The following is a 57671-nucleotide window of genomic DNA, read 5'->3' on the forward strand; positions in this document are numbered from 1 at the left end:
GTCGCCGAAGGTCTGGAAAAGACCAAAGTCAGCGAACTGGTCCGCAAGGTCCGCAACGACGTCGCAGGCGGCAGCTCCTTTGCCTCATCGCTGCGCAAGCATCCGCTGTATTTCGACGATCTGTTCTGCAACCTGGTGGATGCCGGCGAGCAGTCGGGTTCCCTTGAAACCATGCTGGACAGAATCGCCAGCTACAAGGAGAAATCCGAATCGCTGAAGGCTAAAGTCAAGAAGGCAATGACCTATCCGATCGCCGTGCTGTGTGTGGCCTTCATCGTTTCCGGAATTCTGCTGATCAAAGTGGTGCCCCAGTTTCAGGAGGTCTTCGCCGGCTTCGGCGCCGAGCTGCCTGCCTTTACTCTGTTCGTGATCAGCATTTCAGAGTTTACCCAGGCCTACTGGCTGCTCATCGTGCTCGGCATCGGTGGCGCCATCGCAGCCCTGATTGCGGTGAAGAAGCGATCCAGAGCTTTCCGCGAGTGGATCGACCGGCTTTCCCTGAAACTGCCGATCGCCGGAAACATCATCGAAAAATCTTCCGTGGCGCGCTATGCACGCACGTTGTCGACGACCTTTGCGGCCGGTGTTCCGCTGGTCGAAGCGCTTAACTCGGTGGCGGGCGCGACGGGAAACTCCGTGTACTCCCAGGCCGTTCTGCGCATCCGTGACGACGTTTCTACCGGACAGCAGCTCAACTTTTCCATGAAATCCACCGGCGTGTTCCCCAACATGATCATTCAGATGGTTGCGATCGGGGAAGAGGCTGGTGCGCTGGACGACATGCTCGACAAGTCGGCCAGCTACTATGAGGAGCAGGTAGACAATGCGGTGGACAATCTCACAGCACTGATGGAACCGATGATCATGTCGGTCCTGGGTGTGCTGGTGGGTGGTCTGATCATCGCCATGTACCTGCCGATCTTCCAGCTGGGTAACGTCGTCGGCGGCTGAGCCGCAGGAACGGCTGCAACCCAAGCGCCAGACTCAGGCACCCGCGCCATGCTCGATCAGCTATTCGCCTTTGGCTGGGCAGGCCTGCTACTGGCCCTGTGGTTTGGTCTGTGCGTCGGCAGTTTTCTCAATGTGGTGATCTACAGACTCCCGGTCATGCTCAACCGGCAGTGGGAGCGCGATTCGCGGGCATTTCTCGAGCAGCCCGAAATCGAGGCTCCGACGGAAGCATTCAATCTCTGGGTTCCCAGATCCCGCTGCCCGGGTTGCCAGACGCAGATCACTGCGGTCCAGAACATTCCCGTACTGAGCTGGCTGTTCCTCCGGGGTCGATGCGCGAACTGCAGGGCGCCGATCTCTGTCCGCTATCCCCTCATAGAAGCATTTACCGGTGTCGCGACCCTGGTGATCGTCGCTCAGTTCGGATTCACCTGGCTCGGTGCGGCAGCGGTCCTGTTCACCTGGATCCTGATTGCCGCCACCTTCATCGACTTCGATACCCAGCTTCTTCCAGACCAGTTAACGCTGCCTCTGCTCTGGCTCGGCCTGATAACCAACAGTTTTGGCGGCATCGTCGATCTGCAATCCGCCGTGTTCGGCGCTCTATCCGGCTACCTGTTTCTGTGGAGCACTTACTGGGGGTTCAAGCTCATTACCGGCAAAGAAGGTATGGGCTATGGCGACTTCAAGCTCTTCGCGGCCATCGGCGCCTGGCTCGGCTGGCAGGTACTCCCGGGCGCAATCCTCATCGCCGCACTCACAGGTCTGCTTTACGCCGCGTTCTCCCTTGTCACCCACCGCAGGGTACGCACGGAACCGATTCCCTTCGGTCCCTTCCTGGCAGTGGCTGGCTGGGTTTGCCTGCTTTTCCGTGATACGGTGCTGTCTTTTTTCGCAGGCTGAATTTCATGAGCCAGTTTACGGTAGGGCTCACCGGCGGCATCGGCAGTGGCAAGTCTGCGGTATCCGATCGTTTCGCTGATCTGGGTATCATTGTGGTCGATGCGGACGTTGCCTCCAGAGTCGTCGTCGAGCCGGGTCGACCCGCACTGGCTGCAATTGCCGAACACTTCGGCGCCGATATCCTGACTTCCGAAGGATCTCTGGATCGCGCCGCTCTGCGAGCCAGGGTATTTGCAGACACCGGGGAGAGACGCTGGCTGGAAGCGCTGCTCCATCCCAGAATCAACGAATACATCCGAACCGAACTGGAGAACGCGGCCTCTCCCTACGCAATCCTGGCTCACCCACTTCTGGTGGAAACCGGCCAGACCCGCATCTGCAACCGTGTGCTCGTAGTCGACGTACCGGAGTCTGTGCAGCTCGAACGCACTATGGCCCGGGACAACAACAGCGAAACCCAGGTCAGGGCCATCATGTCAGCCCAGGCATCCCGGGCGGACAGGCTCGCGGCAGCAGATGATGTGATTCTCAATGATCAGGGTCTCGATCATCTTGACGCGGAAGTTGCAAAACTACATACGCTGTATCTCGAGCTGGCGAACAAACCCGCAGAACAGCGTGAGGCGACATGAACGAAGAAACAACACCGGGAGAAGAACCGATACCGAGAATCGTTACCTGTCCGACCTGCAATGATCGGGTGAAATGGACTGCCGGAAACCCGTATCGACCATTCTGCTCCGAACGCTGTCGCCTGATCGATCTGGGCGCATGGGCAGCAGAATCCCATCGAATCCCGGGCGGGAGTACCGAAGACGAGGTTTTTTCCGGGACGTCGGAAGGTGCCGAGGACAGATCGACGAACGACTGACCGGCCGAAGCGTTGCCGGTTACTTCAGGAGCGGTATTCGGCGTTGATCTTCACGTACTCGTAGGAAAGATCCGTGGTCCAGACCATGGCGGACTGATCTCCACGACCCAGCTCGACACGGATCTCGAACTCATCCCGGGCCATCACTGCGGCACCCGCCGCTTCCGTGTATTCAGCTGCTTTCAGACCACCCCGCATCACACAGACTTCCGCCAGATGGACGTTGACACCGGTAGTGTCGAGGTCTTCGACACCCGCTCGACCGATGGCCATCGACAGGCGCCCCCAGTTCGGATCCCCGGCAAAAAGTGCCGTCTTCACCAGAGGAGATTCTGCGATGGTGTAGGCCACCCGCAGACACTCCGACTGATTGGCGCCGCCCGTAACATTCACGGTGACGAATCGTGTCGCTCCTTCACCGTCCCGGACAACACGCTGGGCAAGTTCCTGACACACCTCAGTCAGCAGTTTCCGCAGCGCCCGGTAATCACCGTCAGCTGAACTGGTAATCCTGCTGTTACCCGCCTGCCCGGTGGCTGCGATGACAAAGCAGTCATTCGTCGAGGTGTCACCATCGATGGAAATACGGTTGAATGACACATCGGCAACCTCACGCACGAGGCTTTCTAGTGCAGGCCGGGCGACCTGTGCATCGCAACCCACAAACGCCAGCATGGTGGCCATATCCGGCTTTATCATCCCGGCGCCCTTCACCATCCCGGTCACGGTCACTTTCACGCCTCCGATCTCAGCCTGACGGCTGAGTGCTTTGGGTACCGTATCGGTGGTCATGATCGCCCGTGCTACCTGCGCCCAGTTGTCTGCTCCAAGATTTTTCACTGCTGCAGGCAGGCTTGACACCATCCGGTCGACCGGCAGGCGTTCTCCGATCACTCCTGTGGAAAACGGCGCTACGGCTTCAGCAGCAACACCGAGGGATCTGGCAAGTTCCGCACAGACCTTTTTCGCATCAGCTAGCCCGGGCTCTCCCGTGGCCGCATTAGCGTTACCACTGTTGATCAGAAACGCACGGATTCCGCCGCGGGCAAATCGCGATTCAGCAAGCAGCACGGGCGCTGCACGGAATGAATTTCTCGTAAAAACACCAGCGACCGTCGTACCTTCATCGAGAACCAAAAGCGCCACATCATCCCGGCCGGGTTTTTTTATTCCAGCCTGGGCAGTACCGAGGCGGATACCCGGCACCGGTTCTAAGGAGCCCATCTCTGGAATGTTGACGGCCATGTGCCTGCTCTCCTTCCGCTGCCGTCTTCAGGCAGCCTTGCCATGACAATGCTTGAATTTCTTTCCCGAACCGCAGGGGCAGACTTCGTTTCTGCCTACCTTGCGTTCCTGTCGCACAAAGGTCTGTGGTGCGGAGTCTTCGGCGCCGCGCGGTCCGGGGCCGGCCGCTGGTCCGGGTCCCTTCTCTTCGGCGAGTGCTGAAGTTTCGGCATGCGAAAAACGCATTCTCGCTTCCGCGGCCTCCCGGCGCTTGCGCTCCGCTTCTTCGACAGCCTCAGGGGCCTCGATCTGAACCCGGCTCAGCAGACGCACCACATCCCGCTTGATGTTCGCCAGCAGCTCCTGAAACAGCTCGAAACTTTCCCGTTTGTACTCCTGTTTGGGCTGCTTCTGGGCATAGGCACGCAGATGGATGCTCTGACGGAGGTAGTCCATCGTTGCCAGATGCTCTTTCCACCGCTGATCGAGAATCTGCAGCATGATCTGCTTCTCCACCAGCCGCATATCCACACCCTGGGAAATCCAGAGCTGTTCCTTGGCCCGGTATTCACTTTCAATCTGCGCAAGTATCCGATCAGTCAGCGAATCCTCATTCAGCGAGTCGTCGTCTTCCAGCCACTGGCGCAGAGGCTGACTGGAGGCAAACTCTGTCTGCAGAGCCTGCTCGAGACCTTCGACGTCCCACTGCTCTTCAATACTCTGCGGCGGGATGTACCCGGAAATCAGTTCAAGAACCACTTCTTCACGCAGTCCATCGATCGTATCGGCGATGTCGTCCGCAGCCATCAGATCGCGGCGCTGCTGGTAGATCACCTGTCGCTGGTCGTTCGAGACGTCATCGAATTCCAGCAGGTTCTTCCGTATATCGAAGTTGCGTCCTTCGACCTTGCGCTGCGCCTTCTCGATCGCGTTGTTCACCATCCGGTGTTCAATCGCCTCACCTTCTTCCAGTCCGATCGACTGCATGATCGAACGCACCCTGTCGGATGCGAAAATGCGCATCAGATCGTCTTCCATGGAAAGATAGAATCGGCTCGAGCCGGGATCGCCCTGGCGTCCGGATCTTCCTCGCAGCTGATTGTCGATACGCCGGGATTCGTGGCGCTCGGTACCCACTATGTGGAGGCCACCCGCAGCGATAACTGCATCGTGCCTTTCTTTCCAGGCCGCTTTGATTCCGCTGATCTGTTCCGGCGTCGGGTTCTCCAGCGCCGCAATCTCAGCTTCCCAGCTTCCGCCCAGGACGATGTCGGTACCTCGGCCGGCCATGTTTGTTGCTATCGTCAGCGCGCCCGGTCTGCCTGCCTGCGCAACGATTTCCGCCTCTCTTTCATGCTGTTTGGCATTGAGGACATTGTGTTTGATGTTCCGCCTGGTCAGCTCGGTGGAGATCCGCTCGGAAGACTCGATCGAGGTTGTACCAACCAGAACCGGCTGCCCGCGCTGGGAGCAGGCGTTGATGTCTTCCACAATCGCTTCGTACTTCTCACCCACAGTCAGATATACGAGATCGTTCATGTCGTTTCGTATCATCGGCATATGCGTGGGAATCACGACCACATCGAGGCCGTAAATCTGCCGGAATTCGAAGGCTTCCGTGTCTGCGGTACCGGTCATTCCTGCCAGCTTTTCATAGAGGCGGAAGTAGTTCTGGAAAGTCGTCGATGCCAGGGTCTGGGTTTCGTTCTGTATGCGGACTCCTTCCTTGGCTTCAATCGCCTGGTGGATACCCTCTGACCAGCGGCGCCCGGGCATCGCCCGGCCGGTGTGTTCATCGACAATGATGATCTCGCCGTCCTTGACCATGTAGGCGACATCACGCTTGAACAGTGCATGGGCTTTGAGCGCCGCGTGCACATGGTGCAGAAGGTTGAGATTGGACGCAGCGTAGAGGCTGTCGCCTTCCTCGAGCAATCCGAGTTTGACCAGTTCCTCTTCGACCTTCTGGTGACCGAGTTCGGTCAATTCCACCTGGCGATTCTTCTCATCCACCACGAAATCGCCTGTGGCTTCCTCTTCCTGACCCATGGGTGCCCGTTCGACGAATGCCTGCTGTCTGAGCCTGGGTGCGAGTTTGTTGATCTTCACATACAGCTCAGTACTCTGATCGGCCGGTCCCGAAATGATCAGGGGAGTTCGAGCTTCATCGATAAGGATCGAATCCACCTCGTCGATGATTGCGTAGGTCAGGCCCCGCTGAACCATGTCCGACAGGGTGAAGGCCATATTGTCGCGCAGGTAATCGAAGCCGAATTCGTTATTGGTGCCGTAGGTGATGTCCGCAGCGTAGGCTTCCCGTTTCTCCTGCTGATTCTGACCGGATTGAATTACCCCGACGGAGAGACCCAGCGCTTCGAAGATCGGCGCCATCCAGGTGGCATCCCGGCGGGCCAGGTAGTCGTTGACCGTGATTACATGCACGCCCTGACCAGTCAGTGCGTTGAGATAAGCCGGCAGCGTGGCGACCAGCGTTTTGCCTTCTCCAGTACGCATCTCTGCGATTCGCCCTTCATGGAGGGTGATACCACCCACCATCTGCACGTCAAAGTGGCGCATCTCTTTAGTGCGACGCGCGGACTCACGCACAGCAGCAAAGGCTTCAGGGAGCAGGTCATCGAGCGTCTCACCCGCTTCCAGGCGCTCCCGCAGCCGGGTGGTCGTGGCTTTCAGCGCTTCATCCGATAGCGCCTGCAGGTCCGCTTCGAAGCCGTTGATGCGGGCCACGATTTTGCCCATCCGCTTGAGTTCGCGGCCATTTTTGGTACCGAAAAGTTTTCGCAACACAGCGTTTGATGTCCGTGATCAGCTAGAAGTTGTTACAGAGAATCGCAGAAGCGGGAGTTTACCCGTTTTCACGGGCTACCGTCGCGACGGGCGTGGTGACAGGTGTCAGCGTCCGCGGGCGACGTAGCGGGCAGGATCGAGGTGTTTACCGTCCTTGAGCACTTCAAAGTGGACATGGGGACCGGTAGAGCGGCCCGAGGAGCCCATTTTTCCGATGGTCTGGCCCTTCTTCACGATCTCGCCGGTTTTGACCAGAATCTCCGCGTGATGGCCATAGCGGGTGACGAAACCATCGCCATGGGTCACCTCCACCATCAGGCCGTAACCCGAGCGCTTGGCCGCATGGGTAACGACACCGCTGGCCACCGCGACGATGTCCGAACGGTCTTTTCCGGCGAAGTCGACTCCGGCATGCCAGGCCATTTTCCCGGTGAAAGGGTCCACCCGCTTCCCGTATTCCGAGGACATCCAGCCCCACACGACGGGCCGTCCGGCGATCACGCGGGCTTCTTCATAATCCCGATCCCGCAGCATGGATTCCAGCAGCTCAAGCTCCCGCTCCCGGGCTTTCAGGCCACGAGCGAGTTCCTCGAGTCCGCTGTTGAGATCCGACCACTGCATTTCGTCCTGGAGGATGACGGAAGGACCACCCTGAGGGGCCGGGTCGGAGAAGGAAAACTCGCCTTCGTCCAGATCGGCCACCTCGGTCACTCTGGCACCGAGGGCTTCCATACGCAGCAGACGGGCCTGCATCTGGGCCAGTTGCCGGCCTACCGCCTGAACCTGATCCCTGGAGCGCTGCTCGATGCTCTCCACTTCTTCCCGGTGCTGCTGGATTTTGGCACGCCAGCCGGCAACCGTATCCACATCCACGACATCCCGGGTGAGTCGCTCGATCACGAAATAGCCCGAAAGGGACAAAGCCAGCACCCCGGCGAGGGCCAGCACAAACACCGTCTGCCTCGACACCCGGAGGGCTCGCGACGTTCCTTTTTCGCGCAGCAGTATGATCTTCATCTTTCTGAAGTGTAGCGGCTGGTCGGAAGGCGTAAAAAAGTGGAATATGGGCCGGCCAAAATCCTGCCACCTGGTAAGTATGCTGATTTTTTCAATTCTGTCGCTGCGGGCGAGGTTTTGTACCTCAGCCGGGAAATACTTCCCTTGTAATACCGCAGTCCGGATTGCCCGCATTTACGCCTGGAAAGGCACGAGGCATTCAAGTGTCGCGGGCTAAGATAGTTGAACTCCTGCGCGAACGCCACCAGCGCTTTACTCCTTTACAACGTCTACTCCAGCGCGCGGCGGATCAGGAATCCCGTACCGCCGAGCTGAAGGCACTGCTGCCAGCCAGGCTCGCCGCCGATTGTCTGCTCTGCGAGATTCAGGGCCAGATCGTTGTCGTGACCTGCCGTACAGCGGCTGCAGCTACCAAACTCCGCTTCCTCGCTCCCGAACTCCTGCCTTCTCTGCAGGCACTCGCCAGTTTTCAGAAAACCCGGGAGATCAGGGTGCGGGTCGGCTCCGGCAGCTGACTTTCAAGCTGCCTGGCATATTCCGGCCGAAACCTTTCTCACGGCACCATTATCCCCGGCCAGGTACCGGCCAAATGAGACACAGGGATCATTTCCAGGGAGCCGGTTTGGGAACCCGGTCAAACTTTATCAATCCGCCAGTACAGGCCTCGAAAATGAGACCGGTGCGGTGTCTGCATCATCGAAAGTCACGATTTCGTAGGCGCTCTGATCTGCGAGGAGTTTGCGCAGCAGCGCATTATTCGGGCCGTGGCCGGATTTGTAGCCGGAAAATGCGCCGATCACACTGTGACCGAGCAGATAGAGGTCCCCGATCGCGTCGAGGATCTTATGCTTCACGAACTCATCTTCGAGGCGCAGCCCCTCATCATTGAGTATGCGGTAGTCGTCCACGACCACCGCATTATCGAGACTGCCTCCGCGCGCCAGATTCATCGAGCGCAGTTTTTCATAATCAGCCAGAAAGCCGAAGGTGCGGGCCCTGCTCACTTCCTTCACGAACGTCATGCTCGACAGTTCGACACACGCGCGCTTGTGGTGGGTCCTGAATACCGGGTGGTCGTAAAGCAGCGTGTACTCGATTTTGAAGCCGTCGTAGGGGACAAGCTCAGCCGTGATGTCACCCTGACTGTAGCGCACCGGCTTTCTGATACGGATAAACTTTTTTAAGGCCGCCTGCTCGGCAATACCGGCAGACTGAAGCAGAAACACGAAGGGGGCCGCGCTGCCATCCATGATGGGCAGTTCGGGCGCGCTCACATCCACAAAGGCATTGTCGATACCCAGACCCGCGAATGCCGCCAGCAGGTGCTCGACAGTAGAAATGCTCACCTCGCCATCGGTCAGCGAGGTAGCCATGGTCGTGTCACCTACGTTCTGTGCCAGTGCGCGGATCGCTACCGGCGCGTCGAGATCGGTACGCACAAAGGTAATCCCGGAATCCACCGGTGCGGGACGCAGGGTGAGATAGACCTTATCGCCGGTATGCAGCCCGACTCCAGTCGCCCGGATGACGTTCTTCAGCGTTCTCTGATTCAGCGCAGTCGTCATTTTCGAAAGCTTCGGGCGGTCTCGTCTGAAAGGCTGGTCCAAAAGGCTGGCATCGACTGAAGAATATTCAGCGGCCGGAAGCTTAGCAGACGCCCCCGGACCATGTATGGCAGCCGATCACAGAATTGTTACATTTTGTATCGGCTGCCACTCACCTGCCCCCGACGGCGGATATCGCCACCCGCCCCGGGCGGCACACGCCGCCACCTGCCCCGGGTGGTCCAGTCCACTGGGCCACATCGGGCTCTCACCCGGACTCAATCCGCCTGCCGCCGCAGGAAGGCCGGAATGTCCAGATAGTCCATATTCTGGCTGTCCAGGTCTTCCGCAAGATTCTCCTGCTTGAGTGCAGCATTGTGTCGCGCATAGGCGGGACGATCGAGCTGCCGATAGTCAGGCTGTCCATCGAACCCGAGTTTGGCTGCGGTGTTGTCCACGACCACATTGGGCCGCTCATATTCGCCCAGGCCGGTCGCGACCACAGTTACCTTCAGTTCGTCGCCCATATCCGGATCGATCACGGTCCCCACCACCACGGTGGCGGAATCCGATGCGAACTCTTCGATGATGTTGCCGACGTCGGTGAATTCTCCGATATTGAGATCCGGTCCAGCGGTCACATTGACCAGAATGCCCCGCGCACCATGCAGATCGACATCGTCGAGCAACGGACTGCGGATAGCGCCTTCGGCGGCATCTCTGGCCCTGTTCTCACCGGACGCTCTGCCGGTGCCCATCATGGCCTGGCCCATTTCGGACATCACGGTCCTGACGTCGGCAAAGTCGACGTTGATCATTCCCGGCCGGATGATGAGATCGGCTATTCCCTGCACAGCACCCAGGAGCACATCGTTTGCCGCGCTGAAGGCGTCCAGCATGCTGGTGCGTTCGCCAAGAACTGCCAGCAGCTTTTCGTTCGGTATCGTGATCAGTGAGTCCACGGACTCCCGCAGTTCACGCAGTCCCCGCTCCGCCACATCGGTACGCTTTTCAAACTTGAATGGTTTGGTGACCACGGCAACCGTGAGAATGTTGAGTTCACGGGCGATCTGTGCAATGACGGGCGCTGCGCCCGTGCCTGTGCCACCGCCCATGCCCGCGGTGATGAAGACCATGTCCGCACCGGCCAGACACTCCGCAATTCGATCCTTATCTTCTATAGCGGCCTGTCGACCGATATCAGGATTCGCACCCGCACCAAGACCTTTGGTGATACCCGCACCGAGCTGCAGTAGTGTTTTTGCATCAATGGCTTTCAACGCCTGCGCGTCGGTATTCGCCACGATGAAATCCACACCCTCCACCTGCTTCTTCAGCATGTGCTGTACGGCATTTCCGCCGCCACCACCAATGCCGATGACTTTGATGATTGCGCTCTGGGGAGCACTGTCTACCAATTCAAACATCACGACCTCCTGGTCAAAAATTGTCGCCAAACCACTTGCGCGCCCGGCTCAGCAATCCGCTGCTGCGGAAACCCCGACCGCGCTTAGGCTGTTCTTCTTCGCGCTGTTTTCCGTAAAGCAACAGACCGACGCCTGTTGCATAGATCGGATTACGGACAATGTCCTTCAGACCCGCCACATTGCGCGGTGAGCCCAAGCTGACCGGCATGTGGAAGATCTCTTCCGCAAGCTCGATCACCCCTTCCATCTTTGATGCGCCCCCAGTGAGCACGATGCCGGCGGCAATGAGGTCTTCATACCCGCTGCGACGAAGCTCAGCCTGAATCAGGGTGAACAGTTCGTCGTAGCGGGGTTCGACCACCTCCGCCAGGGCCTGCCGCGACAGCTCTTTGGCTGGCTTGTCCCCAACACCCGGTACCTTGATGGTTTCATCAGGCCGGGCCAGCTGGGTCAGCGCGCAGGCATATTTGATCTTGATTTCTTCGGCATTCTGCGTGGGTGTGCGCAGCGCCATCGCTATATCGTTGGTGACCTGATCACCCGCAATCGGAATTACCGCGGTATGCCGGATTGCACCATCGGTGAAGACGGCGATATCCGTGGTTCCTCCACCAATGTCCACAACACAGACACCCAGGTCCCGCTCATCGTCGGTAAGGACCGCATAACTCGACGCAAGCTGTTCGAGGATGACATCGTTCACTTTAAGGCCACAGCGCTCGATGCACTTTTCAATGTTCTGCGCGGCGTTTACCGCACAGGTCACCAGGTGGACTTTGGCTTCGAGTCTGACCCCGGACATGCCGAGCGGCTCTTTGACACCTTCCTGGGAATCGATCACATATTCCTGCGGCAGTATGTGCAGGATTTTCTGATCCGCGGGAATCGCCATCGCCTGCGCCGCATCAATGACCCGGTCCACATCCTGTTGAAACACCTCCCGGTCGCGAACCGCCACGATGCCGTGTGAATTGATGCTGCGGATGTGGCTGCCGGCGATTCCCGCGTACACGGAATCGATCTGGCATCCGGCCATGAGCTCCGCTTCTTCGATCGCTCTCTGGATCGACTGCACGGTGGATTCGATGTTCACCACCACGCCTTTTTTCAATCCCTTGGACGGATAGGAGCCGATGCCGATGATCTCCAGCTCACCATCGAGGGTCAGCTCGCCGACTATGGCGGCAACCTTGCTGGTGCCGATATCCAGACCGACGATTTTGCGCAGTTCGACTTCAGATGCCATGTCCGTCTCTTGTGGGATTATTTGCTGCCAGAGCCCCGCTGGTGGCTGAGCCGGGCTCCCACCGTACAGCCAGTCCGCTGGCATAACGTGCATCGAGGTGGGCCACCTGATCAAAACGCGCTTTCAGTTCCTGGCGGTAAACGGTTGCAAACCGGTCAAAGCGTTCCGTCAGGCGTTCTGCGCCGAGCATCAGTGTGACTCCATCAGTGAACGTGAGCGTCCATTCACCGAGCTCATTCTCATCAAGCTGTTTCAGCGCAAGCCCCTCGTCTGCGGCGACTATGCTCATTCGCAGATAGGTCTCGAGTGCGTCCTTCGGCGCCGACAGCGCGCAATTCAGGATGGGCAGACTCTGGTCTCCGCCCGGCATCTGCACTACCTGCCCGTCTGCTGTCAGATAGGCGCTGTTCCAGCGGGCAACCACCATCGCCTTTTCCACTCTGATCGACAGACCTGCCGGCCAGACCCGCCGCAGGGTCACGAATCGAGGCCAGGACAGTGCTTCAATCGCCGCGCGCAGGCCTTCGAGATCGGCACCGAGCATCCCGCCGTGCAGATTCGCGGAGACAACCTCGCTCACCTGGATCCGCTCTGCATCGGCAAGGGGCCCTTCCACCCGCACCCGCTCGATCGGCACATCCAGCCGGATCCACGCGTACGCACCCAGCAGAGCGACGGTCAGCGTGATCAGAAAAGCCAGCAGCTTAGCCACGGTCCACCCCCGTCAGTCCGAGGGAAATCTGACTGACATTGCCGGCTCCCTGCACGATCAGCACATCCCCGCTGTTCAATACGCCCGGGAGAATCGTCAGCGCCTCATCCGGATCATTAGCAAACACGGGCAGGAGGTCTCCGCGCTGGCGGATGCCCTGACACAGAGCCTTGCCATCCGCACCCGAAATAGGCGCTTCGCCTGCGGAATAGACTTCCAGCACAAGCAGGACATCCACACCGGAAAGTACACGCACAAAGTCGTCGTACAGATCCCTCGTGCGCGTATAGCGATGAGGCTGGTACACCATCACCAGTCGCCGGTCCGGCCAGAGTCCTCGTGCAGTCCGGATCACCGCCTCGACTTCGGTCGGATGGTGCCCATAGTCGTCCACGAGCGTGACCAGATGATCAGCAACCCGCACGTCATCGGTGAGCTGAAAACGCCGCGACACACCGCTGAAGCCGTTGAGTCCGCTCACGATCGCGGAATCGGGAAGGCCTTCATCCGTGGCAACCGCGATCGCCGCGAGGGCATTCAGCACATTGTGCTCGCCCGGAATCGCAAGCGTGATGTCGAGAGGCTGCGCATTCTTCCGGATCGCGGTGAACCGCCAGCGGCCGTCCACCACGCGCACATCGGCAGCGCGGTAATCGCTGTCCCCGCTCATGCCATAGGTAAGCATCGGTCTGGAGAGCTCGGCAAGGATACTGCGGATCTGAGCATCATCAGTGCACAACACCGCGGAACCATAGAAAGGGAGCTTGTGGATAAACTCGACAAAGGCTGCTTTGAGCGCTCCGAAGTCATGCCCGTATGTCGCCATGTGATCCTGGTCAATGTTGGTAATCACCGCAGACATGGGTTTGAGTTGCAGGAACGATGCGTCACTCTCATCTGCTTCCGCGATGAGATAACGTCCCGCACCAAGTCGAGCGTTGGTACCGGAGCTGTTCAGTTGTCCGCCAATGACAAACGTCGGATCCAGTCCGGCCGCCTGAAAGATGGAGGTGATGAGGCTGGTGGTGGTGGTCTTGCCATGGGTACCCGCTACCGCGATACCGTGCCGGTAACGCATCAGTTCACCAAGCATCTCGGCGCGTGCCACCACCGGGACCCTGGAATCATGAGCCGCCAGCACTTCCGGGTTGTCCGCAGCGACAGCACTGGAGATCACCACAACATCGGCTGTCTCAACATTTTCCCGGGTGTGGCCGATGGCAACCGATGCTCCAAGACGCTGCAGACGGGCGGTGGTCTTACTGGCTTTCAGATCAGAGCCGCTGACCCTGTAACCCTGGTTGATGAGCACCTCGGCAATTCCGCACATGCCCGCTCCGCCGATGCCGACGAAGTGGATATGTCTCACCCTTCCCATCTCGGGTACCTGATAGGCGCTGACCTCAGCCACGGGAGAGCTCCAGACGGGCCCGACAGACCAGGCCGAACATCGCACTGCAGACAATCAGACTGTTGCCGCCATAGCTGACAAATGGCAGCGTCAGCCCCTTCGTCGGGAGCAACCCCGTATTGACCCCCAGGTTGATCAGAATCTGAAGTCCGAGCACAAAGGCCACGCCATAGACGAGAAAGCCGGCGAAAGGCCGCTCGGCCTCCAGGGCGTGGCGCGCCGTCTGCAGGATCCGCAGGATCAGGAAGGCCATCAATACCAGCAACCCGAGGGTACCCAGCAGACCGAGTTCCTCCGCAATGACCGCGAATATGAAATCGTTGTGTGCTTCCGGCAGGTAATGCAGCTTCTGGATCCCCTCACCAAGACCGAGTCCGAAGAACTCACCACGACCGAAGGCAATCAGCGCCTGGGTAAGCTGATAGCCACTGTTGAAGGCATAGGCCCAGGGGTCCGTGAAGGTGACCAGCCGCGCAAGTCTGTAGGGCTCCAGAAAGGCAATTGCGCCAAGCAGTGCACCGGCGGCGGCAATCACCACCAGAAAGTGCCGCAGGCGCGTACCGGCAATAAACAGCATGCCGGAAGCCATGCCCCCGATGACCACGACGCTGCCGAAATCCGGTTGTCTGAGCAGCAGCGCGGCAACCACTGCGAACATCAGCAGTGGCCTGAACAGGACCACCGGTTCATCCGCAAGTCGGATCGAGAATCGCGCCAGGTAGCCCGCGAGGTAGACGAGCAGCAGAAACTTCGCGATCTCAGCAGACTGCAGAGTGAAGCCTCCCAGCGATATCCAGCGACTCGCCCCATTCACTTCATGGCCGATACCAGGCACCAGCACCAGTGCACAGATCGCGACTGCGCCGAACCAGGCTATCCGGTAGCCGGAAAACCAGAGCGACAGCGGTACGATCAGACAGAAGGCGAATGCGAGGGCGGCGACAACCAGGAACAGCCCATGCTTGATGACACTGGCGTCGGCGGCAACCGCCACCGCCGATGAGATCATGACCGTACCGAGGGCGAGCAGAAGCAGCCAGGCCATGATCATCGGAAGATCGAATCGATCGATCATGATGCAAGTGCCTCTACGGCCCGAGTGAAGTGTTGCCCGCGCGCTTCGTAGTTGCGATACATGTCCAGGCTCGCACAGGCGGGGGACAGCAGCACCAGGTCTCCCGCACCTGCCAGACGGGCGGCCAGTTCAACCGCCTGGTCCATGTCCGGGACCCGATGGATCTGAGTCGAGTCCGCAAGCGATGCAGCCAGGCGGTCTGCATCCCGACCCAGCAGTATTGCAGCTTTGACGAACTGACCAACGGGTACCTGCAGCGGTGAAAAATCTGCGCCTTTGCCGTCCCCACCTGCAATCAGAATCAGATTACGGACACCCTCTGTACCAAAACCGGCGAGGGCCGCCTCTGTCGCACCGACGTTGGTGCCTTTAGAGTCGTTTATGTACGCCACTCCGGAAACCACGGCTACCCGCTCACACCGGTGGGGAAGCCCGCGAAAGCTCCGTAACCCTTCAATCAGCTGCTCGGCGCTGGCCCAGCGACCTTCAAGCAACGCCAGGGCAGCCTGGACATTGAGTTCGTTGTGTCGACCTGCCAGCGGGAGTTCGTCGCAGGGAATCACCAGCCGTTCACCGAGTGCGATCCAGCGCCGACCGGAGTCAGTTCGAATTCCCCAATGATCGGCCTCTGGCGCATCGAGGCCGAATGTCACCAGTTCGTCGACGGACGCCTCTGGCAGTGTGTTCCGGTCGCTTCGATTGGCGACGGCACGGCCGCAGTTTCTGTATATGCGCTGCTTGCTGGCGACATAGGCCGTCATGCTGCCGTGGCGGTCCAGATGGTCCTCCGTGACGTTCAGGCAGGACGCGGCATCGAATCGATGGGGCTGAAGCCGTTCCAGCTGAAAACTGGAAAGTTCAAGAGCATATGCCTGCGCGGCAGGATCGAGCAGATCCAGGGCCGGCTGACCAAGGTTGCCGCCAACCTGTACCTGCACGCCCGCGGCAGCAAGCAGATGGCCGGTGAGCGCGGTGACTGTGCTCTTCCCGTTGGTACCGGTAATTGAAAGTATCGGTGCCTGGGCGGCTTCGCAGAACAGGTCGATGTCACTGGTCAGCTGCACATGCTCAGGCAGGTTCTGCAGCAGGCAGCTGTCCAGGCCGACACCGGGGCTCACGATGACTCTATCGACATGACTCAGATCCACCACTGCTTCACCGAGGTGCCGCTCCACATCCGGATATGCAGACAGCAGCGCTTCAAGTCCCGGGGGATGCGCCCGGGTATCCACCACAATGAGCCTGTCCCGGCCGTGCAGCCTGCGCACGCAGGAAAGTCCGGTCACACCGAGGCCCAGGATTGCCGTTGTCTGTGCTGCCACGCCTGTCATCGCAGTTTCAGTGTTGACAGACCGATGATCACCAGCACCAGGGTGATGATCCAGAAGCGCACGATGATCCGTGGTTCAGGCCAGCCTTTCAGTTCGAAATGATGATGGATGGGCGCCATGCGGAATATGCGGCGACCGGTCAGACGGAAAGAGGCGACCTGCAGAATCACGGAGACGGTTTCCAGCACGAACAGTCCGCCCATGATGAACAGCACGATTTCATGCCGCACGATGACGGCCACCACTCCGAGGGCGGCACCGAGCGCCAGCGCGCCGACATCACCCATGAAGACCTGGGCCGGATAGGTGTTGAACCAGAGAAAACCCAGGCCGGCGCCGACCAGTGCACCGCAGAACACGGCGAGTTCCCCCGCCTGCGGGATATAGGGGATCTGCAGATAGCCGGCGAATTCGACGTGCCCTGCCAGATACGCGATCAGACCGAGCGCAGCACCCACCATGACTGTCGGCAGTATGGCCAGTCCGTCGAGGCCGTCGGTGAGATTTACCGCATTGCTGGTTCCGACAATGACAAAGTAAGCGACAATTACGAATCCGAAGCCCATCGGGACAGCGATCTCCTTGAAGAACGGCACGATCAGAGCCGTTTCCGCAGGCAGTGCAGAACTGGAGTAAAGAAACAGCGCCGCAGCAAGGCCGGCGATCGACTGTGCCAGGTACTTCCAGCGCGCGATCAGGCCGCGACTGTTGCGTCGGGAGATCTTCAGATAGTCATCCAGCCAGCCAATGGCACCGAAGGCCATCGTGACAAACAGGACAGTCCACACATAACGATTGCTCAGATCGCCCCAGGACAGGGTCGTGACGAAAATGACGATGAGAATGAGGGCGCCGCCCATCGTTGGCGTACCGGCCTTGCTCAGATGGCTCTGGGGACCGTCATCCCGTACCCGCTGCCCGATCTGGTGATACCCCAGCTGTTCAATCACGAAAGGTCCGATGATCAGGGACATCGCCAGCGCGGTTACTACACTCACCATGGTGCGGAAAGTCAGATACTGGAACACCGAGAACCCGGAGATATGTTGAGAGAGTGCCTCGGTCAGCCACAGCAACATCTAATCTGACCCTCGACTGAGTTCCCGGGCCAGGGCACGGTCACTGAAAGGCAGACGCTGACCGGCAATCTCCTGATAGGTTTCGTGTCCCTTACCGGCAATCACAACCAGATCGTCAGGGGCAGCCGACCCCACAGCCTGTGCAATCGCCGAGCGTCGATCAGCGCACTGGTTGATCTGGGCGGGACCGCTGGCACCAGCGACCATGGCATCGATGATCGACTGGGGATCTTCACTGCGGGGATTGTCGCTGGTGAACCAGACCACATCCGCATGCTCGCTGGCGATTCGACCCATGATCGGCCGCTTGCCGGGATCCCGATCACCGCCGCATCCACACACACAGATCAGCCGGCCATCCACGTGAGGACGCAATGCCTGAAGCATCTTCAACAGCGCATCCGGTGTGTGGGCGAAGTCGACAGCCACACCCGGTCTGGTCTGAAAAAACTCCATTCTTCCGGGCACGCATTTGACCTGTTGTGCGGCCCTGACCACGTCATCGAACGCGAACCCGGCATGGCAGAGCACCGCCAGTGCCGCACTGAGATTGGCGATGGAGAACTCACCGAACAGGGGTACCGCGAAATCACCCTCGCCCCAGGGGGTATGCCAGCGGCCGCTGATTCCCGTTGCCGAGCACCGCAGCGCGGACCAGCTCAGGTCCGCGCCCGCTGCGCCATAGCTGATGAGGGTCACCGGTGGCTGGATGGTTGCCGCGAGACCGCGGCCGAAAGCATCGTCCACGTTGATCACTGCCGCACGGAGATTCCTCCACGAAAACAGTCGCGCTTTCGCAGCGCCATAGGATTCATAGTCCCGGTGGTAGTCGAGATGGTCGCGGCTGAGATTTGAAAACACCGCGTAGTGAAATTCCACGCCGTCCACGCGACTCTGATCGAGTGCGTGGGAGCTGACTTCCATGATGGCCCAGCCAAGTCCCCGATCGACCAGGCTCGCCAGGCGTTTCTGCACGGTGATGGCGCTCTCCGTGGTCAGCGCTGCACCTTCGAGGGAGCCGGGAACACCCCAGCCGATGGTACCCAGGTAGCCGGCCTTCTCACCGAGGGTCGCAAGCATGTCGGCGATGAAGCAGGCAATCGACGTCTTGCCATTGGTGCCGGTGACACCGACACACTCAAGCCGCGCGCTGGGCTTGCCAAGCAGGCGGGACGCCAGGGTGCTGCGTTGAGGCGCCAGTCCGCTAACCAGCACCACCGGAACCGGCACAGAGGTTTCTAGGTCGTGCTCCGCCAGCACGGCCACCGCACCACGCCTGACCGCCGCCTCAGCAAACCGATGACCATCTGCTGCGGCACCTGAGACCGCGATGAACACATCACCCGCCTTCACTGTCCGTGAATCGTCAGAGATGCCGCTGACCATCAGATCGCCGAGCGAATGCCGGACGCTGCTGCCAGCCTGACGGTGTTCGAAGGGTGCGATGAGTTCCGCCAGCGCCATCACTCAGGCAGCCCTCGCCAGAGTGGTTACCGGCTCATCCGGGGGAATGCCCAGCAACCGCATTGCACGTGCCATAACGCGCCCGAACACGGGTGCCGCCACTTCGCCACCCCCTTTTGCCTTGCCTGCCGGCTCATTGATCAGAACGACCATGACGATCCTCGGATCAGACGCCGGTGCGATTCCCGCGAACCAGGCCACATGCCGCTCGTCGTCGTATCCCTGGGCTCCAACCTTGCGAACCGTGCCGGTCTTGCCGGCCACCCGGTATCCGGGTATGCGCGCATCCGGCGCGGTGCCATCCGCCGCGGCAACGCCTTCGAGCATACTGACCACTTCGGCGCCAAGGCGTGCATCGAATACCCGTTCACCGGCTGGTGGCTGCGCTTCGCGAATGATGGAAACAGGCAGGCGTACACCGTGGCCGGCGAGCGTGAGATACGCCTGGGCAAGCTGCAGGGGCGAAACTGCCAGACCATAGCCATAGGCCAGGGTGGCCCGGACCACGGGTTTATCGAGATCCCGGTCCGTGAGTGTTCCCGCCACGGCACCGGGCAGCCGGGTGTTCTGGTACTCGCCGAGGCCAATCCGCGTGAGCATTTCGTACACGGCGCGCGGTTCGAGCGCGAGCGCGATCTTGGTGAATCCCACCTGGCTGGACTTCTTCAGGGCCGTTTCCAGAGTGATGGTGCCCCGATTGAGAGGGTCCTGAATGAGCTTCGAGCCCACCCGGAAGTAACCGGGCGCGGTGTCGATCCGCGAGTATCTTTCGAAGCGACCACTCTCCATTGCCGCAAGTGCCGTGAACGGCTTGATCGTCGAACCGGGCTCATAGGTATCTGTCACCGCTCTGTTGCGCATCGCGCGGGAGCTGCGTCCACCAGACTGGTTCGGGTTGAATGAAGGCTGATTCACCAGAGCGAGGATGCCGCCGGTTTCAACATCGAGCATGACCAGAGAACCGGAAGCGGCGCGATGGCTTTCCACCGCCGCCTTCAACTCACGATAGGCAATGAACTGCAGACGCAGATCCAGAGTCAGGGTCAGATCCTGTCCGAAGCGGGGTGCTGCAAGAAACTCCAGGTCCTTGATGATCGTGCCTCGCTGGTCCTTTAGCACCACCTTCCTGCCCGGCTCACCGCGCAGGGTCTCATTAAAGGAAAGTTCGATCCCTTCCAGACCTTCATCGTCGATGCCGGTCAGTCCCACCACATGCGCTGCGGTTTCACCCGCCGGATAGAAACGTCGATACTCCGGCTGAAAATAGACACCTTCCACATCCAGTTCACGCAGCCGCTCAGCCTCGTCCAGGGGTACGCCGCGTTTGATATACATGAAGGCTCTGGAGCGGTTTCGCTCAAGATCGGACTTCAGCCCTGGCGCTTTCACCTTCAGGGCCCGGGCCACCTTCGTTACATCACCGTCCTTAATGCCGCCCAGGCTCGGATCCGTCCACACTGCGGCAACCGGTGTACTGACCGCGAGCGGCTCGCCATAACGATCGTAGATCACACCCCGGTAAGCCGAAATCTTCTCGGTACGCACCGATCGGGCGTCACCCTGATGCTGCAGAAAATCCCGTTCAGAAACCGTGAGGTACCCGACCCGGGTGGCAAGTCCGATACAGGCGCCGACAAACAGCACCACAACCGCAGTGTGACGCCAGGCGTTCATCGCTCTATCCGCTCAACGTTGTGGGGAAACTGCATATGCAGCTCGGTCTCAGCAAGCCTTTCCACGTTCTGATAAGCAGACAGAGCCGCACGCTCGAGAAGCAGGCGACTGTGTTCTGCGAGCCCGTCATCCTGTGTGCGCTGTGCCTTCTGCAGCTGCGCATGCAGACTTCGAACCTCATGGGTGGATCGTGCAACCTGAATCCCCGATGCCATCAGCAACGCCAGGGCCAGCAGCCACTGCAGGAATACACGCATCAGGCCACTCTCTCCAGAACCCGGAGCGTGGCACTGCGCGCACGGGGGTTAGCGGTGATTTCACGATCGGACGCACGTACAGGTTTCCCGACGAGTCTCGCCGGCGCCGGGTTCGCTGACGCCTTCACGGGCAGCCGCCGGGGGAGGACGGGCGGCGAAGACCATCGTCTGAACGTCTGTTTCACAAGACGGTCTTCCAGCGAATGGAAGCTGATCACGGCGAGGCGGGCACCAATCCGCAGATGCTCGAACACTGTATCCAGGCCGGATTGAATTTCTTCCAGTTCGTTGTTGACATGCATTCTGATTGCCTGGAAGGAGCGTGTGGCATCGTGGCGCCTGCCTCTTGCCGCTGCCGGGACCGCTGCGCTGATCAGGTCAGCAAGCTGGCCGGTCTCAGTGAGCGGGCGTCCGGCCACGATGGCCCGGGCAATACGGCGCGCAAAACGCTCTTCTCCCAGTTTGTGCAGAACCAGAGCAATGTCCTTCTCGTCTGCTTCGTTCAGCCATTCAGCGGCTGTGACACCGCGGCTTGGATCCATCCGCATGTCCAGCGGGCCGTTGCTGCGAAAACTGAAGCCCCGGTGTGCTTCGTCGAGTTGCGGCGACGACACCCCGAGATCCATCACCGCGCCGCTGAAGCTGTCGACGCGATACTCCTCGAACACACCAGCCAGTTCAGAAAACCGCGCGTGACCGACCCGCACTCTGTGGTCTTCCCGGGCGAGCTGTCGTGCACATTCCACAGCAGCGGGATCCCTGTCCGCTGCTATGAAGCGGGCGGTTGGCGGAAGTCGAGCCAGCAGCGCGCGCGCGTGTCCGCCGCGACCGAAAGTCGCATCGAGAAACACGCAGTCATCTGCAAGGTTCCCAACCGGCATCACGAGATCGATCGTCTCCTTACACAGAACGGGGGTGTGTGCTCCCGCCAACTTGTTCAAGCTCCTACACCGGTTCGTCGCATCAGGCAGCCAGGCATTCACCCGTCCCGCTAGAACGACAGGCTCATCAACGCGGCGCTGTCCGTCCTCAATCCGGAATCCTTTGCCATCCAGACAGACATTCGCTCCTGCCAGTGGTCGGCGTCCCAGACCTCTATCTTGTTGCCCTGTCCGACCAGCACCAGTTTCTTCTCCAGTCCACCGTAGTCCCTGAGCATCGCCGGCAGGAGAATGCGCCCCTGGCTGTCCACATCGATGTCTGTGGCGTGACCGATCAGCAGGCGCTGCAGTTGCCGGGTGTTTTCTTCCATGTTCGGGAGGGCTTCCAGTTTGCGCTGAACGACTTCCCACTCGCGCAGCGGGTACAGCAGCAGACAGCGCTCGCCGACGTTGATGGTGACAACCACGCTTCCGCCGGAAGGTGATTGCACTGGGGGTGCTTCACCCGCCGCAGGCGCTTGATTACCCGCCGCAGGCGCTTGAACACTGTCGCGGAAACGCACCGGCAGGGCCATTCGGCCCTTGGCATCGAGGGTTGCGCTGTTGATTCCGCGAAACATGGCGTTTTCGGCATCGACACCAGAGCTTCCCGCCGCATTTCCCGCTCTACAGAACGGAGACGGGCGCGAACTGGCACCAGATTTCCACTATTCCCCACAAAACCCCAACTCGCGACACTATAGTCCGGCCAGAAACACTGTCAACCGGAATACGGCCATAAACGTCGGATTATTAAGGACTTTTTCGCAAATATGCGGGGGTTTTTACGGATATCCTATTAGTTCACGTGAGGTAGCCGTCAGTATCTCGAATCAACATTAAGAAATAGATCAAAATTGCATAAAGTATCGATCTATTAGAAGAAATGAGCTGGCCGATAAGCCGGGTTCTGTCACGACATCGGCCGAGATCGAAATCTCGGGACGATGCCGGGGCAATCATTCATCTAGGATGTCCGTCACCGGACACCTCCAGCAGCCTACCCGAATCCGATGCGGACCCCATCTGGTGGATTCCTATTTGGCCTTGCTCCGGGTGGGGTTTGCCATGCCACAACTGTTGCCAGTTGCGCGGTGCGCTCTTACCGCACCCTTTCACCCTTACCAGACGAACGACAGGCGTTCATCTGGCGGTCTGCTCTCTGTTGCACTTTCCGTAGGCTCGCGCCTCCCAGGCGTTACCTGGCACCCTGGTCCTGAGGAGCCCGGACTTTCCTCCCGTCGTGAAACCACGACCGGCGACTGCCTGGCCAGCTCACCGGTGAGTATACGCGCTCTGCTGTGGAACTCATGCCCTGATCCTCAGCGCCAGCTCGTAGAGTTCAGACTTCCGGACCTTGAGCAGACCCGCACCCAGCCTTGCGGCCTGGGCCGGGGCCAGTTCGGCACAGAGCACACGCATCAGCGTCTCCGCATCCACGCTGCCGTGGCGCTCCTGGCGGGCACGGCCTTCGACCACACAGACGAATTCGCCCCGCCACTGGCCAGCCGCATCCATCTGTTCAATCAGTGCTGCCCCGGTGTCACACAGATAGGTCTCGAAATGTTTGGTCATTTCCCTGGCAACGAACACCCGCCGGGCAGGCTCAAGCTCAGCCAGAGACGTCAGTGTCGAGCGGGCGCGATGCGGTGCTTCGAAGAAGAGAAAGGGACGGTCACCCTCCAGCAACTCCTGCAGCCGGGCCTTCCTTGCGCCGGAACGGGCGGGTAAAAAGCCAGCAATCTGCAGATCCGTGGCCGGCAGCGGGCAGACCGACAATGCGCAGGTCACCGCGCTCGCTCCGGGAACGGGGCGCACGGGAATGTCCAGATCGTAGCAGCGGCGGATCAGCGTAAATCCCGGGTCTGACAGCAGCGGGGTACCGGCGTCACTGACGAGCGCCACCTGGTCTCCCCCCTGCAGTGCTCCAATCACCGTATCGCCCGCGGCGGCTTCATTGTGTTCATGCAGGGCCTGCAGCCGCGGCGCAGTAACTCCCAGCGCCGCTAACAGGGACAGTGTCCGTCTGGTATCCTCCGCCGCGATCAGCGCAACACTCGACAGGACATTCACTGCTCGACGCGAAATGTCTTCAAGGTTTCCAATGGGTGTTGCCACCACATACAGCACACCGGTTTCAGCAGACATAACGCACCTTCACGGACCACTTTCGATGCCCAGTAAACACGCAGTTGCAGCCGTCGTGAAGTCCGCAGTACTGGCGCTGACCCTGTTCGCCGCCGCCTGCTCCAACACCACACCCGGCCCACCCGTGGAGCGACAACCCGCCGCCACCGCCCTGACGCCTTCGCAACTCGAAAAGAAAGCGGCAACCGCTGCGCCAGCCAGCGCCTCACTGCTCTATCAGCAGGCAAGTACCGGTTATCTTGCTGCCGGAGATGTGACCGCCGCCCGCTCAGCCTTTGATCGCATAGAACCTGGCATCCTGCCGGTCACTGCCCTCAATGATTTCCACCTCCTCGCGGCAGAGCTGGCGCTTACCGTCGATGACTGGCGGAGTGCAGAGCAGGCACTCCGGCAGATCAACGCAACCGCCACAAACCGCGCCCTGCAGAATCGCATTAACCGGCTGGACGCTGGAGTCTGCGGTGCCCGGGAGGACTTCGTCTGTGCAGCCAATTTACTCATCGAGGCGGCCGCCGATGACCCTGCCTGGAATGAGCAGATCTGGACGTGGATCCGCCAGGCTTCCGGACGGGACGTACGGGAACAGGCGAACCTGCAGCAGGGTATCGCAGGAGACTGGTGGGTACTGCAGCTGGAGCTCATGACCAGCGTGACGAGTGATGATCAGAAAACCCGCCTGCTGCGCTGGCAGTCCCGCAATCCGGAGCATCCGCTGAATCAGGCAATGCCGTCGAGCCTGGTCCAGCTGCTGGCGTCTGAGCGGGGCCCGAAGCAGATCGCACTCCTGCTGCCACTGTCCGGATCCTATGCCCGCGCGGGTGAAGCAGTCCGGGACGGCTTTCTGGCCGCCTACCTGCACGCCGGCCTCGAAACGGTGCTGCGTATCCGTGTGTACGATTCCCAGTCCGCACCCCTGCCACAACTCTACGAACAGATCCTGGCCGACGCTACAGAACTCATCATCGGTCCGCTGCAGAAGCCACTGGTTGGTGAGTTGAACGCCCTGAATCCGGATATTCCGGTACTGGCCCTCAACTATCTGGATGAAGAGCAGGTCGCGGCGGAAGATTTTCTTCAGCTCGGACTCGCCATCGAAGATGAAGCCCGATCCATCGCTGACCGCCTGAAGCAGGATGGCGCGGAGCGCGTACTGGTCCTGCACAACTACGAGGACTGGTCTTTACGAGCCACCCGGGTGCTTACCTCGGAGTGGGATCAACCCCTCACGCTCCAGGCTTTCACGGACGTGCGCACGATTACTGAGGCCATCGGTGCCGCCATGCAGGTCGCAGCCAGCCGCGCCCGCCGGGACGAACTGAGCAAGGTGCTGGGTGTGCCGCTGGAGTTTCTACCCCGGGCCCGGGGCGACCTCGATGCTGTGGTTGCCCTGATCGGTAATGTTGAAGCCAACTCTCTGGTTCCGGCACTGCGCTTCCACTTTGCCGAGCATCTGCCCGTGTACGCCAGCTCCCAGACCATTCGCGGCACACGCCGCGATCAGCGTCGCGAGTTCGAAGGTTTTTACATTGCCGAACTGCCTCTGTTCCTTAACGGCAGCTCCCTGGCGCGCGAACTCGAAGCACCCTTCAGTCTGACTACCAACCCCTTCTCCTCCCTCTATGCGCTGGGTGCTGATGGTTTTGCTGTCAGCGCACGGTTCGAAGGCATGCGTACCGGCAGCACGACGCGCCTTCCGGGCAGTACGGGAGAGCTCAAGCTTGGAGCCAACGGCCAGATCCGCCGCACGCTGGATTGGGGCGTGATCCGCAGCGGAATCGTCACCCCGGACGCAAAACCCCGGCCGGCAGCGGTGACTGTGATCAGCGCGGGTCGTTGAAAGACAGGCCTGCTTCCGCCACCGGGCGGCAGGGAGAGCGCGTCGCTCTTCGGTTTCTGGAGTCGAAGGGCCTGCAACTGCTGGAGCAGAATTACCGGCGCCCGTTCGGCGAGATCGACCTCGTCATGCGGGAACGGGACTGTCTCGTCTTTGTGGAAGTCAGGGTGCGGCGGCGATCGGCCTTCGGAGACGGGTTTTCGTCCATCACCGCAGCGAAGCGGAAGAAACTCTGGCGCGCCGCCTCAGCGTACCTGAAGAGCCACCCCCAGCTGCAGAAGCTGGACTGTCGTTTTGATGCGATATCGATCACCAAAGACGAACAGGGCTTTCATCCCGTGTGGATCCCGGGCGCTTTCGAGCACGGGGAGTGAGTCCACCTCACCCGGAGCATATGCGAAGCTACTTGATGACCGTCAGATTGGGCTTTGGCGGGGAGGAATTCTCTGGCGGCCCGGCTGGTGTGTCTGCTGCGACCGGAGGCGCTGCCGCTTCGGACTCAGGCGCGAACATCATTCCTTCGCCATTTTCCCTGGCGTAGATCGCCAGTACGTTCTCGATAGGCACCTGCACAGGAAACGAACGACCGGCGAATCTTCCGGAGAAAAATACCTGGCTGTCACCGAGATCGAGATCGCGAATCGCATTCGGGGAGACGTTCAGGACGATCCTGCCGTCGGAGACATAGTCTCTTGGGACCTGTACCGCGTCGGAATCCACGCTGACCAGCAGATAAGGGGTCAGATCACTGTCCACAATCCACTGGTAAAGCGCGCGAAGGAGGTACGGTCGCTTCGAACGGACGGGCAGGCCGGCCATCAGGCGGCTCCCGACTGGCCGTCAGCCGACAGATTCAGAACTGATCGGGATATCTGCAGCCGATTACTCCCGCATCTCCAGTTCGCCTTCCGTGAGACTGGCCTTGAAGCCGGGTCGATCGAACATCATCTGCATGTATTTCTGCAGTGGTCTGGTGGTCTTCTCGGGAAGGCTGATATCCGCCGCTGCCAGACGCCAGAGTATGGGTGCCACACAGCAGTCAACCAGTGTGAATTCGTCGTTCATGAAGAACGGCTTCTCACCGAAGATGGGCGCAATGCTGACGATGCTCTCGCGAAGTTCTTTGCGCGCCTTGGTCAGCGTGGTCTCTCGACCCTTACCGGCCATGAGCAGATCCAGTCTGCGGCTCCACTCACGTTCGACCCGGGTAATCCAGAGTCTGGACAGCGCCCGCTGGACGGGATACACGGGCAGCAGGGGCGGATGCGGGAAGCGCTCATCAAGGTATTCCATGATGACATTCGCCTCGTAGAGCACCAGATCCCGATCGAGAAGCGTGGGCAGGCTGTTGTACGGGTTGATCTCAGCAAGATCCTCCGGCTTGTTGGCGGGATCCACATCGACTATCTCAACCGTCACGCCCTTTTCAGCCAGCACCATGCGCACGCGATGGGAGTATTGATCTCTCGCGTCGGAAAACAACGTCATCGAGGATCGTTTTGTAACTAAGCTCATGCTCACCCTTGGGTACTCGGCTTGGGGCCGGCGCAGTTCACGCCGGCAGATGGATCAGTGTTTCACGTCTTTCTGGTACTCGCGCCCCAACAGGTAGGTGAACGCGAACAGAATCACAAGAAACAGTATGACGAAAACGCCGAGTCTATGGCGTTCGAGCCGGCTGGGGTCACCGGTGTAGTGCAGAAAATTAACCAGGTCGTAGACGGCCTGATCATACTCTTCGCTGGTGTACAGGCCTGTGCCCTCTTCGATCACGAGTTCACCGCACTTCTCCTCGGTGATCGGTTTGCCGGGGACCAGTGGATCCCTCATTTCACCACCATTCACAGCCTGCTTCGGCATCTGAAGGCAGGCGGACCGTTGAATGCCCTGAAGATCCTGAAGAACGTGCGGCATTCCGACATTCGGAAACACCTTGTTGTTCACGCCGAAAGGTCGGGTCTCATCCAGGTAGAAAGTCTTCAGATAGTTATAAAGCCAGTCCGTGCCCCGCACCCGGGCAACCATGGTCAGATCCGGAGGAGGTGCCCCGAACCAGTTCTTGGCAGCCTGAGGGTCCATGCTGGTGGTCATCAGTTCGCCGATTTTCTGATCGCCGAAAATCAGTGTCTCAAGAGCAATCTCATGCGGTACTCCGAGATCATCTGCCGTTCGCTCGTAGCGCTGATACTTGAGCGAATGGCAGCCCAGACAGTAGTTGTTGTACATCCGCCAGCCGTTCTGCAGCGACGGCTGATTCTCCAGATCCGGAGTGATATGTTCCATCGGCCAGTCACTTGCTGCCGCAACTGCCAGCGTGGGGAGCACCACAGCCAGGGCAGCGAACCCTCTCAACAGATTCGTAAACCTGCTTTTTGTCTTATTTTTCCCACTAACCTTCATGGTCTGGCTAACCTTCATGGCATCGTCACCCTTTCCGGTACGGGCTTGGTCTTCTCCGCACGCGTGTACCAGGGCATGAGCACGAAGTACGCAAAATAGATCGCAGTGCAGACCTGCGCCATCATGGTGGCAACCGGCGACGGCGCAATGGTGCCCAGATAACCGAGGATCAGGAAAGCGACCACAAACAGGCCGAGCATGAGTTTCGAGATCAGACCCTTATAACGGATTGACTTGACCGGGCTGCGATCGAGCCAGGGCAGTACGGCGGGTATCGCGATCGCCCCGACCATCACTACAAAACCCCAGAATTTGGCCGGTACGCCGAACAGCGGATAGGTCGCTGCGCGCAACATTGCGTAGAAAGGCGTGTAATACCAGACGGGGGCTATGTGGTCCGGCGTCTTCAGCGAATCCGCGACTTCAAAATTCGGTTTTTCGAGGAAATAGCCGCCCATTTCCGGCGCATAAAACACCACCAGGCAGAACACGATAAGAAACATCACGATTGCCGGCAGATCATGGCCGATCGTGTAGTAAGGGTGGAAGGGAATCCCGTCCAGCGGGATACCGTTCGCGTCTTTGTTCTTCTTGATCTCAATGCCATCCGGGTTATTCGATCCCACGTGGTGCAAAGCCACGATGTGCACAAAGACCAGCATGACCAGCACCAGCGGCAGTGCTACCACATGCAGTGCGAAAAAGCGGTTGAGGGTGATATCCGACATGAGGAAGTCACCGCGTACCCACTCCATCAGATCGGGACCCACAAAGGGTATCGCGCCGACCAGTGAGACAATGACCTGGGCACCCCAGTAGGACATGTTGCCCCAGGGCAGCAGATAGCCGAAGAATCCCTCGGCCATCAGGCAGGCAAAAATGGCCATCCCTACAAGCCAGAGCAGCTCACGCGGCTTACGATAGGATCCGTACATCAACCCGCGGAACATGTGCAGATAGACCACCAGGAAAAACGCGGAAGCACCAGTGGAATGCAGATAGCGCAACAGCCAGCCATACTCGACGTCGCGCATGATGTATTCGACTGAGGCAAAGGCACCCGCCCCACTCGGCTGATAATTCATGGTCAGCCACACACCGGTGATCAGCTGGATGACCAGCACAATCATCGACAGCACACCGAAGTAGTACCAGAAATTGAAATTTTTCGGCGCCCAGTATCGGGACATGTGGTATTCGAAAGTTTCGGTCAGCGGAAAACGTTCATCGACCCAGTCCATGAACGAAAACCAGCCTTTCACGATCCTGCCCTGCTGGGCGGCCTGCTCGGAGGAATGTTCAGCCATCAGGCAGTCCCCTCATCTTCACCAATCAGAATCACTGAGTCGCTGACAAACTGATAAGGAGGCACCGGCAGGTTGTCCGGGGCGGGTACTCCTTTCACAACACGACCGGCCATATCGAACCTGGAGCCATGACAGGGGCAGAAGAACCCGCCGCGCCAGTTGGCGTCGAAAGGTTCGGCCTTTACTTCCCCGTGATACTTCGGCGAGCAACCCAGATGGGTACACAGACCGAGATATACACCGATTTCCGGGCGTTTCGACCGCCAGGGATTTCGCGCGTAATCGGGCTGCTGCGCCAGGTTCTCAGAGTTCGGATCAGCAAGATCGGGGTTGTCCTCCGAAAGGATATCAATCGCCGCCTGCTCCCGATTGACGATGAACACGGGCTGGCCGCGCCATGCCGGGGTCGGACCGAGCATCTCTCCAGGACGAAGCTTGGAGACATCTACAGTGACAGGAGCGCCAAGTGCCCGCGCCCTGGCGCTGGGTGCCCAGGAGGCGACGAAGGGAACTGCCGCACCGCCCACACCGATGGCACCCACCGTCGCGGTCGCGCCAATGAGGAAATACCTTCGCTGCTTGTTGAAACCGGCTTTATCGATGCTGGCAGGCTGGGCGCGCGCTGTGGCGCTGTTATCTGGATCGCTGCTGCTCACAGCTTGTTGCTCCCGCTATGGCTGTTCAGACAGGGGTGCGAGTTTACCACACCCTCCGGCTGCTACCGTTGTTGTTCTTCGCTCAAACTGCTGGCTCCTCGCAGCCGTCGTATCCGGCAGCAAACCGGGGAGTTTAGCGCTTGGAGTACTGCGGGCGCTTACGTGCTTTCCGAAGACCGACTTTCTTACGCTCCACCTCACGCGCATCCCGGGTCAGGAACCCGGCCCGGCGCAGAGTGACACGCATGGACTCATCCTGCTCGACCAGCGCACGGGCTATGCCATGGCGAATTGCGCCTGCCTGCCCCGAGTTGCCGCCACCACGCACCGTTACCTGCACATCAACCTTATCCGCCATCTCGACCACATCGAGTGCCTGCCGCACGATCATGCGCGCGGTCACGCGACCGAAGTACTGATCCAGAGGCTGGCTGTTGACCGTGATCTTGCCGTCTCCTGGACGGATGAATACCCGAGCTGCTGACGTCTTGCGGCGGCCAGTGCCGTAGTTATGGTTAACAGCCATGCGCTTTATAGCTCCAGGGGTTGAGGTTGCTGGGCACTGTGAGGGTGTTCTGCCCCAGCATAGATTTTCAGTTTCTTCAGCATGGCACGACCCAGCGGGTTGTGCGGCAGCATGCCTTTGACCGCCGTCTCGATGATCCGCTCCGGATGCGAATTCCGCAGATCCTCGAACCTGACGCCCTTGATGCCACCCGGGAAGCCGGTGTGACGGTAATAGATCTTATCGCTGGTCTTGTTACCGGTGACCCGGACCTTTTCGGCGTTTACCACGACGATGAAATCCCCGGTATCTACGTGGGGTGTGTACTCAGCCTTGTGCTTGCCGCGCAGGCGATGGGCGATCTCGGTCGCGATGCGGCCCAGGGTCTTATTCTCTGCGTCCAGGACGAACCAGCTTCGTTCGACGTCCTGAGGACGGGTGCTGACGGTTTTCATGCGGCTTTTCGACCCACTCTTTGAATAGTTTCCAGATTGAATAGTTTCCAGGCCACTTCCCGGGCCCGGTCAATCGCCGCCACTGGAGAACGGCAACCCAGCCGGCGTCCGACCGGATTTTTGGGAGCGCGAATGTTAGCGGAGCGGATGCGGCTTTACAACCGACCCTTCAGACCCCGGAATCAGGCCCGGTGGGTGCGGGCCAGGTAGTCGTGGGTCTGCATTTCCAGCAGCCGGCTGCGGGTGCGCTCGAACTCGAATCTGAGCTTCTCCCCCTCATAGAGGGCCTCCACGGGTACTTCGGCGGACAGGATCAGCTTCACATCATGGTCGTAAAATTCATCCACCAGCGCGATGAAGCGCCGCGCCGCGTCTTCGTTGCGGGCGGTAAAGAGGCGGACGTTGCTCACCAGCACCGCATGAAAAATGCGGGCCAGCTCGATGTAGTCGTTCTGACTGCGCGGACCCTCGCAGAGTTCGGCAAACTCGAACCAGGCGACGTCCTCCGCCACCCGCCGGGCCTTTATCGGCCTGTTCTCGATATCCAGTTCGACATTGTCTTCTGGTGCATCCGGCGCCAGCGATGCGAAGCTTGCGGCCAGAGAGCGTTCCGCCGCCGCGTCCAGGGGCGAATGATAGATTTCCGCCCTTTCCAGTACCCGCAGCCGGTAGTCTATCCCCGAGTCGAGATTGTGGATCCGGGTATGCTCCTTCAGCAGCTCGATGGCGGGTACGAAACGCCGTCTCTGCAGACCATTCAGATAAAGACAATCCGGCTCGACATTGCTGGTGGCCACAAGGGTTACTCCCCGCTCGAACAGCCGCTGCAGCAGCTCAGCCAGAATCATCGCATCACCGATATCCGAGACGAAGAACTCGTCGAAACACAGAACACTGCTCTCCTGCGCGAAGCGGTCTGCAACGGTCCGCAGGGGATCCACCGTTCCGGAAAGCGCTGTGAGCTCACGGTGTACCCGCTGCATGAAACGGTGAAAGTGCATGCGCAGCCGGTCCGTTGATGGCAGACATTCGTAGAAAAGGTCCATCAGCAGTGTCTTGCCCCGGCCCACACCCCCCCACAGATAGATGCCGGTGATCGGTTTGCTGTCCCGCCTGCCGACCCAGCCGAAGAGCCCACCCTTCGGCTTACGGGCAGCAAGGATCTGATAGAGGGCTTCCAGCAATTCCACCGCGTGGCGCTGGGCGGGATCACTCTGGAATCCCGGTTCCGCGAGGAGGCGCTGATACTTCTGCAGGGGCGTCATCGCAGCGACTTTAGCGGCTCACCCGATTACCGACAATGCTGTTGGTTCATCCAAGTGACGAAATCCCGGATCCGCCTTTTTATAGCAGGACACCTCTGCTTAACTAGCCGGTTCCCGGCCAATGGTAGTCCCGGTGCTCCGTTTCCTGCCCGAAGCACTCCGTCATGTGCTGATTCCCGCCCTGATCGGCGGGCTGATCGGTCTCGCCGTGATGACGCTCACCCGCGCCTTCGACGGTGCTGCAACCGCCCGTCCCGGATTCGCCGCCGCCGTCGCCCGGGCCGCGCCCGGAGTGGTCAACATTTACTCAACCAAACACGTACGGCCGGCCATCTGCCAGCAGCCGCGTTTCCGGGAATGGTGCAACCGATTCGCCGGCGAAGCCCAGCGCCAGATGCAGAGATCCTTGGGCTCGGGTGTGATCGCGCATCCGGCCGGATACATCCTCACAAACAACCACGTGATCGACGGTGCGGACGAGATTCTTGTCGGATTCTCAGATGGGGCAACGGCAACCGGTGAACTGGTCGGCACGGATCCTGAAACGGACCTTGCCGTCATCCGGGTGCGACGGGCTGAGCTCACACCCATCCCGCTCGGGGAATCCGATCAGATCGCAGTTGGCGATGTGGCGCTGGCCATCGGAAACCCGTTTGGCATAGGTCAGACCGTGTCGGCGGGCATCATCAGCGCCAAGGGGCGTGTGGGCATCAGCACCAGCCCATACGAGGACTTCATCCAGACCGATGCCGCAATCAATCCGGGGAACTCCGGTGGCCCGTTGATCGACGCAGAGGGTCGTCTCATCGGCATCAACACCCTGATTTTTTCCCGATCCGGAGAATCAGCCGGAATCGGATTCGCAATTCCTGCCCGACTCGCCTACATGATACTCACTGAGATCATTGAGAAAGGGCGGGTTATACGCGGCTGGCTCGGCGTTGATCTGGCCAGTTCACCCGGCGCAGATTCTTCCCCTGGCCTGCTTGTTACCGGAGTGGATCCAGCCGGTCCCGCCGCCCGGGCAGGGATTCTGCGCAACGATCTGATCACAGCGGTAAACGGACAGCCAGCGGTGAATTCCATCGTGATCAGCCGTCTGATCGCAGCCATCAATCCCGGGGGTGAGATGATTGTGGAAGTGTCGCGGAACGGGCGTGAGTTGACCTTTTCAGCGATCGCCGGAGAGAGGCCCTGAGGATCCTATTCGGATTGGTTGTGATCGAAACCTGAGATTCTCGCCGCAGCCGAACCCGCATGAGCATGGAGCCCCTCGCCGGTGGCGAGTACTGCGGACACCCGGGCCAGACTCTGAGCGCCCGTCGCAGAAAGATGTATGACCGAACTGCGTTTCTGAAAATCATATACACCCAGCGGAGATGAAAAACGTGCCGTGCCAGCCGTAGGCAGCACGTGGCTGGGACCCGCAGCATAGTCGCCCATCACCTCGGGCGAGTGGGCACCCAGGAAAATGGCTCCCGCATGGCGTACCCGGGGCAGCAGACTCTCCGGATCATCCACACACAGCTGCAGATGCTCCGGGGCAACTCGATTGGCCAGCACGAGTGCTTCTGAGATATCCCTGGTCAGTATGAGTGCGCCACGATCCGCCAGCGATCGCGCAATGACGTCCCGCCGTGGCTGGGAAGCCAGCAGCTGCCGCATGGCACTCTCCACCGAGTCGAGCAGATCGGCATCCGGGCTGAGCAGCAGTGCCTGGGCAGCGGCGTCGTGCTCGGCCTGGGAAAACAGGTCCCAGGCCAGCCACTGTGCGGGGGCGTTGGCATCCGCGATGACCAGTACTTCACTGGGACCCGCAATCAGATCTATGCCGACCGCGCCATAAACCTGGCGTTTCGCAGCAGCCACATAGGCACCACCGGGACCGACGATCTTATCGACCCGTTCAACGGATTCCGTGCCATAGGCCAGCGCGGCAATAGCCTGGGCACCACCAATACAGAATGCCCCGTCGACACCGGCCAGGTGAGCCGCGGCGAGCACCAGATCATTGCGCCGCCCACCCGGTGTGGGGACAGTCATCAGCAGGGCGGGGACCCCGGCTGTTTTCGCCGGGATCGCCGTCATGAGCACAGTGGAAGGATAGGCTGCCTGACCGCCCGGCACATACAGTCCCACCCGATCCAGCGGGCTGATCCGCTGACCCAGGCGATTCCCTGCGGCGTCGGTGTAGGACCAGTCGGCTCCCTGCTGATGGCCGTGGTATTCACTGATCCGCCCGGCTGCCGTCGACAGCGCGTGCCGCTCTTCCCTGCCGACCCGGGCGAATGCCGCGGCGAAATCGTCCCTGTCCAGATACAGATCCTTCAGCGACGGTACCTGAACACCATCGAATCGCGCGGTGAATTCCAGCACGGCGGCATCACCGCCTGAGCGCACTGCCGCGATGATGTCCCGGGCGCCGCGCTCAGCGGCACTGTCCTCGCCGAGGTCCCGCGCCAGCAATGCGCCAAACCGTGCTTCGAAATCCGCACTGCGGGTATCGAGGCGAGCCAGCTCGAGACTGTCTTTCACGCCGGGGGGGCCAGCACAGCGCGCAGACTGTCGATCAGTGCCTGCACCGTGTCGAAACGCGTCTTCATCGAAGCCCGATTCACGATCAGGCGGGTGCTGATCTCGGCAATCGTGTCCTGTGCAACCAGTCCGTTGGCCTTCAGCGTGTTTCCCGTGTCTACGATGTCGACGATACAGTCGGCCAGATCCATCAGCGGAGCGATCTCCATAGCACCCGAAAGCGGAATGATTGCCGCCTGCTGACCGCGGGATTCGAAGTAGCGGCGGGTCACGTTGACAAACTTGGTGGCTACGCGCAGAGAACCGCGACTCAGATCTACTCCGGGTGGTGCAGCCGTCATCAGGCGGCAGCGACCTATACCAAGATCGAGCCGCTCATAGAAGCGGGCACCGCTGCCGTACTCCATGAGGGTGTCTTTCCCGGTGATTCCGACATCGGCAGCGCCATATTCGACGTAAGTTGGCACATCTGACCCCCGCATGATCACCAGCCGATGCGCTCCGCAGGCACTTTCGAAAATGAGCTTGCGGCTGCTGCTCACATCTTCCCCGGGCTCGACACCTGCGCGCTTGAGAAGTGGCAGACACTCCTCGAGAATCCGCCCTCTGTTCAATGCAATGGTAAGTCCCATATCCCGGTAAACCTAGCGGACCCTGCGCACGTCGGCGCCAAGCTGCTGCAGTTTTTCTTCGATGGTTTCGTAGCCCCGGTCTATATGGTAGATACGATCTATCAGCGTGGTCCCCTCGGCAACGAGCGCCGCCACTACGAGACTGAACGATGCCCTCAGGTCCGTGGCCATGACCGGCGCAGCCTTGAGTTTTTCCACACCATGAATGCGTGCGGTCGAGGCGCTCTCAATTTCGATCCGGGCACCCAGGCGGTTGATTTCCTGCACGTGCATGAAGCGGTTTTCGAACACGGTTTCGTGGATTCTGCTGTCACCGTCCGCAATGGCGTTCATGGCGAGGAACTGCGCCTGCATATCGGTCGGAAAACCGGGGTAAGGGGAAGTTTCGATGTCCACCGCGGTCGGTCTTCGACCTTCCATGTCCAGCTCGATCGAGTGACCATCGATCCTGAGGCTGGCTCCCGCTTCCCGAAGTTTCTCAAGTACTGCATCCAGCGTTTCCGGCGCGGTGCCATTGAGTCTCACCCGGCCACGGGTTGCAGCTGCCGCTATAAGATAGGTGCCCGCCTCTACCCGATCCGGCATCACCCGGTACTCGCATCCGCTCAATCGATCTACGCCTTCCACGACTATGGTCGAGGTACCCTGCCCGCTGATGCGTGCACCTGCAGCATTCAGAAAATTCGCCAGGTCCGCGATCTCGGGCTCCCGCGCCGCATTCGAAATCGTCGTCGTGCCTTCTGCCAGGCACGCGGCCATCAGAATATTTTCCGTCCCGCCCACCGTGACCAGATCAAAGCGGATGTCCGTCCCGCGCAGACGCCCATCGACCCGCGCACGGACATAGCCATCCACCACTTCGATTTCAGCGCCCAGGGCAGCGAGCCCCTTGAGATGCTGATCGACCGGACGTGCTCCGATCGCACAACCCCCAGGCAGAGAGACTTCCGCACGGCCGAAGCGAGCCAGCAGAGGGCCCAGCACCACGAAAGACGCGCGCATGGTCTTGACGAGTTCGTAAGGCGCGCGCACGGATGTCAGTTCCGCCGCGGTCACTTCAACCCTCATCTTGTCATCAACCACCACACCTGCGCCGAGACAGCCGAGCAGCTCAATCATGGTGGTGACATCGTGGAGATGGGGCACGTTGCCGATCAGACAGGACTCTTCAGTGAGCAGTGTCGCGGCAAGTATTTTCAACGCGGAGTTTTTAGCACCGGAAATGCGCAGGTTTCCGTCAAGCCGGCGGCCGCCTGTGATGAGGAGCTTGTCCACGGTCAGGCAACCTGATCTGGTGTCAGCGCCCGGATAGTCACGGCATGCAGTCGGCCATCCTGCAGATACTGTTCGATACAGCCGTATACGGCCTGCTGTTTCTGCACTCTGTTCATAGGCGCGAAGCCGCCACTTACAACCGTGATCAGGGCCCGGTTTCCATCCAGTTCGACCTCGACCCGAGCATCAGGGAAAGCGGTGAGAATCGCAGAAGTAATTTCATCTTGCATCGTTCAGAGCGAGTCCTGCAGAGGGAGGATTTCATCGAGCTCCATGACTTCTATAAGATTGCGAAGCGACTGAGGCGTACCGGCAAAGTCTATCGATTTACCGAGATGGTGAGCGTACCGGAACCAGGCCAGGAGCAGAGCGACTGCCGCGGAATTGCTGTCTTTGAGACCGCGCAGATCGAACACGCCTGACTTCGCGGAGTCGATATACTGCTCTCCGGATTCACGAATCGACAGGAAGCTGTCGAACGATACCCGCGCAGGCATCATGAAAGGGTCCTCGCTCAATCTACGCTCGCTTCAGTGGCCGCAACTTCGGTGACGGCTACCTGACCCACCGACTCGATCCAGCCATCGATGATTCTGTCCATATCGCCACCGTACTTCGAGTCTGAAGCTGCACTGGCAAACTGATTGCGGTAGGTGAGCCCCATGTTGACACCGTTAACAATGATGTTGCGCATCAGCCAGGTCCCATCGCCCGTTCTCGCCATGGAGTAGATCACCGGATAGACGTCTCCACCAGCCAGCCTGATTTCCTGCTTCACGTTCGCCTGGTCCGGTTTTGACGGAGGCCGGTTCGACGGCACTATGACAACCTCGCCGTCATCGAATTCGGTCAGCGCAACCGCATAGGTACGCACCAGAGTCTTCTTGAAACTGTCTGCAAAACGGACGCGCTGTTCGGCCGTGGCTTTTCTGTAGTGGACGGCCATCACGCTGCGCGCGAACCGCTCGAAATCCACCGCAGGTGTAAGCAGATCCTCCACTTCGGCGAAGAATCTTTCTCGATCGACGTCGACGTAGCTCTTCGCCTCCTCGATCAGAGCCAGCATATCCACCGTGGTCTTCTGCACCGCCTCCTCAGCAGGATTAAGGTTTGCAAGTACCTGAGCTGTGCAGGACAGCAGCAGGAAGGCGCCGGTTATGATCCTGATTGTCAGACGCTTCATTCCGATGCTCCAAGTCTCGTGACCAGATCTCCAACCAGCTTCTCAAGCACAAGTGCTCCCTGTGTGTCAGTGATGAAATCACCGTCTCCGAGGGTCTCTTCGTCAGCCCCCGGTGCCAGCGACACATACCGGGCACCAAGAATACCCTCTGTAAAGATCTGAGCTCCTGTATCCGCAGACAGCCGACCCGGCGCGCCATCGATTTCCATGCTCACAATGGCCTCGCCGTACTGCATATCGACCACAATGTCGGCAATCCGTCCGATGGTCACACCCGCCATACTGACCTTGGCCCGGGGTCTCAGACCGGCGACATCGTCGAACCGGGCCTTGACGATGTAGGAGCCTTTCTCAGTAACGAGACTGACCCCGCTGACCTTCACCGCCAGAAAAATCAGAGCCAGCGCACCAGCCAGCACGAATGCACCCACGCTGATCTCCACCGTTCGCAGTCGCATCGTCAAAAATCTCCGTACATGCTCAATGTAAGAATGAAGTCCATCGCCAGAACCATGACCGACGAGATCACCACGGTCCTGGTGGTAGCCAGACCGATTCCCTCTGCAGTTGGTTCCGCATCATATCCCTGAAAAACCGCTACCCAGGTCACAACGGCGGCAAAGATAACGCTCTTGACCATGCCCTTGCCCAGATCTTCCCAGATCTTCACGGATTCCTGCATGCCACCCCAGAATCCGCCCGCATCGGTGCCCAGCCATTCGATGGATACCACTACCCCGCCGTATATCGCTACCACATTGAACAGTGCGGTCAGCAGCGGCAGGCTGATCAGACCTGCCCACAGCCGGGGGGCAATGATCCGGCGCAGGGGGTCGACACCCATCATTTCCATGCTGGAGAGCTGCTCGGTGGATTTCATCAGGCCGATTTCGGCCGTCATCGCGGATCCTGCCCGGCCGGCGAAAAGCAGGGCGGTCACCACCGGACCGAGTTCCCGCAGGAGCACTACGGCCAGCCCCAGTCCGACCGCCTCCTGGGCACCAAAGCGGGCGAGTTGAGTGTAGAACTGCAGGGCAATGACAGCGCCAATCGAGAACGCGGAAAGCACGATGATGACCAGGGACAGCACCCCCACGTTGTAGATCTGCCGCAGAATCAGCACCCACTCCGCTTTTCCGGGGATACCCCAGGAAGCGATGGCCCACATGATGGAAGCTCTGCCGATGCTGGCGACCCGTTCAAGCGCCAGGGACCCGAGATGCCTCAGAAACGCGATCACGATGCGGCATCTCCGAGCATGTCATAAAGGAGGTTGTCCGCCGGGTAGTGGAAGGGTACAGGACCCTCCGGGGAGCCCGACATGAACTGCTGTACCCATTCCGAACCTTCCTCACGCAGCTCCTCAGGTGAACCCCGGCCAACCACCTTGCCGTCCGACAGAATGTAGATCTGGTCAGCGATGATCGTGGTTTCGTGAATGTCGTGAGACACCAGCAGACTGGTGGCCTCCAGCGCAGTATTGAGTTTATCGATCAGCGACAGCACTACACCCATGGTGATGGGATCCTGACCTGTGAAGGGTTCGTCATACATCAGCAGACTGGGATCCAGTGCGATCGCGCGTGCGAGAGCAACCCGTCGCGCCATACCTCCGGACAGCTGGTTTGGCATCAGATCGCGAGCACCCCGCAGGCCCACCGCGTTGAGTTTCATCAGCACCAGATCACGTATGGTGTCCTCCGCGAGCCGGGTGTGCTCGCGGATAGGAAAAGCCACATTCTCGAAAACACTGATATCGGTGAACAGGGCTGACGACTGAAACAGCATGCCCATGTCTTTGCGGAGCTCGAAAAGGTCGGCGCGACTGAGTGTGCAGACATCATGGCCTTTCACCAGCACCTGACCCGAATCGGGCTTGACCTGTCCGCCGATAATCCGCAGCAGCGTGGTCTTACCCGTGCCGCTGGGACCCATGATTGCCGTCACCTGACCTCTGGGTACCTCCATCGACAGCTGGTCGAAAATCACCCGGTCGCCGCGTCTGAAACTCAGCTCCCGGATTTCGATGAGGTTTTCCCGGGGCCTGAGGGTATCCGGGTTCTGGCTTGGCGATTCTGAAACTGGACGCAACATGTTCGGGGGTCGGCTGACAAGCGCGCAACTATACCACCGATGACGCCACACTCCGCGCCGACGGAAGCCGGATTACAGGGGCGTCTGAGATGCCCCCCGCGGCGGCTGCGCAGAGACATTGATACTTAGTCGGAGTCTCCCTAGAGTGGTGCCTTGATCTACTCAATTGACAGTTAGAACAGACCCGGAACATGTGGCTATATGTACTGGCGCTGATTGTCGGATTCATCACTCTGGTCTGGAGTGCGGACAAATTCCTGTCCGGCGCTGCCAGCACGGCGGACCACATGGGCATGTCAAGATTGCTCATCGGTCTGACCGTGGTGGCACTGGGCACCTCCGCACCCGAGATACTCGTATCCGTCGCTGCGTCCATAGAAGGCAACGCCCTGATCGCAGTGGGCAATGCCATCGGCTCAAATATCGCGAACATCGGCCTGGTACTCGGCGTGACAGCGATGATTGCCCCCCTGCCCTTTTCCCAGAATGTTCTCAGGGCCGAGTTGCCCTGGCTCCTGGGCGCAACTTTCCTTGCCCTGATTCTGCTGTTTGATCTCGAGCTTTCGGTCATCGATGGTCTGATTCTCCTTGGTGGTCTTGCCCTGATTCTCTGGCGACTGGTTGTCAATCAGCATCAGGCGGAAGATGTCTCCACGAGTATTCACGAAGAACTCGAAGATCTGCCGCAGATGAATCGCAGGCAGGCCCTGCTGTGGCTTATCGTTGGCCTGATCGTGCTGCTGGCCAGCGCGCGCCTGCTGGTCTGGGCCGCTGCCAACATTGCCACCCAGCTGGGGGTGAGCGAGCTGATCGTCGGTCTCACGATAGTTGCGGTCGGAACCAGTCTGCCGGAACTGGCCGCCACAATCGGCTCCGCTATAAAGGGCCATTCGGACATCGCTATCGGCAATGTCGTGGGCTCCAACATCCTCAACATCCTCGCGGTACTGGCAGTACCCGGACTCTTCGGCGGCATCGATATCGAAAATGTGGCCCTCTGGAGAGATGGCGGGACGATGCTCGCCCTGACCCTGCTGCTGGCACTGTTTGCCTATGCCATCGGCTCACGCCCTGTTATCACTCGATTTGAAGGGGCGATCATCCTGTTCGCCTGGATCGGCTACAACACCATGCTCTTCCAGCAGGCCTGAGCGCATGGACATACCCGCCAGCCTCAAAGCGAGGCTCCAGCCGCTCAGGTTGATCAGCTTCGACGTCGATGGGGTGCTGACCGACGGTCGTATCACCTACACAGACGACGGCTCGGAAACCAAATCCTTCCATGTGCGCGACGGTTCCGCGCTCAAGCTTCTGATCAACTCCGGGTTCGATCTGGCAATTCTCACGGGCAGAAGCTCCCCGATGGTCGAGCGTCGCGCCCGGGAACTGGGCATCAGGCACATTCACCAGGGTCTCGACGACAAAGTGCCTGCACTGCTCGCACTGGCCAGCCGGCTCGGACTGACGCGAGACAACCTTGCACACGTGGGCGACGATCTGCCCGATCTTCCCCTTTTCGATCATGTCGGCTGCGCGATCAGTGTTATGAACGGGCACAGCGCAGTTCAGGCGCGTGCCCACTACGTTACCCGCACGCCAGGTGGTGAGGGTGCAGTCAGTGAAATTGCGGAACTGTTCTTGCGAGCGCGGGATGAGTGGCCTTACGCCTGATGCCGTCCGCCGACCATTCATACCGCAACCGGCGTATCCTGTGGCTGTTCACGGCTCTCGCATGCGGTCTCGGCGCTCTGCTGCTGTTCGAACCCCTGGGCGAACCCGAAGAACTGCCCGAAGTACCTGTATCTGTCGCCGGGGAGCCGGATCTGCATATCGAGGATGCGGTGATCTCCCAGTACGCTGCCGGTGGATCGATGAAGTATCGCCTGTCTGCCCGCCAGATCCGACACTTCGACAGCCAGAGAGCCACCCGACTGACCGAGCCCGACCTGATCCTTTACCGGGAACCTCATCCACCCTGGCGGATCACCGCGGAACGGGGATTCATCCGACCCAGACAGGGATCAACTGACGCGTCCGAGGAGCAGGTGTTTCTGCGTGACAACGTCCGCATGCAGCAACAGACCGGCAACGGCGGCTTTTTGAGCCTGGGCACCACATCACTGACCGTCTATCCCGACAGTCGATACGCCACGACGGACCAAGATGTTATGATCGACAGCGACCTTGGCCGCACCCAGGCGGGGGGTCTCAACGGCGATCTTCAACAGGGAAATCTCGAGCTCACTTCTGATGCCACACACCGGGTTCACACGATCCTGCTGCCCGATCAGTTCAAGTAACCGATTGGTATCCGTGCACAACAGAACACTCCGCTGCCGCTCAATCGTGGGCCTGTTCGTGCTCATGGCCACCACCGGCGCAGGCACCGCGCATGCACTGCCTGAAGACGCCGACCAGCCGATCCATATCAGGGCGGACAGTGCCGAAGTGGACCAGCAGGCTGAGCAGGTGGTTTATCGCGGCTCGGTTCAGGTCAATCAGGGTACGCTGCTGGTCACCGCAGACGAAATGACCATCGAATATGAGGCGCAGAAAGTGGTACGCATCATTGCCACCGGTACTCCCGCTCACTACCGTCAGCAACTCGAAACCGACGACGATCTGGTGAAGGCAGATGCGAGCACCATCGTGTATCACACGAAAGATGAACGGATCGACCTGCGTGGCAATGCCAGCCTCGAGCAGCAGGGCAATACGCTCACCGGCGACCTCATCCAGTACGATATCGTCGCGGGAAAAGTGGACGCATCGGCCAGCGGAAGCGACCCGATAAAGATGGTTCTGCAGCCTGCCAGACGTACCTCTGCCCCTCCGGAGACGCTCACCCCACAGGAAAATTCACTGACTCCTGACTCGGAAGGATAGCGGAGCATGGCACGACTGCAGGCTCGCGCTTTGCGTAAACAGTACCGCAGTAAAGTGGCAGTGGAGAGTGTCAGTCTCGAAGTGTCCAGCGGGGAAATCGTCGGCCTTCTGGGTCCCAATGGGGCGGGTAAAACCACCTGTTTCTACATGATCGTCGGCCTGCTCCAGGCGGACGCCGGAGACATCCTGCTCGACGATCGCAGGCTCACCAACGCTCCCATGCACCAGCGTGCCCGCGCCGGAATCGGCTACCTGCCCCAGGAAGCCAGCGTGTTCAGGAAGTTGAGCACCCAGGACAACCTGAAAGCGATCCTCGAGCTGCGCGCCGACCTGAATCGAACCCGCCGTGCGGAAATCCTTGAACAGCTGCTCAATGAATTTCACCTGCAGGGCGTGCGGAAATCACTCGGGGAGAGGCTTTCAGGCGGCGAGCGACGGCGCCTGGAAATCGCCCGCGCACTTGCCAGTGAACCCGCCTTCATGCTCCTGGACGAACCCTTCGCAGGCGTCGACCCGATCTCGGTCACAGACATCAAAAAAGAAATCCGTGATCTTGCCGGCCGCGGTATCGGTGTTCTGATCACCGACCACAATGTGCGCGATACACTCGACATATGCGACCGTGCGTACATTGTCAGCGGAGGGCACATCATCGCCGATGGCGTGCCTGAGGAAATACTTGCGAATACCCAGGTACGGGACGTGTACCTTGGCGCGGGTTTCAGGTTGTAGTGGGGATACCTGAGATGAACGCGTTCTTTCCGGTACACAGTCACTGACCGCCAATGAAACAGACGCTGTCGTTAAAACTCGGTCAGCAGTTGACGATGACACCGCAACTGCAGCAGGCGATCCGCCTCCTGCAGCTTTCCAGTCTCGACCTTCAGCAGGAGATTCAGGAAACCCTCGAAATCAACCCGATGCTCGAGCTCGAAGAAGATGACCCTCTGCCGGATGGAAATGCCGATGAGGAGCCCTCCGGCGCGACAGACGCTAACAGCAAAGTCTCGAGCGATGACGACCTGGAGGCCACGCCGGAGCTGGCCGGAGTGGACGACGACAGCAGCATTCCGGAAGAACTGCCGGTAGATACCAGCTGGGACGAGGTCTATCCGAACACCAGCTCGACCGCTTCGTCAGGAGTCGGCTCGTCAGGAGACGAGGACTGGAATTTCGCCGAAAACGGCTCCAGTTCCGAGTCCCTGCAGGACCATCTCCTCTGGCAGCTGAATCTGACTCCCATGAGTGACCTGGATCGCCTCATCGCGACAGCCATCATCGATGCAATCGACGGCGACGGCATGCTCACACTCAGTACAGGGGAAATTGCAGAGAGCCTCAATTCAGCTGCCACAATTCCGAATACAGACGAGGCGGCGGTGGAGGCTCCCGAGGACAGTGATCCTTCACTCCCGGACGTTGAGATAGACGAGGTCGAAGCAGTCCTTAAACGGATTCAGCAGTTCGACCCTACCGGTGTGGCCGCCCGCGATCTGCCCGAGTGTCTGGCACTCCAGCTCCGGCAGTTGCCCGAATCGACGCCCTGGAAGGCGGAGGCGCTGTCCCTGGTTGTCGAGCATCTGAGCCTGCTTGCGGCACGGGACTTCAATGCACTGAAGCGCAAATCCCGTCTTTCGGAGGAGGACCTGGCACAGGTAGTTGCCCTGATCCAGTCACTGAATCCCAGACCGGGTTCGAGTATTTCGGCGCCCGAACCGGAGTATATTGTTCCGGACGTGATCGTGCGGAAGGTGAACGATCGCTGGATTGTCGAACTCAACGCAGAGGCGACCCCTCGAATCCGGATCAACGAAACCTACGCATCCATGGTCCGCCGAGCCGACAACAGTGCCGACAACACCTACCTGAAAAATAACCTGCAGGAAGCCCGATGGTTTCTGAAGAGTCTGCAGAGCCGTCATGAAACCCTGCTGAAGGTCGCAACGAAGATCGTCGAGCACCAGAGGGGGTTTCTGGACTATGGTGAAGAAGCGATGAAACCGCTGGTTCTCAACGACATTGCCGACATCGTGGAGATGCACGAATCCACCATCTCCCGCGTTACCAGCCATAAGTACATGCACACACCGCGTGGGATCTTCGAACTCAAGTACTTCTTCTCGAGTCACGTTTCCACCCCTACCGGGGGCGAAGTTTCCAGCACCGCCATCCGCGCATTAATCAAGAAGCTTACATCTGATGAGAATCCGAAGAAACCGTTGAGCGACAACAAAATCGCGGCAATACTCGCTGATCAGAACATACAGGTCGCCAGAAGAACTGTTGCCAAGTACCGGGAGTCCATGGCCATTCCCCCGTCCAACGAACGCAAACGTCTTGTTTGATCAGCCCAGTCACCCGGCTGCAGTCCGCCGCTATCCAACCAGCAATCCCAATGTAATTAGAGGAGACGACTTATGCAGTTGAGCATTTCCGGTCATCATATCGACGTCACCGACGCTCTGAAATCCTACGTTGAGGAAAAAATGGCCAAACTCGAGCGCCACTATGACCATATAACAAATGCACATGTGATCCTGAGCGTCGAGAAGCTGATCCAGAAAGCAGAAGCCACCGTTCATGTCAGCGGCGCGGAGGTTTTTGCGGATGCCGACTCGGAAGATCTCTACGCCGCCATAGACAAACTGGCAGACAAACTCGATCGTCAGATTCTCAAACACAAGGAAAAAAATCAGAACCGTTTTCACGGACGCTGATCGCCAGCCGATCAGTCATTGATACACCATGATCGACATACACAGCATTCTTGACCCCAGATGCACCCGGGCATCGGTCGAAGCCAACTCGCGCAAGCGCTCACTCGAATACGCGAGCGATGTCCTTGCAGCCTGCCATCCGGACCTCTCCGCGCGCACCCTTTTCGATGAACTGATGACCCGGGAGCGCCTCGGCAGCACGGGCCTCGGAGAGGGCATCGCAATTCCCCACTGCCGGCTGCCGTGTCCCGGTATTCTCGCCGCCTGCCTGAAACTCGACACTCCGGTGGACTACGATGCTGCAGACGGGCAGCCCGTGGACATTCTCTTCGTCATCGTCGTGCCGCCAGAAGAAACCAACGCACATCTCGATCTGCTGGCCGCTCTGGCCAGACTCTTCAACAATCCGGAGAATAGAGCCGCCCTTCGCAGCGCCGAGACCGATGCAGCGCTGTACGACCGCATAGTCGGCCTGTTCAGCAGTCAGGCGGCATGAAACTGGTCATCATCAGCGGCAGAAGCGGGTCCGGGAAGTCCACCGCGCTGCGCGCGCTGGAGGACGCCGGTTTCAACAGCATCGATAACTTTCCGGTCAAACTCCTGCCGTCTCTGGTCGAGGATACGCTGGCTGACCCTGCGCGCGCGGATGGCCACTACGCTGTCTGCATCGACTCCCGCAGCCAGCATCTCGACACCTTTGGGGACTTCGCCGCGTCGATCGACCGCAAACGCATCAGTTTTCAGATCATATTTCTGGATGCGCTGACCGGCACACTGGTAAAGCGATTCAGCGAGACCCGTCGCCGACATCCCTTGACCAACGATCATACCGACCTGCTCCAGGCCATAGAATCTGAAGCCTCCGTTCTGCGCCAGATTGTCGACCTGGCCGACCTGAGTATCGATACCACACTCATGCGAGGCAGTGAACTGGTGGAACTGATCCGGAGCCGGATCGCCCAGAACAACGACCACGGCATTTCCGTACTCTTCCGCTCCTTCGGCTTCAAATTCGGTGTCCCGGTGGACGCCGACCTGGTTTTCGATCTTCGCTGTCTGCCCAACCCTTACTGGGAACCCGATCTGCGCCCGCAAACGGGGATGGATGCGCCCGTTATCAGCTTTCTCGAAGCGCAGCCTGCGGTGGGTGACATGTACCGGGACATCGCCGGTTTTCTGGAACGCTGGATACCAAGATTCGAAGAGGACAATCGTGCCTACATCACGATTGCCATCGGCTGCACGGGAGGTCAGCACCGCAGCGTCTACATGGTCGAAAAACTCGGGAAGCACTTCACCGGCAGAAAGAACAGTGTGCTCGTACGCCACCGTGAGTTGCGAAGCTGATGCATGAAGCCACACTGACCATTGTCAACCGTCTCGGCCTGCATGCCCGGGCCGCCGGCAGGTTCGTCAACCTGGCAAAAACCTTCGGCAGCAAGGTCTCCCTGGCGAAAGGGGAGGAAACCGTGGACGGTAAGAGCATCATGGCAGTGATGCTGCTTGCGGCACCCATGGGCAGCGAAGTCCGCTTACAGGTCGAAGGCGCGGATGATGAGGTGGCATTCGCCGCGCTGCGTGATCTGATCAACGACGGTTTCGGCGAACTCGACTGAAACGGTCTGCCGGGTCCGCGACGGATCCAGCGCTTTCAGACCCCCCTACCGGCGTTCTTCTGTTCTGGTACGCTGCTCGCCGCCTGCGCCACCAGCCGAGCAGCCTTCGATGGAATTGCAAGATCAGCTCCGGGAGATCATCCGCCAGCAGGGCAGCGGCGGAATCGATGAAACACGGTTCCTGCTGGAATCCCTGTGGCCGACCGAAGTTGCCTCACTCCTCGAATCCTCTCCTCCCAAGGTCCGTCGCGTGCTCTGGGAACTGCTGGACGAGGAAGACGCCGGTCAGGTACTGCAGCATCTGCACGACGATGTCAGGGCGGAGTTCCTCGAGGGAATGGATGCAGAGCAGCTCATCGCCGCGGCGGATGAGCTGGACGTCGATGACTTTGCGGACATTCTCCAGCAGCTGCCGGAAACTCTCACTGCGCAGGTCCTGGCCTCTCTGGATGCCAGCGATCGCTCCCGGCTTGAGGCGGTGCTGTCCTATCCTGACGACACAGCCGGTGGTCTCATGGACACCGAGACCATTACCGTCCGGCCCCGGCACTCAGTGGAAATCGTGCTGCGCTATCTGCGACTGCACAAGGAACTTCCACACACGACAGACACCCTGATCGTCACCAATGAACGGGGTGAGTACGTGGGCATTCTGCCCTTATCCAAACTGCTGACCTCAGATCCGTCCGTCATCGTGCGGGAAATCATGGATTCAGATGCTCAGGCAATCCGCCACGATATGCCGGACACTGAAGTCGCAAAAATCTTTTCCGACCTCGATCTGGTGTCCGCTCCGGTGGTGGACGAAGACGGTAAAGTCATCGGCCGGATCACTATCGATGACGTGGTCGATGTGATCATCGAAGATGCCGAGGAAGCGATGCTCGCGCCTGCCGGCCTGGACATCGAAGACGATACCTTTGCCCCGATCTTCAAGGCCGCACGGCGCCGGGCTATGTGGCTCACCATCAACCTGCTCACCGCCTTCCTTGCCTCTGCGGTGATCAATATCTTCGAAGAGACCATCGCCAAGGTTGTCGCGCTCGCGGTTCTGATGCCCATCGTCGCCAGCATGGGCGGAATCGCCGGCACCCAGACGCTCACCCTGGTGGTACGCGGCATGGCCACCGGTCAGATTGGTCGCGCGAACCTCTTTTATCTGCTCAACCGGGAATTCGTGGTCGCAGTCGTGAATGGCCTGCTCATGGCGGGACTGGTCGCCGCCGCGGCCGCTCTGGTATTTCAGGATCCGGTGCTGGGTGGAGTTATCGCAGCGGCGATGATGGTCAACCTGATCGTTGCCGCCGTCGCCGGCAGCCTGCTGCCGGGGATTCTGACCGCAATGCGGATCGACCCTGCGATCGCCGGTGGTGTGGTTCTCACCACGGTCACTGATGTGACCGGATTTTTCACTTTTCTCGGGCTGGCCGCCTGGGCCTACGGCTGATCAGAGCGGGAGCCCGTGGCCTGAAAACGGCGATTGCAGTTTTTCCAGTGGCCTGGAACGGATTTTCAGTTTCCTGCAATCGTCATCCGGCCCACCAGCACCGATGGTGTGCGGATATTGCCCCGCATATCCACATCATCTCCCACACAGACGATGTCTTTGAGCATGGATTTGAGGTTTGCGGCGATGGTGATTTCATCGACGGGAAAGGCCAGCTGGCCGTTTTCCACCCAGAATCCTGCCGCACCCCTGGAATAGTCGCCGGTAACCGGGTTCACGCCCTGACCCATGAGATCCGTGACAAGCAGTCCGGTCCCAAGCTCGCGCAGCAGTTCCGCTTCCGCAACGGTTCGACCACGCATCGTGAGGTTGAAGACACCGCCCGCATTGCCCGTTGTCGGCATGCCCAGTTTGCGTCCCGAATAGCTCGACAGCACGTAGTTCGCAACTACCCCATCTTCGATGAAATTCTTCGCCCGGGTAGCAACCCCATCGCCGTCGAAGCCGGCACTGCCGATCTGGCCCGGCAGATGGGGTTCTTCCGCCAGAGTCAGATGGTCGGCTGCAACCGCAGTACCCAGTGAGTCGGGCAGAAACGAAGCGTGCCGATACAGGGCTCCGCCGCTTATCGCACCCAGCAGATGTCCGACAAGACCGCTCGCCATCTGAGGATTGAACAGCACGGGAAACGTACCTGTGGGTACCTTCCTCGGCGACAGCCTGGCGACGGTGCGTCGGGCGGCATGCAGGCCGACTTCGGCTGCGGTTTCCATCCCCGCCGCATTCCGGGCCACGGTGTACCAGTAGTCCCTCTGCATGCCCTTGCCGTCTCGCGCGATCAGCACACAGCTCATCGAGTGACGGGTTGCCAGATAGCTGCCGATAAATCCATGTGAATTGCCGTAAACGCGGCACAGTCTCTGGGAGCTCACTTCCGCGCCATCTGAATTGCCGATCCTGCCATCATGGGCGAGACCGGCCGCTTCACAGGTTCGCGCAAGCGCTTCGGCCGCCGCAGGATCGAGTTCCCAGGGATGGTAGAGATCCAGCTCAGGCAGTGTCCGCGGCATCAGATCCGCATCAGCCAGCCCTGCGCAGGAATCTTCCTGGGTGTATCGCGCGATCTTCGCTGCAGCGGCTACGGTCTCCCGTATCGCTGCAGGACTGCTGTCGGAGGTGCTGGCAGCGCCTTTGCGACGCCCCATGTAGAGCGTGATTCCGAATCCCCTGTCATGGTTGAACTCGATGTTCTCGAGCTCACCCATCCGCACACTGACGCCCAGGCCAACGTCTTCACTCACCGAGACTTCTGCTGCACTTGCCCCCACGCTGCGCGCTTCGGCAAGAATATCTGCAACCCGGTTCTTCAGGTCTTCTTCCCGTGTTCTCAGATCAAGCATTTCGTAAGCCATGCGGACATTCACCCGTTTACTGCAACCCGTTTCAACTCATTCAGACATTCGGTAGGCTCGCGCCATGACAGACGAAGCCGAAAACCAGGAATCGGACACCCGCACGGAGCGGTCCCCGGAAACATCAAAATCCGAGCGCAAACGGCAGGCTCTCGCACTGCAGAAACTTGGCGCCCGGCTGACCGAACTCAATCCCGGTGCCCTCGCTGGTCTCGATCTTCCCGCCCGGCTGGCCGACGCAATCGCCCTCCATCAGCGCATTACTTCCCGGGAAGCAAAGCGCCGCCAGCTGCAGTACATCGGCGCGCTGATGCGCGACTACGACACCGCGCCCATTGAAGCCGCGCTCGAGACCCTGCATGGAGAATCCGCCAGTGCCCGTTACCAGCTGCATCAGGTCGAAATCTGGCGGGACCGGCTGGTCGCAGATCCTGCGGTACTGACAGAGTACCTCGATTCTCATCCCGATGCGGACCGGCAGCGGCTGCGCCATGCACTGCAGAAGGTTGCCAGGTCCCCGCAGGATCCACAGCGTCGTGGCGCCTCCAGAGCACTGTTCCGCATCCTTCGGGAATTCGAAGTCCCGACCTAGCAGCCTCAGGCGCGTTCCTGGGGACGGGAATGCCAGAACGCCGGTACGACACACTGAGGCGTTGAAACTTATGCAGAGGTTCCTCAGGCCGCCTGAGTACCCCCAACCACGACTTCATCGATTTTCAGGGTCGGCTGACCTACGCCTACCGGAACCGACTGCCCGTCTTTACCGCATACCCCCACCCCACGATCGAGTGCCAGGTCGTTGCCGACCATGGAGATCCGGGTCATGACCTCGGGACCGTTGCCGATCAGCGTGGCGCCCCGGATGGGCCGTGTCACTTTTCCTTTCTCTATCAGATAAGCCTCGGTCGCAGAAAAGACGAAGCGACCCGAGGTAATATCGACCTGACCACCACCGAAGTTCACCGCGAAAATTCCCTTCTCCACACTGGCGATGATTTCTGCCGGATCAGAGCTTCCAGCCTGCATGAATGTATTCGTCATCCGCGGCATGGGCAGATGCGCGTAGGACTGACGCCGCCCGTTGCCCGTGGGCCGCACACCCATGAGTCGGGAGTTCAGCTTGTCCTGCATGTAGCCCCGCAGTACACCATTTTCGATCAGCACCGTGGGTCGGGTGGGCGTCCCTTCATCGTCGATCGTCAGAGAACCACGACGCCGATCGAGGGTGCCATCGTCCACCACGGTGCACAGCGGCGACGCCACCTGCTCGCCGATCCGGTTTGCGAAGGCCGATGACCCCTTGCGATTGAAGTCTCCTTCCAGTCCATGGCCGACCGCCTCATGGAGCAGCACACCCGGCCAGCCCGGGCCCAGCACAACCGTCATCGGTCCTGCTGGTGCATCCCCCGCATCCAGGTTGAGGATAGCCGAGCGCACGGCTTCCCGCGCCAGGTCATCGGGCAGGTCGTCGCCGCACAGCGTGTGCAGATCATAGCGGCCACCAGCCCCGGCCGATCCCCGCTCCCGTCGACCGTTCTGTTCCACAATAACTGAAACATCCAGACGCACGAGCGGTCTCACATCCGCTGCCAGGGTGCCGTCGGTCGCCACCACCAGAAGAGACTCCTGGCTGGCGGAGACGCGGACATTGACCTCTCGCACCCGGTTATCTATCCCCCGTGCGGTTCGATCCATGCGCTCCAGCAGAGCAACCTTGTCCGCGTCGTCGAGGGAGTGAATGGGATCAGCGGGTGCATAACGCGCCACAACATCGGACATCGACGGTATCCTGATCCTGCCCTGCTGACTCGCCCGGGAAATCGAGCGCGCGGCTTCGGTCGCCGCACGCAGGGCGTCCAGCTGCAGATCTTCCGCATAGGCGAAACCGGTTTTCTCTCCAGCAACTGCCCGTACGCCGACTCCCTGATCCACGCTGAACCCACCCTCCTTGACGATGCCGTCTTCAAGGGCCCAGCTCTCCTGACGCAGGTACTGGAAAAAGAGTTCGCCAAGATCCACGTCCTTCGCCATGAGTCTGCCCAGCAGCAGATCCACATCCTGCTGGCCGATTCCACCCGGGCGCCACAATTTCGATTGCGCCTCCTGCAGCTGTACATTCATCCGGTGTGACTCTCAGTAGTTTCCGTGAGCTGGCGGTTCCCGGGATCGAGTTTGAGTGCCTCGATGCCATCCCCGGGTTCGTGCTGTTCAGCTTCCTGATCCGGTATCTCCGGTTGCGGTTCATGTGGTGACTGGGGCTGATCCATACTGGTGTCCCAGACCCCCACAAACTTGAGTTCAGGGTCCTGCAATGTACCCGATATCTGGTACTTGGCGCTGGAGAACTGCTCCAGGGGTTTGCGCAGGACCCGCTCGCCCACCAGCACACCGAGGCCTGCCAGCGGGTTCGCGATGGCGATATACGCCGCATACCAGGGCAGACTGCGGGACACCGGCAGGGTCACAACCATCTCGTTGCGCAACTGCTGGGTCTGCAGATCGATATCGCCGGCGATGCGGAAGTTCGATCCTGAACCGAGCACCATCAGCGGTTCCACGAAGCTCATCCTGTTGTCTTCGAACTGCGCCGTCGCCGACAGCGAATCAAAACTCACTCCCTCCCCGCTGACATCGGAGAAATCGAGTTTCAGGCGCTTGGCGATGGTGGAGAAGTTGATCAGGGAAAAAATGCGCAGCGCGCCGGTACCACCAGCTTCAACATCGAGAAACCGTCCATTCTCCGCACTGAAGCTCGCCAGCCCCTCCAGCCGGGGCAGGTCGACCATCGCCGGGGAGCCACGCCAGCTCAGTTTGCCCGTAAGCGCTGCGCGCTCCGTGATCAGACTGGGTGCGTAGCCCCACAGCGGCAGCACTTCGGCCAGATTACCGGCCGCAAGCGAGCCTTCGAACAGGGTTTCGTTGGGCTCCGCCTGCCAGTAGAGGCGATCAGCCGTAATGCTCACACCACGCAACACGGCACGCAGATCCGTGATCGCAAGACCCCGGGCATCCGGCACCAGACCGAAGCTCCAGGTGCCATAGTCACGTTCGCCGATCAGGAAGGAATCAACCTGCACATCGGCCCGTGCAAGCTCCCGGATCAGCTCCGGATCAAGCGGATCTTCTGTTTCACTACCCTCCTCGACGGCCACGTCATCACCAGGGAGCCGCAGCAACTGCAGATGCACATTCACGGGGTCTGTACCCGTCATCGCCACACGCCCCACGAGATCCGGGCTGTCGACCTCCACCTGGAGATCGGCAGCGCCCACCCTGCCGTTGAGTCTTGCGTGGGGAAACCGCACAGTGCCGACCCCGATGTGCTCGGCCTGCAGGTCCACCAGGCGCAGGTCGATCGGCAACCGTGACCCGCCCTGCTGACCGTCTTCCACAGAGGCCGCAGAATCCGGGATCACCTCCTCGATGGCGAATCCCTTTATATGACCACCGATTGCGAGCTCGTTGCGTGACATGTCGACCAGCGGCGGTGGCCCCGAAATCCCGATGGAACCACGCATCGGCGTAGCGTCGACATGCAGCCAGCCTGCCGCAGGTCCATAGCGGAAGCTCAGGGACTGGTAGTCATCCAGAAAGCGGACGTCCATCTCCGCGGGCACCGCATCATCCACCCGTTTTGCCAGACCGCCGGGCAGGCTGATGGCCAGTCCAGCGAGGTCGGATTCAATCCTCAGGCGGGAGATATCCTCCCCGAGTTCGATGTACAGATCGGCCTGAAAATCAAATCCACCGCGAAGATTGCCGGGATCGGCCATGTCCAGGGTGCTGAGGATGTCCTCGTACGCCGCCTGACCATTAACCCGGAATATGACCGTGTCTTCGTCCGCCTGGGCTGCAAAGGTCGCCGGTCGCTCGAACAGCCTGCCGCTGAGCCCGGATCCTTCCACCCTGTGGGGAAAACGGTAGCGCAGATTCCCTTCCAGTGCGCCAAGTTCGACCCGGTATTCGGCGAGAGAGAGATCGACGCCATCCAGATCGATCTCCAGATCGATGGCCAGTTCATCTTCGACCTCCAGCTCACCGATGTGTGATTGATCGAGTTTCAATGGAATGTGCATCCGGCCCCGCATATCCAGCATTCCCTCCCCGCTCCAGCCGGGCGTGATGAAGGCCATCCACCGGGACAGGGGCGTGGTGCGTACAAAAGCCAGCGCCTGGGCCAGGTTCATCCGTGACGACAGATCGATGTCCGCGTAGGAGGCGTTGTCTCCAAGCACGATTCGACTGTTGGCAATATTCTCACCACCACTGTTGAAACCCTCCTCGACATCAATCCGGACTTCGCGGCCTGCAACCGCGATTTTGCCATCCAGGCCTGTCACTTCCGGCCAGTCGGCGTGGTAACGAACCTCACCGTCGTCTATCCGGGCGGAGAGCTCGACCCGGCGGGCGAGTTCAAAAGGTCGGGTGTGAATCTGACCATGGTAGGCAAAGGCAACGGCGCTCAACTGACCCGCACGCGGGCCCTGTTCGAGCCATTCCGGCAGCCCCGACGGCAGTTTGTAGGGAATGAAGTGCTTCGCGCGCTCCACACTCGTGTGATCCACATTGACAACAAGGGTGAGTGTTTCGTCGAAGCGGGACCCGGGGCGGGACAGACCGAATCCTGCTGATACCCGACTGCCCTGGGTTTCGGCTCGAAAATTCATGCCGCGAAGTGCGAAATACTCCGCACCGATCCACGCCTGCAGTACACCCTGCAGATCCGACAGCGCCCAGCGTTCGTGAAAGGTGTCGGGGAACTGCAGGTCCAGACTGTCCGATTTAAGGCGCAGTTCGAGGGTGTGTCCCGACCCGATGAGTTCGCCCGCGCCACCACGGATCCAGGGCGCCCCTTTGTAGCCGTCGAGATTGATATCACTGACCGTGGCCGCCAGCCCTGTCTCGAAGTCGGGCAGTCGGACGAAGCCACGAAGGTTCCTGGCGGTGCCCTCCAGCCCGAGCGCTTCCAGCCAGCGTCTCGGTGCAGCCTCTTCCGCAAACAGGGCACCTGCAAATTCCGCGGCCGCACCAAGATCGAGCGCTTCGAGCCAGAACTGCGCAACGGCATCCTCATACTGGAAAAGCACCGCGGGTGCCTGCCAGTTTCCCTGCGGGCCGACCAGCTGCAGGGACCGGATCTCTCCGAACTGTCGATCCCGGGTACCACGACTCACCGCGACGAGACTCCCACTGAGCTGACGCTCCGGCGACAACTCGATCCGGTCGAGCTGGAGATCGAGCGAACCGCCAGACTCGGTCTCTTCGCGCCACCATCTGGCAGCCAGGGTTTCCACTCGCAGATCGGCCGCGCCGACGACCACCCGGGGTACTGTGAATCCTTCGATGTCGCTGCGCATCTGTTCCCGACGCGGTCTGACCAGTGGAATCCGTTCTTCGATATCGATACCGATTTCCATCGAACATCCCGGGTCACACGCCCCGCCGAGATTGCTCGCCTGCAGACGGTGCCGGTGAACGCCACCCCGATTGATCGCCTGGAATCGCAGCGAAATATCGTCCGCCACCAGCGCCGCATCCTCATTGCGGGTGAATCCCAGATGCACCGCGAGATCCAGCTCATCGCTGTGATAGAGGGTATCCAGAGGGTCGAAACCACCGCCACCCTGAGCACCGAGCAGGCCCCAGCCGCTGTCCGTCCGGGCCAGGACCAGTCGTCCCCCGGCAACACTCGCCCTCCGGGCAATCAGACGATTGCGGATCAGGCTTTCTATCCAGTCGAGCTCGATACTGAGATTTTCAAGATGGCCGGCAGGCAGGGTGAGGCGCTCCACACGCACGACGGGATTCAGCAGCCGCCAATCTCCGGTCAGCCCGGTGAGCTGAATCTGCTGGCCGGCCAGCCAGTCATTCGTACCCGCCTCCACATCGTCGAGCACACTGAACAGAATTCGACCCGCCACCTGAAACAGCGCGGCGAGCAGCATGCCGAGGGTGAGAAACACCAGCACGGTCCTGAACAGGTAGCGGTGCAAGATCGGGCCCTAGGAGACGTGAATCGGCTGTCGGGAGTACATCATGCTCCCTTAGACCTCGACCGGGGTGAAATCATTCGGTTTTCTGATTCGATGTGCACGCCTGCTTTTTTTCATTGCGGCGGGCGAGCACTCTGTACCAGCACCACGTCAAACTCACCCGGGCCGTAGCAGGGCTCGACCTGAATGCAGATCTCCCGGCCGATCTGAGCAGATAGATTGCGCAGCGCTCCGGCATCTTCGTCCAACAGTCGGTCAACCACATCGGCGGAACTGCGGATCTGGTAGCCGCCTTCCCGCTGCCCGGCGTCGCAGCGTATCCGTGCGTCTTCGATGATGGCACGAAACAGCTCGATACAGGTGCTCTCCGCGGTCTTCACAAGCCCTGAACCTGCGCAGCGGGAACAAGGCTCACACACCTGCTGCAGCAGGGACTCCCGCGTCCGCTTACGGCTCATCTGCACCAGACCCAGGGAAGAAAAACCTTCGATCCGGGTACGCGCTGGATCGAGCTCAGTGGCTTTTTCGAGCACACGCAACACCTGTCGTTTGTGTTCGTCATCCTGCATGTCTATGAAATCGATGATGATGATCCCGCCCAGATTGCGTAACCGCAGCTGCCTGGGAATGGCTGCCGCCGCCTCGAGGTTGGTGCGGTATACGGTCTCCTCGAGACTGGTGCTGCCGAGAAATCCACCCGTATTCACATCGATAGTGATCATGGCTTCGGTCTGTTCGATCACCAGATGTCCGCCACTTTTGAGGTTGACCCGCTTATCCAGCGCCCGGGCGATCTCATCATCTACTCCTGCGCGCTGAAACAGCGAGCGAGGTTCCTCGTCACAGACCACCCGCTCGGCGAACTCAGGTATGAATTCATCGACAAAGCGCCGCACACGATCGTAAGTGTGACGCTCGTCGATAACGATGCGCTGGACATCGGGTCCGGCGAGATCCCGCACCACCCGAATGTGGAGCGGCAGTTCCTCATAGACGAGTGCGGGCACACTGACATTTCTTTTCTTCTCGAGAATACGATCCCAGATCCGGGTCAGTACTCTGGTATCGAGTTCGATCGCAGCCTCTTCAATGCCGTCTGCAGCGGTGCGGGCAATAAATCCCATACCCACACCCTGTTCGCTGCGCACCTGGGCGATCAGCGCAGTCAGCCGCTCGCGCTCCAGGGGATCTTCGATCCGCTGGGAGATTCCAATGTGGTCCGTGAAGGGCATGAGAACCAGGAAGCGCGATGCCAGAGCAATCTGCGTGGACAGCCGCGCACCCTTACCGGAAATGGGATCTTTAACAATCTGTACCATCAGGCACTGACCATCATGAAGAAGGTCCCGGATATCGGGTGCGGCACTGGTGACCTCACCGAGCATCAGCCGGGGGCCTTC

Annotated in this window: 57 protein-coding genes, 1 other RNA gene and 1 pseudogene (1 of these 59 running past the window's edge); 20 read left to right on the forward strand and 39 right to left on the reverse strand. The window is 59.9% G+C overall.

What is annotated here, in order from left to right:
* The 4 genes from R3E82_16760 to yacG form a co-directional block, all read left to right on the forward strand.
* A partial coding sequence (locus R3E82_16760) for a type II secretion system F family protein (protein MEZ5552537.1) occupies positions 1-951 on the forward strand: 951 nt, incomplete at its 5' end.
* 48 nt (positions 952-999) lie between these two features.
* A complete protein-coding gene (locus tag R3E82_16765) occupies positions 1000-1854 on the forward strand; it encodes an A24 family peptidase (GenBank protein ID MEZ5552538.1) in 855 nt (284 codons plus the stop codon).
* 5 nt (positions 1855-1859) lie between these two features.
* Complete coding sequence (gene coaE, locus R3E82_16770; protein ID MEZ5552539.1) at positions 1860-2486, forward strand: dephospho-CoA kinase; 627 nt, start codon at positions 1860-1862, stop codon at positions 2484-2486.
* Complete coding sequence (yacG, locus tag R3E82_16775) at positions 2483-2725, forward strand: DNA gyrase inhibitor YacG (GenBank protein ID MEZ5552540.1); 243 nt, start codon at positions 2483-2485, stop codon at positions 2723-2725. Before coaE ends, yacG begins: the two co-directional genes overlap by 4 nt.
* Positions 2726-2749: 24 nt before the next feature.
* Here the strand turns inward: yacG and argJ are convergent, their stop codons facing one another.
* The 3 genes from argJ to R3E82_16790 all read right to left on the reverse strand — a co-directional run bounded on the left by argJ (position 2750) and on the right by R3E82_16790 (position 7771).
* Entirely contained in the window at positions 2750-3970 is a 1221-nt protein-coding gene (gene argJ, locus R3E82_16780) for a bifunctional glutamate N-acetyltransferase/amino-acid acetyltransferase ArgJ (GenBank protein MEZ5552541.1), read from the reverse strand.
* Between the two features lie 27 nt (positions 3971-3997).
* On the reverse strand, positions 3998-6754 hold the full coding sequence (secA, locus tag R3E82_16785) for a preprotein translocase subunit SecA (GenBank protein MEZ5552542.1): 2757 nt from the start codon (positions 6752-6754) through the stop codon (positions 3998-4000).
* A 105-nt stretch (positions 6755-6859) separates the two neighbouring features.
* Positions 6860-7771: a M23 family metallopeptidase gene (locus R3E82_16790; protein MEZ5552543.1), complete on the reverse strand. Its 912-nt coding sequence runs from the start codon at positions 7769-7771 to the stop codon at positions 6860-6862.
* A 203-nt stretch (positions 7772-7974) separates the two neighbouring features.
* Here R3E82_16790 and R3E82_16795 point away from each other — a divergent pair, with 203 nt between their 5' ends.
* A complete protein-coding gene (locus R3E82_16795) occupies positions 7975-8286 on the forward strand; it encodes a DciA family protein (GenBank protein MEZ5552544.1) in 312 nt (103 codons plus the stop codon).
* Positions 8287-8415: 129 nt separating this feature from the next.
* Here R3E82_16795 and lpxC read toward each other — a convergent pair whose 3' ends face one another.
* From lpxC to rsmI, 15 genes and pseudogenes are all read right to left on the reverse strand, one after another.
* The gene (lpxC, locus tag R3E82_16800; GenBank protein ID MEZ5552545.1) at positions 8416-9336 is read right to left on the reverse strand and encodes a UDP-3-O-acyl-N-acetylglucosamine deacetylase; all 921 of its coding nucleotides are present in this window, start codon (positions 9334-9336) and stop codon (positions 8416-8418) included.
* Between the two features lie 257 nt (positions 9337-9593).
* Positions 9594-10742 (reverse strand): cell division protein FtsZ, encoded by a 1149-nt coding sequence (gene ftsZ / locus R3E82_16805; GenBank protein MEZ5552546.1) that lies wholly within the window; start codon positions 10740-10742, stop codon positions 9594-9596.
* A 91-nt stretch (positions 10743-10833) separates the two neighbouring features.
* Positions 10834-11988: pseudogene (ftsA, locus tag R3E82_16810) on the reverse strand (cell division protein FtsA).
* Positions 11978-12700, reverse strand: coding sequence for a cell division protein FtsQ/DivIB (locus R3E82_16815; GenBank protein MEZ5552547.1), 723 nt, complete (start codon positions 12698-12700; stop codon positions 11978-11980). Before R3E82_16815 ends, ftsA begins: the two are co-directional and overlap by 11 nt.
* Positions 12693-14078: a UDP-N-acetylmuramate--L-alanine ligase gene (murC, locus tag R3E82_16820; GenBank protein MEZ5552548.1), complete on the reverse strand. Its 1386-nt coding sequence runs from the start codon at positions 14076-14078 to the stop codon at positions 12693-12695. The genes R3E82_16815 and murC overlap by 8 nt, the downstream gene beginning before the upstream one ends.
* Positions 14079-14103: 25 nt before the next feature.
* Complete coding sequence (gene ftsW, locus R3E82_16825) at positions 14104-15186, reverse strand: putative lipid II flippase FtsW (protein MEZ5552549.1); 1083 nt, start codon at positions 15184-15186, stop codon at positions 14104-14106.
* Positions 15183-16517 carry a UDP-N-acetylmuramoyl-L-alanine--D-glutamate ligase gene (gene murD / locus R3E82_16830; protein ID MEZ5552550.1) on the reverse strand — a complete coding sequence of 445 codons (1335 nt, stop codon included), beginning with the start codon at positions 16515-16517 and terminating at the stop codon, positions 15183-15185. The genes ftsW and murD overlap by 4 nt, the downstream gene beginning before the upstream one ends.
* Positions 16514-17596: a phospho-N-acetylmuramoyl-pentapeptide-transferase gene (gene mraY, locus R3E82_16835; protein ID MEZ5552551.1), complete on the reverse strand. Its 1083-nt coding sequence runs from the start codon at positions 17594-17596 to the stop codon at positions 16514-16516. Before mraY ends, murD begins: the two co-directional genes overlap by 4 nt.
* On the reverse strand, positions 17597-19060 hold the full coding sequence (locus tag R3E82_16840) for a UDP-N-acetylmuramoyl-L-alanyl-D-glutamate--2,6-diaminopimelate ligase (GenBank protein ID MEZ5552552.1): 1464 nt from the start codon (positions 19058-19060) through the stop codon (positions 17597-17599). It abuts the gene before it with no gap.
* A 3-nt stretch (positions 19061-19063) separates the two neighbouring features.
* Complete coding sequence (locus R3E82_16845) at positions 19064-20734, reverse strand: penicillin-binding transpeptidase domain-containing protein (protein ID MEZ5552553.1); 1671 nt, start codon at positions 20732-20734, stop codon at positions 19064-19066.
* The gene (gene ftsL, locus R3E82_16850; protein ID MEZ5552554.1) at positions 20731-20991 is read right to left on the reverse strand and encodes a cell division protein FtsL; all 261 of its coding nucleotides are present in this window, start codon (positions 20989-20991) and stop codon (positions 20731-20733) included. The genes R3E82_16845 and ftsL overlap by 4 nt, the downstream gene beginning before the upstream one ends.
* A complete protein-coding gene (gene rsmH / locus R3E82_16855; GenBank protein ID MEZ5552555.1) occupies positions 20991-21923 on the reverse strand; it encodes a 16S rRNA (cytosine(1402)-N(4))-methyltransferase RsmH in 933 nt (310 codons plus the stop codon). The genes ftsL and rsmH overlap by 1 nt, the downstream gene beginning before the upstream one ends.
* Before the next feature lie 59 nt (positions 21924-21982).
* On the reverse strand, positions 21983-22492 hold the full coding sequence (mraZ, locus tag R3E82_16860; GenBank protein ID MEZ5552556.1) for a division/cell wall cluster transcriptional repressor MraZ: 510 nt from the start codon (positions 22490-22492) through the stop codon (positions 21983-21985).
* A 302-nt stretch (positions 22493-22794) separates the two neighbouring features.
* An RNA gene (gene rnpB / locus R3E82_16865) (RNase P RNA component class A) lies at positions 22795-23189 on the reverse strand.
* Positions 23190-23219: 30 nt separating this feature from the next.
* Positions 23220-24059: a 16S rRNA (cytidine(1402)-2'-O)-methyltransferase gene (rsmI, locus tag R3E82_16870; GenBank protein MEZ5552557.1), complete on the reverse strand. Its 840-nt coding sequence runs from the start codon at positions 24057-24059 to the stop codon at positions 23220-23222.
* A 25-nt stretch (positions 24060-24084) separates the two neighbouring features.
* On the opposite strand from rsmI, the gene R3E82_16875 reads away from it, so the two are divergent.
* Positions 24085-25896, forward strand: a complete 1812-nt coding sequence (locus R3E82_16875; protein MEZ5552558.1) for a penicillin-binding protein activator — start codon at positions 24085-24087, stop codon at positions 25894-25896.
* Positions 25893-26267 carry a YraN family protein gene (locus tag R3E82_16880; GenBank protein MEZ5552559.1) on the forward strand — a complete coding sequence of 125 codons (375 nt, stop codon included), beginning with the start codon at positions 25893-25895 and terminating at the stop codon, positions 26265-26267. Before R3E82_16875 ends, R3E82_16880 begins: the two co-directional genes overlap by 4 nt.
* Before the next feature lie 28 nt (positions 26268-26295).
* Here the strand turns inward: R3E82_16880 and R3E82_16885 are convergent, their stop codons facing one another.
* The 8 genes from R3E82_16885 to zapE all read right to left on the reverse strand — a co-directional run bounded on the left by R3E82_16885 (position 26296) and on the right by zapE (position 32481).
* Entirely contained in the window at positions 26296-26712 is a 417-nt protein-coding gene (locus tag R3E82_16885) for a ClpXP protease specificity-enhancing factor (protein ID MEZ5552560.1), read from the reverse strand.
* Between the two features lie 63 nt (positions 26713-26775).
* Positions 26776-27408: a glutathione S-transferase N-terminal domain-containing protein gene (locus tag R3E82_16890; protein MEZ5552561.1), complete on the reverse strand. Its 633-nt coding sequence runs from the start codon at positions 27406-27408 to the stop codon at positions 26776-26778.
* A gap of 54 nt (positions 27409-27462) precedes the next feature.
* On the reverse strand, positions 27463-28248 hold the full coding sequence (locus R3E82_16895; protein MEZ5552562.1) for a cytochrome c1: 786 nt from the start codon (positions 28246-28248) through the stop codon (positions 27463-27465).
* Positions 28249-28307: 59 nt separating this feature from the next.
* Positions 28308-29534 carry a cytochrome bc complex cytochrome b subunit gene (locus R3E82_16900; GenBank protein ID MEZ5552563.1) on the reverse strand — a complete coding sequence of 409 codons (1227 nt, stop codon included), beginning with the start codon at positions 29532-29534 and terminating at the stop codon, positions 28308-28310.
* A 65-nt stretch (positions 29535-29599) separates the two neighbouring features.
* Positions 29600-30202 carry a ubiquinol-cytochrome c reductase iron-sulfur subunit gene (gene petA / locus R3E82_16905; protein MEZ5552564.1) on the reverse strand — a complete coding sequence of 201 codons (603 nt, stop codon included), beginning with the start codon at positions 30200-30202 and terminating at the stop codon, positions 29600-29602.
* Positions 30203-30389: 187 nt separating this feature from the next.
* Positions 30390-30782 (reverse strand): 30S ribosomal protein S9, encoded by a 393-nt coding sequence (gene rpsI, locus R3E82_16910; protein MEZ5552565.1) that lies wholly within the window; start codon positions 30780-30782, stop codon positions 30390-30392.
* A 5-nt stretch (positions 30783-30787) separates the two neighbouring features.
* Positions 30788-31216 carry a 50S ribosomal protein L13 gene (gene rplM / locus R3E82_16915; GenBank protein MEZ5552566.1) on the reverse strand — a complete coding sequence of 143 codons (429 nt, stop codon included), beginning with the start codon at positions 31214-31216 and terminating at the stop codon, positions 30788-30790.
* Positions 31217-31398: 182 nt separating this feature from the next.
* Positions 31399-32481, reverse strand: coding sequence for a cell division protein ZapE (zapE, locus tag R3E82_16920; GenBank protein MEZ5552567.1), 1083 nt, complete (start codon positions 32479-32481; stop codon positions 31399-31401).
* Positions 32482-32602: 121 nt separating this feature from the next.
* Here zapE and R3E82_16925 point away from each other — a divergent pair, with 121 nt between their 5' ends.
* Entirely contained in the window at positions 32603-33679 is a 1077-nt protein-coding gene (locus R3E82_16925) for a trypsin-like peptidase domain-containing protein (GenBank protein MEZ5552568.1), read from the forward strand.
* A gap of 5 nt (positions 33680-33684) precedes the next feature.
* On the opposite strand, the gene hisD is transcribed toward R3E82_16925, so the two are convergent.
* From hisD to R3E82_16970, 9 genes are read right to left on the reverse strand one after another with little or no spacing between them, the layout of a single operon-like run.
* Positions 33685-35016 (reverse strand): histidinol dehydrogenase, encoded by a 1332-nt coding sequence (gene hisD, locus R3E82_16930; protein ID MEZ5552569.1) that lies wholly within the window; start codon positions 35014-35016, stop codon positions 33685-33687.
* Positions 35013-35648 carry an ATP phosphoribosyltransferase gene (gene hisG, locus R3E82_16935; GenBank protein ID MEZ5552570.1) on the reverse strand — a complete coding sequence of 212 codons (636 nt, stop codon included), beginning with the start codon at positions 35646-35648 and terminating at the stop codon, positions 35013-35015. The genes hisD and hisG overlap by 4 nt, the downstream gene beginning before the upstream one ends.
* Before the next feature lie 12 nt (positions 35649-35660).
* On the reverse strand, positions 35661-36923 hold the full coding sequence (murA, locus tag R3E82_16940) for a UDP-N-acetylglucosamine 1-carboxyvinyltransferase (protein ID MEZ5552571.1): 1263 nt from the start codon (positions 36921-36923) through the stop codon (positions 35661-35663).
* A 2-nt stretch (positions 36924-36925) separates the two neighbouring features.
* Positions 36926-37153 carry a BolA/IbaG family iron-sulfur metabolism protein gene (locus R3E82_16945; GenBank protein MEZ5552572.1) on the reverse strand — a complete coding sequence of 76 codons (228 nt, stop codon included), beginning with the start codon at positions 37151-37153 and terminating at the stop codon, positions 36926-36928.
* Positions 37154-37156: 3 nt separating this feature from the next.
* On the reverse strand, positions 37157-37441 hold the full coding sequence (locus R3E82_16950; protein MEZ5552573.1) for an STAS domain-containing protein: 285 nt from the start codon (positions 37439-37441) through the stop codon (positions 37157-37159).
* The gene (locus tag R3E82_16955; GenBank protein ID MEZ5552574.1) at positions 37438-38106 is read right to left on the reverse strand and encodes an ABC transporter substrate-binding protein; all 669 of its coding nucleotides are present in this window, start codon (positions 38104-38106) and stop codon (positions 37438-37440) included. Before R3E82_16955 ends, R3E82_16950 begins: the two co-directional genes overlap by 4 nt.
* Positions 38103-38564, reverse strand: coding sequence for an outer membrane lipid asymmetry maintenance protein MlaD (mlaD, locus tag R3E82_16960; GenBank protein MEZ5552575.1), 462 nt, complete (start codon positions 38562-38564; stop codon positions 38103-38105). Before mlaD ends, R3E82_16955 begins: the two co-directional genes overlap by 4 nt.
* A gap of 2 nt (positions 38565-38566) precedes the next feature.
* Positions 38567-39346 carry a lipid asymmetry maintenance ABC transporter permease subunit MlaE gene (gene mlaE, locus R3E82_16965; protein ID MEZ5552576.1) on the reverse strand — a complete coding sequence of 260 codons (780 nt, stop codon included), beginning with the start codon at positions 39344-39346 and terminating at the stop codon, positions 38567-38569.
* The gene (locus R3E82_16970) at positions 39343-40200 is read right to left on the reverse strand and encodes an ABC transporter ATP-binding protein (protein MEZ5552577.1); all 858 of its coding nucleotides are present in this window, start codon (positions 40198-40200) and stop codon (positions 39343-39345) included. Before R3E82_16970 ends, mlaE begins: the two co-directional genes overlap by 4 nt.
* Positions 40201-40391: 191 nt before the next feature.
* Between R3E82_16970 and R3E82_16975 the strand changes: the two genes are divergently transcribed.
* The 11 genes from R3E82_16975 (at position 40392) to mgtE (ending at position 48866) form a co-directional block, all read left to right on the forward strand.
* Positions 40392-41351 (forward strand): calcium/sodium antiporter, encoded by a 960-nt coding sequence (locus tag R3E82_16975; GenBank protein MEZ5552578.1) that lies wholly within the window; start codon positions 40392-40394, stop codon positions 41349-41351.
* 4 nt (positions 41352-41355) lie between these two features.
* Complete coding sequence (locus tag R3E82_16980) at positions 41356-41871, forward strand: HAD hydrolase family protein (protein MEZ5552579.1); 516 nt, start codon at positions 41356-41358, stop codon at positions 41869-41871.
* Positions 41871-42500, forward strand: a complete 630-nt coding sequence (gene lptC / locus R3E82_16985) for an LPS export ABC transporter periplasmic protein LptC (protein ID MEZ5552580.1) — start codon at positions 41871-41873, stop codon at positions 42498-42500. Before R3E82_16980 ends, lptC begins: the two co-directional genes overlap by 1 nt.
* A 13-nt stretch (positions 42501-42513) precedes the next feature.
* Positions 42514-43086: a lipopolysaccharide transport periplasmic protein LptA gene (gene lptA, locus R3E82_16990; GenBank protein ID MEZ5552581.1), complete on the forward strand. Its 573-nt coding sequence runs from the start codon at positions 42514-42516 to the stop codon at positions 43084-43086.
* A 6-nt stretch (positions 43087-43092) separates the two neighbouring features.
* A complete protein-coding gene (gene lptB, locus R3E82_16995; GenBank protein MEZ5552582.1) occupies positions 43093-43818 on the forward strand; it encodes an LPS export ABC transporter ATP-binding protein in 726 nt (241 codons plus the stop codon).
* Between the two features lie 53 nt (positions 43819-43871).
* Positions 43872-45431 (forward strand): RNA polymerase factor sigma-54, encoded by a 1560-nt coding sequence (locus R3E82_17000; protein MEZ5552583.1) that lies wholly within the window; start codon positions 43872-43874, stop codon positions 45429-45431.
* A 72-nt stretch (positions 45432-45503) separates the two neighbouring features.
* Positions 45504-45803, forward strand: a complete 300-nt coding sequence (raiA, locus tag R3E82_17005) for a ribosome-associated translation inhibitor RaiA (protein ID MEZ5552584.1) — start codon at positions 45504-45506, stop codon at positions 45801-45803.
* A gap of 28 nt (positions 45804-45831) precedes the next feature.
* Positions 45832-46299, forward strand: a complete 468-nt coding sequence (locus R3E82_17010) for a PTS sugar transporter subunit IIA (GenBank protein ID MEZ5552585.1) — start codon at positions 45832-45834, stop codon at positions 46297-46299.
* Complete coding sequence (rapZ, locus tag R3E82_17015; protein ID MEZ5552586.1) at positions 46296-47150, forward strand: RNase adapter RapZ; 855 nt, start codon at positions 46296-46298, stop codon at positions 47148-47150. The genes R3E82_17010 and rapZ overlap by 4 nt, the downstream gene beginning before the upstream one ends.
* Complete coding sequence (locus R3E82_17020) at positions 47150-47419, forward strand: HPr family phosphocarrier protein (protein MEZ5552587.1); 270 nt, start codon at positions 47150-47152, stop codon at positions 47417-47419. Before rapZ ends, R3E82_17020 begins: the two co-directional genes overlap by 1 nt.
* 109 nt (positions 47420-47528) lie before the next feature.
* Entirely contained in the window at positions 47529-48866 is a 1338-nt protein-coding gene (gene mgtE, locus R3E82_17025; protein MEZ5552588.1) for a magnesium transporter, read from the forward strand.
* A gap of 65 nt (positions 48867-48931) precedes the next feature.
* Here the strand turns inward: mgtE and pmbA are convergent, their stop codons facing one another.
* Positions 48932-50278 (reverse strand): metalloprotease PmbA, encoded by a 1347-nt coding sequence (pmbA, locus tag R3E82_17030; GenBank protein MEZ5552589.1) that lies wholly within the window; start codon positions 50276-50278, stop codon positions 48932-48934.
* Between the two features lie 64 nt (positions 50279-50342).
* Here pmbA and yjgA point away from each other — a divergent pair, with 64 nt between their 5' ends.
* Positions 50343-50870, forward strand: coding sequence for a ribosome biogenesis factor YjgA (gene yjgA / locus R3E82_17035; GenBank protein ID MEZ5552590.1), 528 nt, complete (start codon positions 50343-50345; stop codon positions 50868-50870).
* A gap of 83 nt (positions 50871-50953) precedes the next feature.
* On the opposite strand, the gene tldD is transcribed toward yjgA, so the two are convergent.
* The 3 genes from tldD to R3E82_17050 all read right to left on the reverse strand — a co-directional run.
* Positions 50954-52399 carry a metalloprotease TldD gene (gene tldD / locus R3E82_17040; protein MEZ5552591.1) on the reverse strand — a complete coding sequence of 482 codons (1446 nt, stop codon included), beginning with the start codon at positions 52397-52399 and terminating at the stop codon, positions 50954-50956.
* Positions 52396-56271 (reverse strand): AsmA-like C-terminal region-containing protein, encoded by a 3876-nt coding sequence (locus R3E82_17045; GenBank protein ID MEZ5552592.1) that lies wholly within the window; start codon positions 56269-56271, stop codon positions 52396-52398. Before R3E82_17045 ends, tldD begins: the two co-directional genes overlap by 4 nt.
* 113 nt (positions 56272-56384) lie before the next feature.
* Positions 56385-57671: the 3' portion of an Rne/Rng family ribonuclease gene (locus tag R3E82_17050; GenBank protein MEZ5552593.1), read on the reverse strand. 219 nt of this gene lie beyond the right edge of the window; 1287 of the gene's 1506 nt are visible here — the last part of the coding sequence; its start codon lies off the right edge, out of view; its stop codon occupies positions 56385-56387.

It is taken from the genome of Pseudomonadales bacterium (assembly GCA_041395945.1).
Classification (GTDB): domain Bacteria; phylum Pseudomonadota; class Gammaproteobacteria; order Pseudomonadales; family Azotimanducaceae; genus SZUA-309.

Bases quoted from the DNA above. Each gene is read 5' to 3' on its own strand.
- R3E82_16765 (MEZ5552538.1), top strand. From the start codon at position 1,000: ATGCTCGATCAGCTATTCGCCTTTGGCTGGGCAGGCCTGCTACTGGCC.
- coaE (MEZ5552539.1), top strand. From the start codon at position 1,860: ATGAGCCAGTTTACGGTAGGGCTCACCGGCGGCATCGGCAGTGGCAAG.
- yacG (MEZ5552540.1), top strand. From the start codon at position 2,483: ATGAACGAAGAAACAACACCGGGAGAAGAACCGATACCGAGAATCGTT.
- argJ (MEZ5552541.1), bottom strand. From the start codon at position 3,970: ATGGCCGTCAACATTCCAGAGATGGGCTCCTTAGAACCGGTGCCGGGT.
- R3E82_16790 (MEZ5552543.1), bottom strand. From the start codon at position 7,771: ATGAAGATCATACTGCTGCGCGAAAAAGGAACGTCGCGAGCCCTCCGG.
- lpxC (MEZ5552545.1), bottom strand. From the start codon at position 9,336: ATGACGACTGCGCTGAATCAGAGAACGCTGAAGAACGTCATCCGGGCG.
- ftsZ (MEZ5552546.1), bottom strand. From the start codon at position 10,742: ATGTTTGAATTGGTAGACAGTGCTCCCCAGAGCGCAATCATCAAAGTC.
- murC (MEZ5552548.1), bottom strand. From the start codon at position 14,078: ATGGGAAGGGTGAGACATATCCACTTCGTCGGCATCGGCGGAGCGGGC.
- ftsW (MEZ5552549.1), bottom strand. From the start codon at position 15,186: ATGATCGATCGATTCGATCTTCCGATGATCATGGCCTGGCTGCTTCTG.
- murD (MEZ5552550.1), bottom strand. From the start codon at position 16,517: ATGACAGGCGTGGCAGCACAGACAACGGCAATCCTGGGCCTCGGTGTG.
- mraY (MEZ5552551.1), bottom strand. From the start codon at position 17,596: ATGTTGCTGTGGCTGACCGAGGCACTCTCTCAACATATCTCCGGGTTC.
- R3E82_16840 (MEZ5552552.1), bottom strand. From the start codon at position 19,060: ATGGCGCTGGCGGAACTCATCGCACCCTTCGAACACCGTCAGGCTGGC.
- R3E82_16845 (MEZ5552553.1), bottom strand. From the start codon at position 20,734: ATGAACGCCTGGCGTCACACTGCGGTTGTGGTGCTGTTTGTCGGCGCC.
- ftsL (MEZ5552554.1), bottom strand. From the start codon at position 20,991: ATGCGTGTATTCCTGCAGTGGCTGCTGGCCCTGGCGTTGCTGATGGCA.
- mraZ (MEZ5552556.1), bottom strand. From the start codon at position 22,492: ATGTTTCGCGGAATCAACAGCGCAACCCTCGATGCCAAGGGCCGAATG.
- rsmI (MEZ5552557.1), bottom strand. From the start codon at position 24,059: ATGTCTGCTGAAACCGGTGTGCTGTATGTGGTGGCAACACCCATTGGA.
- R3E82_16875 (MEZ5552558.1), top strand. From the start codon at position 24,085: ATGCCCAGTAAACACGCAGTTGCAGCCGTCGTGAAGTCCGCAGTACTG.
- R3E82_16885 (MEZ5552560.1), bottom strand. From the start codon at position 26,712: ATGGCCGGCCTGCCCGTCCGTTCGAAGCGACCGTACCTCCTTCGCGCG.
- R3E82_16890 (MEZ5552561.1), bottom strand. From the start codon at position 27,408: ATGAGCTTAGTTACAAAACGATCCTCGATGACGTTGTTTTCCGACGCG.
- R3E82_16900 (MEZ5552563.1), bottom strand. From the start codon at position 29,534: ATGGACTGGGTCGATGAACGTTTTCCGCTGACCGAAACTTTCGAATAC.
- rpsI (MEZ5552565.1), bottom strand. From the start codon at position 30,782: ATGGCTGTTAACCATAACTACGGCACTGGCCGCCGCAAGACGTCAGCA.
- rplM (MEZ5552566.1), bottom strand. From the start codon at position 31,216: ATGAAAACCGTCAGCACCCGTCCTCAGGACGTCGAACGAAGCTGGTTC.
- zapE (MEZ5552567.1), bottom strand. From the start codon at position 32,481: ATGACGCCCCTGCAGAAGTATCAGCGCCTCCTCGCGGAACCGGGATTC.
- R3E82_16925 (MEZ5552568.1), top strand. From the start codon at position 32,603: ATGGTAGTCCCGGTGCTCCGTTTCCTGCCCGAAGCACTCCGTCATGTG.
- hisG (MEZ5552570.1), bottom strand. From the start codon at position 35,648: ATGGGACTTACCATTGCATTGAACAGAGGGCGGATTCTCGAGGAGTGT.
- R3E82_16945 (MEZ5552572.1), bottom strand. From the start codon at position 37,153: ATGCAAGATGAAATTACTTCTGCGATTCTCACCGCTTTCCCTGATGCT.
- R3E82_16955 (MEZ5552574.1), bottom strand. From the start codon at position 38,106: ATGAAGCGTCTGACAATCAGGATCATAACCGGCGCCTTCCTGCTGCTG.
- mlaD (MEZ5552575.1), bottom strand. From the start codon at position 38,564: ATGCGACTGCGAACGGTGGAGATCAGCGTGGGTGCATTCGTGCTGGCT.
- R3E82_16970 (MEZ5552577.1), bottom strand. From the start codon at position 40,200: ATGTTGCGTCCAGTTTCAGAATCGCCAAGCCAGAACCCGGATACCCTC.
- R3E82_16975 (MEZ5552578.1), top strand. From the start codon at position 40,392: ATGTGGCTATATGTACTGGCGCTGATTGTCGGATTCATCACTCTGGTC.
- R3E82_16980 (MEZ5552579.1), top strand. From the start codon at position 41,356: ATGGACATACCCGCCAGCCTCAAAGCGAGGCTCCAGCCGCTCAGGTTG.
- lptC (MEZ5552580.1), top strand. From the start codon at position 41,871: ATGCCGTCCGCCGACCATTCATACCGCAACCGGCGTATCCTGTGGCTG.
- lptB (MEZ5552582.1), top strand. From the start codon at position 43,093: ATGGCACGACTGCAGGCTCGCGCTTTGCGTAAACAGTACCGCAGTAAA.
- R3E82_17000 (MEZ5552583.1), top strand. From the start codon at position 43,872: ATGAAACAGACGCTGTCGTTAAAACTCGGTCAGCAGTTGACGATGACA.
- raiA (MEZ5552584.1), top strand. From the start codon at position 45,504: ATGCAGTTGAGCATTTCCGGTCATCATATCGACGTCACCGACGCTCTG.
- R3E82_17010 (MEZ5552585.1), top strand. From the start codon at position 45,832: ATGATCGACATACACAGCATTCTTGACCCCAGATGCACCCGGGCATCG.
- rapZ (MEZ5552586.1), top strand. From the start codon at position 46,296: ATGAAACTGGTCATCATCAGCGGCAGAAGCGGGTCCGGGAAGTCCACC.
- R3E82_17020 (MEZ5552587.1), top strand. From the start codon at position 47,150: ATGCATGAAGCCACACTGACCATTGTCAACCGTCTCGGCCTGCATGCC.
- mgtE (MEZ5552588.1), top strand. From the start codon at position 47,529: ATGGAATTGCAAGATCAGCTCCGGGAGATCATCCGCCAGCAGGGCAGC.
- pmbA (MEZ5552589.1), bottom strand. From the start codon at position 50,278: ATGGCTTACGAAATGCTTGATCTGAGAACACGGGAAGAAGACCTGAAG.
- yjgA (MEZ5552590.1), top strand. From the start codon at position 50,343: ATGACAGACGAAGCCGAAAACCAGGAATCGGACACCCGCACGGAGCGG.
- tldD (MEZ5552591.1), bottom strand. From the start codon at position 52,399: ATGAATGTACAGCTGCAGGAGGCGCAATCGAAATTGTGGCGCCCGGGT.